This window comes from Lentzea miocenica (assembly GCF_033949945.1).
Taxonomy (GTDB): domain Bacteria; phylum Actinomycetota; class Actinomycetes; order Mycobacteriales; family Pseudonocardiaceae; genus Lentzea; species Lentzea miocenica.
On the sequence record NZ_JAXAVW010000018.1, the window covers coordinates 56,160 to 112,423 of the forward strand.

General features: G+C 68.1%; 58 protein-coding genes and 2 tRNA genes (2 of these 60 cut by a window edge). 30 read left to right on the forward strand and 30 right to left on the reverse strand.

Going from position 1 to position 56,264, the window contains the following annotated elements:
* Window positions 1–1,387: the 3' end of an NAD-glutamate dehydrogenase gene (locus SK803_RS22455; RefSeq protein ID WP_319968022.1), read on the forward strand. It extends 3,557 nt beyond the left edge of the window; only the last 1,387 of its 4,944 coding nucleotides appear in the window; the start codon falls outside the window, past its left edge; it ends in the stop codon at window positions 1,385–1,387.
* Between the two features lie 67 nt (window positions 1,388–1,454).
* Here the strand turns inward: SK803_RS22455 and SK803_RS22460 are convergent, their stop codons facing one another.
* On the reverse strand, window positions 1,455–1,952 hold the full coding sequence (locus SK803_RS22460; protein WP_319968023.1) for a DUF2975 domain-containing protein: 498 nt from the start codon (window positions 1,950–1,952) through the stop codon (window positions 1,455–1,457).
* 94 nt (window positions 1,953–2,046) lie between these two features.
* Between SK803_RS22460 and SK803_RS22465 the strand changes: the two genes are divergently transcribed.
* The 3 genes from SK803_RS22465 (at window position 2,047) to SK803_RS22475 (ending at window position 4,294) form a co-directional block, all read left to right on the forward strand.
* On the forward strand, window positions 2,047–2,478 hold the full coding sequence (locus SK803_RS22465) for an acyl-CoA thioesterase (RefSeq protein WP_319968024.1): 432 nt from the start codon (window positions 2,047–2,049) through the stop codon (window positions 2,476–2,478).
* On the forward strand, window positions 2,471–3,097 hold the full coding sequence (locus SK803_RS22470) for a hypothetical protein (RefSeq protein WP_319968142.1): 627 nt from the start codon (window positions 2,471–2,473) through the stop codon (window positions 3,095–3,097). The genes SK803_RS22465 and SK803_RS22470 overlap by 8 nt, the downstream gene beginning before the upstream one ends.
* A 75-nt stretch (window positions 3,098–3,172) precedes the next feature.
* On the forward strand, window positions 3,173–4,294 hold the full coding sequence (locus SK803_RS22475) for a low temperature requirement protein A (RefSeq protein WP_319968025.1): 1,122 nt from the start codon (window positions 3,173–3,175) through the stop codon (window positions 4,292–4,294).
* Here SK803_RS22475 and SK803_RS22480 read toward each other — a convergent pair.
* From SK803_RS22480 to SK803_RS22495, 4 genes are all read right to left on the reverse strand, one after another.
* Entirely contained in the window at window positions 4,291–5,883 is a 1,593-nt protein-coding gene (locus tag SK803_RS22480) for a glycoside hydrolase family 13 protein (protein ID WP_319968026.1), read from the reverse strand. The two genes, SK803_RS22475 and SK803_RS22480, sit on opposite strands and share 4 nt — an antisense overlap.
* Window positions 5,884–5,940: 57 nt before the next feature.
* On the reverse strand, window positions 5,941–6,324 hold the full coding sequence (locus tag SK803_RS22485; RefSeq protein WP_319968027.1) for a globin: 384 nt from the start codon (window positions 6,322–6,324) through the stop codon (window positions 5,941–5,943).
* Between the two features lie 159 nt (window positions 6,325–6,483).
* The gene (locus SK803_RS22490) at window positions 6,484–7,314 is read right to left on the reverse strand and encodes a mechanosensitive ion channel family protein (protein ID WP_319968143.1); all 831 of its coding nucleotides are present in this window, start codon (window positions 7,312–7,314) and stop codon (window positions 6,484–6,486) included.
* A gap of 95 nt (window positions 7,315–7,409) precedes the next feature.
* On the reverse strand, window positions 7,410–9,506 hold the full coding sequence (locus SK803_RS22495; RefSeq protein ID WP_319968028.1) for a prolyl oligopeptidase family serine peptidase: 2,097 nt from the start codon (window positions 9,504–9,506) through the stop codon (window positions 7,410–7,412).
* 151 nt (window positions 9,507–9,657) lie between these two features.
* On the opposite strand from SK803_RS22495, the gene SK803_RS22500 reads away from it, so the two are divergent.
* On the forward strand, window positions 9,658–10,326 hold the full coding sequence (locus SK803_RS22500; protein WP_319968029.1) for an HNH endonuclease: 669 nt from the start codon (window positions 9,658–9,660) through the stop codon (window positions 10,324–10,326).
* Window positions 10,327–10,349: 23 nt separating this feature from the next.
* Here SK803_RS22500 and SK803_RS22505 read toward each other — a convergent pair whose 3' ends face one another.
* Entirely contained in the window at window positions 10,350–11,057 is a 708-nt protein-coding gene (locus SK803_RS22505; protein ID WP_319968144.1) for a DUF2345 domain-containing protein, read from the reverse strand.
* Between SK803_RS22505 and SK803_RS22510 the strand changes: the two genes are divergently transcribed.
* From SK803_RS22510 to SK803_RS22525, 4 genes are all read left to right on the forward strand, one after another.
* The gene (locus SK803_RS22510; protein WP_319968147.1) at window positions 10,978–11,151 is read left to right on the forward strand and encodes a hypothetical protein; all 174 of its coding nucleotides are present in this window, start codon (window positions 10,978–10,980) and stop codon (window positions 11,149–11,151) included. The two genes, SK803_RS22505 and SK803_RS22510, sit on opposite strands and share 80 nt — an antisense overlap.
* 254 nt (window positions 11,152–11,405) lie before the next feature.
* Window positions 11,406–12,608 carry an MFS transporter gene (locus SK803_RS22515; RefSeq protein WP_319968030.1) on the forward strand — a complete coding sequence of 401 codons (1,203 nt, stop codon included), beginning with the start codon at window positions 11,406–11,408 and terminating at the stop codon, window positions 12,606–12,608.
* A gap of 20 nt (window positions 12,609–12,628) precedes the next feature.
* On the forward strand, window positions 12,629–12,889 hold the full coding sequence (ctaJ, locus tag SK803_RS22520) for an aa3-type cytochrome oxidase subunit CtaJ (RefSeq protein ID WP_319968031.1): 261 nt from the start codon (window positions 12,629–12,631) through the stop codon (window positions 12,887–12,889).
* Window positions 12,876–13,355 (forward strand): DUF5130 family protein, encoded by a 480-nt coding sequence (locus SK803_RS22525; protein ID WP_319968032.1) that lies wholly within the window; start codon window positions 12,876–12,878, stop codon window positions 13,353–13,355. The genes ctaJ and SK803_RS22525 overlap by 14 nt, the downstream gene beginning before the upstream one ends.
* 44 nt (window positions 13,356–13,399) lie before the next feature.
* Here the strand turns inward: SK803_RS22525 and SK803_RS22530 are convergent, their stop codons facing one another.
* From SK803_RS22530 to pepN, 3 genes are all read right to left on the reverse strand, one after another.
* Window positions 13,400–14,041: a GNAT family N-acetyltransferase gene (locus tag SK803_RS22530; protein WP_319968033.1), complete on the reverse strand. Its 642-nt coding sequence runs from the start codon at window positions 14,039–14,041 to the stop codon at window positions 13,400–13,402.
* The gene (locus SK803_RS22535) at window positions 14,038–14,184 is read right to left on the reverse strand and encodes a hypothetical protein (RefSeq protein WP_319968034.1); all 147 of its coding nucleotides are present in this window, start codon (window positions 14,182–14,184) and stop codon (window positions 14,038–14,040) included. Before SK803_RS22535 ends, SK803_RS22530 begins: the two co-directional genes overlap by 4 nt.
* 226 nt (window positions 14,185–14,410) lie before the next feature.
* Window positions 14,411–16,972 (reverse strand): aminopeptidase N, encoded by a 2,562-nt coding sequence (gene pepN / locus SK803_RS22540; RefSeq protein WP_319968035.1) that lies wholly within the window; start codon window positions 16,970–16,972, stop codon window positions 14,411–14,413.
* A gap of 163 nt (window positions 16,973–17,135) precedes the next feature.
* On the opposite strand from pepN, the gene SK803_RS22545 reads away from it, so the two are divergent.
* The 5 genes from SK803_RS22545 (at window position 17,136) to SK803_RS22565 (ending at window position 22,090) form a co-directional block, all read left to right on the forward strand.
* Window positions 17,136–17,744 carry a mycothiol-dependent nitroreductase Rv2466c family protein gene (locus tag SK803_RS22545; protein WP_319968036.1) on the forward strand — a complete coding sequence of 203 codons (609 nt, stop codon included), beginning with the start codon at window positions 17,136–17,138 and terminating at the stop codon, window positions 17,742–17,744.
* Window positions 17,745–17,780: 36 nt separating this feature from the next.
* The gene (locus tag SK803_RS22550; RefSeq protein WP_319968037.1) at window positions 17,781–18,623 is read left to right on the forward strand and encodes a DNA-3-methyladenine glycosylase family protein; all 843 of its coding nucleotides are present in this window, start codon (window positions 17,781–17,783) and stop codon (window positions 18,621–18,623) included.
* An 84-nt stretch (window positions 18,624–18,707) separates the two neighbouring features.
* Window positions 18,708–20,060, forward strand: coding sequence for an aldehyde dehydrogenase family protein (locus SK803_RS22555; protein ID WP_319968038.1), 1,353 nt, complete (start codon window positions 18,708–18,710; stop codon window positions 20,058–20,060).
* Window positions 20,061–20,101: 41 nt separating this feature from the next.
* A complete protein-coding gene (locus SK803_RS22560) occupies window positions 20,102–21,316 on the forward strand; it encodes a GNAT family N-acetyltransferase (RefSeq protein WP_319968039.1) in 1,215 nt (404 codons plus the stop codon).
* Between the two features lie 57 nt (window positions 21,317–21,373).
* Entirely contained in the window at window positions 21,374–22,090 is a 717-nt protein-coding gene (locus SK803_RS22565) for a hypothetical protein (RefSeq protein ID WP_319968040.1), read from the forward strand.
* Between the two features lie 57 nt (window positions 22,091–22,147).
* Here the strand turns inward: SK803_RS22565 and SK803_RS22570 are convergent, their stop codons facing one another.
* Complete coding sequence (locus SK803_RS22570) at window positions 22,148–22,948, reverse strand: Fpg/Nei family DNA glycosylase (protein ID WP_319968041.1); 801 nt, start codon at window positions 22,946–22,948, stop codon at window positions 22,148–22,150.
* Window positions 22,948–23,397 carry a ribose-5-phosphate isomerase gene (locus SK803_RS22575; RefSeq protein WP_319968042.1) on the reverse strand — a complete coding sequence of 150 codons (450 nt, stop codon included), beginning with the start codon at window positions 23,395–23,397 and terminating at the stop codon, window positions 22,948–22,950. Before SK803_RS22575 ends, SK803_RS22570 begins: the two co-directional genes overlap by 1 nt.
* A 27-nt stretch (window positions 23,398–23,424) precedes the next feature.
* Here SK803_RS22575 and SK803_RS22580 point away from each other — a divergent pair, with 27 nt between their 5' ends.
* Both SK803_RS22580 and SK803_RS22585 read left to right on the forward strand, forming a co-directional pair.
* Window positions 23,425–24,090 (forward strand): 2-phosphosulfolactate phosphatase, encoded by a 666-nt coding sequence (locus SK803_RS22580; RefSeq protein ID WP_319968043.1) that lies wholly within the window; start codon window positions 23,425–23,427, stop codon window positions 24,088–24,090.
* Window positions 24,087–24,710 (forward strand): MBL fold metallo-hydrolase, encoded by a 624-nt coding sequence (locus tag SK803_RS22585; protein ID WP_319968044.1) that lies wholly within the window; start codon window positions 24,087–24,089, stop codon window positions 24,708–24,710. Before SK803_RS22580 ends, SK803_RS22585 begins: the two co-directional genes overlap by 4 nt.
* Here SK803_RS22585 and SK803_RS22590 read toward each other — a convergent pair.
* The 3 genes from SK803_RS22590 to SK803_RS22600 form a co-directional block, all read right to left on the reverse strand.
* Window positions 24,691–25,026: a histidine triad nucleotide-binding protein gene (locus SK803_RS22590; protein WP_319968045.1), complete on the reverse strand. Its 336-nt coding sequence runs from the start codon at window positions 25,024–25,026 to the stop codon at window positions 24,691–24,693. The two genes, SK803_RS22585 and SK803_RS22590, sit on opposite strands and share 20 nt — an antisense overlap.
* Window positions 25,027–25,212: 186 nt before the next feature.
* Complete coding sequence (locus SK803_RS22595; RefSeq protein ID WP_319968046.1) at window positions 25,213–25,548, reverse strand: VOC family protein; 336 nt, start codon at window positions 25,546–25,548, stop codon at window positions 25,213–25,215.
* Entirely contained in the window at window positions 25,538–25,861 is a 324-nt protein-coding gene (locus SK803_RS22600) for a winged helix-turn-helix transcriptional regulator (RefSeq protein ID WP_319968047.1), read from the reverse strand. Before SK803_RS22600 ends, SK803_RS22595 begins: the two co-directional genes overlap by 11 nt.
* Window positions 25,862–25,918: 57 nt before the next feature.
* Here SK803_RS22600 and SK803_RS22605 point away from each other — a divergent pair, with 57 nt between their 5' ends.
* Window positions 25,919–26,473, forward strand: a complete 555-nt coding sequence (locus SK803_RS22605; protein WP_319968048.1) for an NAD(P)-dependent oxidoreductase — start codon at window positions 25,919–25,921, stop codon at window positions 26,471–26,473.
* A gap of 167 nt (window positions 26,474–26,640) precedes the next feature.
* Here SK803_RS22605 and SK803_RS22610 read toward each other — a convergent pair.
* A tRNA-Gly gene (locus SK803_RS22610) sits at window positions 26,641–26,711 on the reverse strand.
* 60 nt (window positions 26,712–26,771) lie between these two features.
* On the opposite strand from SK803_RS22610, the gene SK803_RS22615 reads away from it, so the two are divergent.
* The 3 genes from SK803_RS22615 to SK803_RS22625 all read left to right on the forward strand — a co-directional run bounded on the left by SK803_RS22615 (window position 26,772) and on the right by SK803_RS22625 (window position 28,228).
* A tRNA-Pro gene (locus SK803_RS22615) sits at window positions 26,772–26,845 on the forward strand.
* 81 nt (window positions 26,846–26,926) lie between these two features.
* Window positions 26,927–27,628 carry a flavodoxin family protein gene (locus SK803_RS22620; RefSeq protein ID WP_319968049.1) on the forward strand — a complete coding sequence of 234 codons (702 nt, stop codon included), beginning with the start codon at window positions 26,927–26,929 and terminating at the stop codon, window positions 27,626–27,628.
* 21 nt (window positions 27,629–27,649) lie between these two features.
* The gene (locus tag SK803_RS22625) at window positions 27,650–28,228 is read left to right on the forward strand and encodes a hypothetical protein (RefSeq protein ID WP_319968050.1); all 579 of its coding nucleotides are present in this window, start codon (window positions 27,650–27,652) and stop codon (window positions 28,226–28,228) included.
* Between the two features lie 44 nt (window positions 28,229–28,272).
* Here SK803_RS22625 and SK803_RS22630 read toward each other — a convergent pair whose 3' ends face one another.
* Complete coding sequence (locus SK803_RS22630; RefSeq protein ID WP_319968051.1) at window positions 28,273–29,034, reverse strand: alpha/beta hydrolase family protein; 762 nt, start codon at window positions 29,032–29,034, stop codon at window positions 28,273–28,275.
* A 71-nt stretch (window positions 29,035–29,105) separates the two neighbouring features.
* On the opposite strand from SK803_RS22630, the gene SK803_RS22635 reads away from it, so the two are divergent.
* Window positions 29,106–29,615, forward strand: a complete 510-nt coding sequence (locus SK803_RS22635) for a DM13 domain-containing protein (protein ID WP_319968052.1) — start codon at window positions 29,106–29,108, stop codon at window positions 29,613–29,615.
* 65 nt (window positions 29,616–29,680) lie between these two features.
* Here SK803_RS22635 and SK803_RS22640 read toward each other — a convergent pair whose 3' ends face one another.
* The 4 genes from SK803_RS22640 to SK803_RS22655 are packed head-to-tail and all read right to left on the reverse strand — an operon-like array spanning window position 29,681 to window position 33,469.
* Window positions 29,681–30,898, reverse strand: a complete 1,218-nt coding sequence (locus tag SK803_RS22640) for a hypothetical protein (protein WP_319968053.1) — start codon at window positions 30,896–30,898, stop codon at window positions 29,681–29,683.
* Window positions 30,888–32,525 (reverse strand): NAD(P)/FAD-dependent oxidoreductase, encoded by a 1,638-nt coding sequence (locus SK803_RS22645; RefSeq protein ID WP_319968054.1) that lies wholly within the window; start codon window positions 32,523–32,525, stop codon window positions 30,888–30,890. Before SK803_RS22645 ends, SK803_RS22640 begins: the two co-directional genes overlap by 11 nt.
* A gap of 49 nt (window positions 32,526–32,574) precedes the next feature.
* Entirely contained in the window at window positions 32,575–32,805 is a 231-nt protein-coding gene (locus tag SK803_RS22650) for an anti-sigma factor family protein (RefSeq protein ID WP_319968055.1), read from the reverse strand.
* Window positions 32,792–33,469: an RNA polymerase sigma factor gene (locus SK803_RS22655; RefSeq protein WP_319968056.1), complete on the reverse strand. Its 678-nt coding sequence runs from the start codon at window positions 33,467–33,469 to the stop codon at window positions 32,792–32,794. The genes SK803_RS22650 and SK803_RS22655 overlap by 14 nt, the downstream gene beginning before the upstream one ends.
* 97 nt (window positions 33,470–33,566) lie before the next feature.
* Here SK803_RS22655 and SK803_RS22660 point away from each other — a divergent pair, with 97 nt between their 5' ends.
* The gene (locus SK803_RS22660; protein WP_319968057.1) at window positions 33,567–35,360 is read left to right on the forward strand and encodes a hypothetical protein; all 1,794 of its coding nucleotides are present in this window, start codon (window positions 33,567–33,569) and stop codon (window positions 35,358–35,360) included.
* A gap of 23 nt (window positions 35,361–35,383) precedes the next feature.
* Here the strand turns inward: SK803_RS22660 and SK803_RS22665 are convergent, their stop codons facing one another.
* A complete protein-coding gene (locus SK803_RS22665) occupies window positions 35,384–36,352 on the reverse strand; it encodes an ABC transporter substrate-binding protein (RefSeq protein WP_319968058.1) in 969 nt (322 codons plus the stop codon).
* 234 nt (window positions 36,353–36,586) lie between these two features.
* Here SK803_RS22665 and SK803_RS22670 point away from each other — a divergent pair, with 234 nt between their 5' ends.
* The 3 genes from SK803_RS22670 to SK803_RS22680 are packed head-to-tail and all read left to right on the forward strand — an operon-like array spanning window position 36,587 to window position 40,503.
* On the forward strand, window positions 36,587–37,600 hold the full coding sequence (locus SK803_RS22670) for a quaternary amine ABC transporter ATP-binding protein (RefSeq protein ID WP_319968059.1): 1,014 nt from the start codon (window positions 36,587–36,589) through the stop codon (window positions 37,598–37,600).
* Window positions 37,601–37,638: 38 nt separating this feature from the next.
* A complete protein-coding gene (locus SK803_RS22675; RefSeq protein ID WP_319968060.1) occupies window positions 37,639–39,537 on the forward strand; it encodes an ABC transporter permease in 1,899 nt (632 codons plus the stop codon).
* 12 nt (window positions 39,538–39,549) lie between these two features.
* Window positions 39,550–40,503, forward strand: a complete 954-nt coding sequence (locus SK803_RS22680) for an ABC transporter substrate-binding protein (RefSeq protein ID WP_319968061.1) — start codon at window positions 39,550–39,552, stop codon at window positions 40,501–40,503.
* Window positions 40,504–40,582: 79 nt separating this feature from the next.
* Here the strand turns inward: SK803_RS22680 and SK803_RS22685 are convergent, their stop codons facing one another.
* From SK803_RS22685 to SK803_RS22715, 7 genes are all read right to left on the reverse strand, one after another.
* A complete protein-coding gene (locus SK803_RS22685) occupies window positions 40,583–40,759 on the reverse strand; it encodes a hypothetical protein (protein WP_319968062.1) in 177 nt (58 codons plus the stop codon).
* Between the two features lie 296 nt (window positions 40,760–41,055).
* Entirely contained in the window at window positions 41,056–41,955 is a 900-nt protein-coding gene (locus SK803_RS22690) for a glycoside hydrolase family 18 protein (protein ID WP_319968063.1), read from the reverse strand.
* Between the two features lie 3 nt (window positions 41,956–41,958).
* Entirely contained in the window at window positions 41,959–44,865 is a 2,907-nt protein-coding gene (locus tag SK803_RS22695) for an alpha-mannosidase (RefSeq protein ID WP_319968064.1), read from the reverse strand.
* Window positions 44,866–44,869: 4 nt separating this feature from the next.
* Entirely contained in the window at window positions 44,870–45,988 is a 1,119-nt protein-coding gene (locus tag SK803_RS22700) for a glycoside hydrolase 5 family protein (protein WP_319968065.1), read from the reverse strand.
* Window positions 45,989–46,008: 20 nt separating this feature from the next.
* Window positions 46,009–46,830: a carbohydrate ABC transporter permease gene (locus SK803_RS22705; protein ID WP_319968066.1), complete on the reverse strand. Its 822-nt coding sequence runs from the start codon at window positions 46,828–46,830 to the stop codon at window positions 46,009–46,011.
* Entirely contained in the window at window positions 46,827–47,696 is an 870-nt protein-coding gene (locus SK803_RS22710; RefSeq protein WP_319968067.1) for a carbohydrate ABC transporter permease, read from the reverse strand. Before SK803_RS22710 ends, SK803_RS22705 begins: the two co-directional genes overlap by 4 nt.
* A 10-nt stretch (window positions 47,697–47,706) precedes the next feature.
* A complete protein-coding gene (locus SK803_RS22715; RefSeq protein WP_319968068.1) occupies window positions 47,707–48,960 on the reverse strand; it encodes an ABC transporter substrate-binding protein in 1,254 nt (417 codons plus the stop codon).
* A gap of 98 nt (window positions 48,961–49,058) precedes the next feature.
* Here SK803_RS22715 and SK803_RS22720 point away from each other — a divergent pair, with 98 nt between their 5' ends.
* Entirely contained in the window at window positions 49,059–50,045 is a 987-nt protein-coding gene (locus SK803_RS22720) for a LacI family DNA-binding transcriptional regulator (RefSeq protein WP_319968069.1), read from the forward strand.
* Between the two features lie 252 nt (window positions 50,046–50,297).
* On the opposite strand, the gene SK803_RS22725 is transcribed toward SK803_RS22720, so the two are convergent.
* Together SK803_RS22725 and SK803_RS22730 are read right to left on the reverse strand one after the other, a co-directional pair.
* Window positions 50,298–51,197 (reverse strand): LysR family transcriptional regulator, encoded by a 900-nt coding sequence (locus SK803_RS22725; protein WP_319968070.1) that lies wholly within the window; start codon window positions 51,195–51,197, stop codon window positions 50,298–50,300.
* A 294-nt stretch (window positions 51,198–51,491) separates the two neighbouring features.
* The gene (locus SK803_RS22730) at window positions 51,492–52,208 is read right to left on the reverse strand and encodes a hypothetical protein (protein WP_319968071.1); all 717 of its coding nucleotides are present in this window, start codon (window positions 52,206–52,208) and stop codon (window positions 51,492–51,494) included.
* 215 nt (window positions 52,209–52,423) lie between these two features.
* Here SK803_RS22730 and tig point away from each other — a divergent pair, with 215 nt between their 5' ends.
* The 4 genes from tig to clpX form a co-directional block, all read left to right on the forward strand.
* Window positions 52,424–53,767, forward strand: a complete 1,344-nt coding sequence (tig, locus tag SK803_RS22735) for a trigger factor (protein ID WP_319968072.1) — start codon at window positions 52,424–52,426, stop codon at window positions 53,765–53,767.
* Window positions 53,768–53,955: 188 nt separating this feature from the next.
* Window positions 53,956–54,540, forward strand: a complete 585-nt coding sequence (locus SK803_RS22740) for an ATP-dependent Clp protease proteolytic subunit (protein ID WP_319968145.1) — start codon at window positions 53,956–53,958, stop codon at window positions 54,538–54,540.
* Between the two features lie 35 nt (window positions 54,541–54,575).
* Window positions 54,576–55,190 carry an ATP-dependent Clp protease proteolytic subunit gene (locus SK803_RS22745; protein WP_090071479.1) on the forward strand — a complete coding sequence of 205 codons (615 nt, stop codon included), beginning with the start codon at window positions 54,576–54,578 and terminating at the stop codon, window positions 55,188–55,190.
* A 327-nt stretch (window positions 55,191–55,517) separates the two neighbouring features.
* Window positions 55,518–56,264, forward strand: partial view of an ATP-dependent Clp protease ATP-binding subunit ClpX gene (gene clpX / locus SK803_RS22750; protein WP_319968073.1) — the 5' portion only. 534 nt of this gene lie beyond the right edge of the window; the window shows 747 of its 1,281 coding nt (coding positions 1–747); the start codon lies at window positions 55,518–55,520; its stop codon lies off the right edge, out of view.

The following is a 56,264-nucleotide window of genomic DNA, read 5'->3' on the forward strand; positions in this document are numbered from 1 at the left end:
CGCGCTCGACAACTCCGCGGGCGTCGACTGCTCCGACCACGAGGTCAACATCAAGATCCTGCTGGACCACCTGGTCCGGGAGGGTTCGCTGGAACAGCTGCAGCGCAACGAGGTCCTCGCCGAGATGACCGACGAGGTCGGCGAGCTCGTGCTGGCGGACAACTACTCGCAGAACAACGTTCTCGGCGTCAGCCGGGCGCACGCGGGCCCGATGCTGTCGGTGCACGCGCGCCTCACGGCCGACCTCGAGCAGCGCGGTGCGCTCAACCGCAAGCTCGAAGCGCTGCCGAGCGCGGCGGAGTTCAAGGCGCTGGAGAAGCAGGGCCAGGGCCTCACCTCGCCGGAGCTGGCCACGCTGCTCGCGTTCACCAAGCTCACCCTGAAGGAAGAGCTGCTCGCGAGCGAGATCCCGACGATCGACACGTTCAAGAACAAGCTGCCGGACTACTTCCCGACCTTGTTGCGCGAACGGTTCGGCGCGGCCATCCCGAACCACCCGCTGGCGAAGCAGATCATCACCACGGTCGTCGTCAACGAGGTCGTCGACGGTGGCGGCGTGTCCTACGCCTTCCGCCTGGCCGAGGAGATGAGCGCGTCGTTGACCGACGCGGTGCGCTCCTACGCCGTGGTCACCGAGGTCTTCGACCTGCCGTCGATCTGGCGCGAGATCCAGGCGCTGGACAACGTGGTGCCGACGGACGTCCAGGACAACATGGTCCTGGAGACCCGCCGCCTGCTGGACCGCGCGTCCCGCTGGCTGCTCTCCAACCGCCCGCAGCCGCTGGCGGTGGGCTCGACGATCAACCGCTTCCGCGGCGTGGTGGCCGAGCTCAGCCCGTTCGCCTTCGACCTGTTGCAGGGCAAGGAACTGGACGTCGTCGCGGGCAAGGCCGACCGGTACGTCGAACAGGGCGTCCCGGCCGAGCTCGCCCGCAAGGTCGCGGCGCTGCTCTACATGTACGGCCTGTTCGACGTCACCGAGATCGCCGAGCTGGCCGAACGCGAGTTCGGCCCGACCGGCGGCGCGGGTCCGGAGCGCACGCACCGGGAGACGGCCGAGCTGTACTTCGCGCTGTCCGACCACCTCGACATCGACCACATGCTGGACTCGGTGACGAACCTGGAGCGCGGCAACCGCTGGCACGCCCTGGCCCGGCTGGCTCTGCGCGACGACTTCTACTCGTCGCTGCGGGCCATCTCCGTCGACGTGCTCAGGGCGAGCGACGAGGGCGACACCGCGAGCGAGAAGATCGCCAAGTGGGAGCAGGCCAACTCCTCCCGCCTGGCTCGCTCGCGCGGTGCGCTGGAAGAGATCAACCGGGTCCACCAGCTGGACCTGGCCACCCTCTCCGTCGCCGCCCGTCAGGTGCGGAGCATGGTCAGGTAGGAAGCAGCAGAAACCGGGGCGCCGCGGAATCCCCTCCGCGGCGCCCCGGTGCTTTTTGCGGAACAGGTCACACGACCTGCTCCAGCTCCGCGCGCTGCAGAATCGCGCGCCGCAGCCAGTGTCGCCCGATCACGAGCAACAACGCCACGCCGACCGCCGCGATGGTGCCGACCGCGGCGCCCATCCACAGACCCAGGGTCTCCATGCCGTCCACCGGAGAGGGGATGTCGGCGAACGTGACGTAGACGAACAGCCAGGCGAGCACCACGGCCCCGGCGGCGACGGCGCCGATCGCGAGGTTCGTCCACGTGAGCGCGCCGGACTCGAACACGGTGCCCCGGCCCGCCAGGTGCAGCATTCCGCCCAGCGCCACCGCCAGGACCTGGAGGCACGCGATGAAGACGATCGCGGACACCACGAGCGGCACCCGCACGGACTCGTAGGGCGGGAAGAGCTCGACCTCGTCCGCCGCGGTCGTCGGGATCACCACGACCTGCGCGAACAGCCCGCCGAGGACCGCGATGGCGAGCAGGGCCTGCAGGAAGAACACCAGGGCGCGAGACATAGATCGAGTATCGAGAGCTGCCTATCGATTTTCAATCGGCTGGTGTGGAGGTCCTGTGAAGGTTCAGGCCTGGGGCGTTCGGTAGGGTCCCTGCATGGGTGTCTTCGTCACTGGTGTGCGACCGCGATGGTCGGACATGGATGCGTTCGGCCACGTCAACCACGCGAACACGGTGACGTTGCTCGAAGAGGCCCGGATCGAGCTGCTGTTCACCGAGGCGGCCCGCCACGGTGTGAAGGACATGGCCGAGGGCATGGTCGTGGCGAAGCTCGTGGTCGAGTACGTCACGCCGATCGTGTTCACCGGCGAGGACATCGTGGTGGAGATGTCGGTGCGGGAGTTGAAGTCCGCGTCGTTCACGCTCGACTACGTGGTGCGCGGCAGCCGTGAGCCGAACAGCCCTGTCGTCACCAAGGCGGAGACGCTCATGGCGCCCTACAACGTGACGACCGCACGGCCGCGTCGGCTGACCGAGGCCGAGCGTGACTTTCTCGCCGGGTGGCGAGCAGGGGGTAATGGTGCCTGAGCTGGTGTTGGCCGACACGGCCGAGAGAGACGACCTCGGCGCGTTCGCCGCGCGGGCGGTGCGGCTGGACGGCCAGACCGTCGTGCGGCTGCGCAACCGCAACGAGGAACTGCTCGACGCGTGGGTCGCCACGCCGTTCGACACGCTGGCCACGCGAACCGTTGCGGGGCAGGCGAATCCGGCCGACGTCACGGTCGCGGGGTCCGAGCTGCTGACCGGGCTCGCGGTCATGCGCGACGAGCGCATCGATCCGGGACCCGCCAAGGACCTGATGTGGCGCTCGGCCCTGCCGCCGGCGGACGGCTGGCTCATGGTCGACCGGCTGCCCGTCGAGGTCGTCGCGAAGATCGCGGACGAGGGTGTCGAGGTGGCGCGGGAGAACACCGGGCCGCAGGGGACGCCGCCTGCCTCGTTGCTGGACCAGACGGTGCTCACGGTGAGCGGGTCCGGGCTGGACCTGAAGATCCCGCTGCGCTGCCTGTTCGCGTTGTCGGGCATGGGTTTCCTCGGCGAGGACGGCGACGTGCGGGTCTCCGGGACCGACTCGTGGCTGCGGATCGACGCCAAGTTCGGCGCGGTGGTGCGCCGCCGGCACTCGATGCTGCCGCTGCTCGTCTGACCTGGAGTTAGGTTCAGGTTCGCCGCTGGAGAATTCGGGGCGCCGCAAGCGGATGCGCGTGGCACGATGTCGCGCGTGTCCGCCGAAACGCACGCACCACAAGAAGACACCAAGTACCGCGTCTCGACGCTGGAACTCTTCTTCGACCTCGTCTTCGTCTTCACGATCACCCAGCTGACCCGCAAGCTGGCCGACGACACGTCGCCGCTCGGGTTCGCCCAGGTCGTGATCATGCTGTTCGTGATCCTGTGGATGTACTTCGGGTACGTCTGGCTGACCAACGCCGTCCCGCCGAACACCACGCTGCGGCGGGTGCTGCTGATGGCAGGCATGGGCGGGTTCCTGGTGATCGCGCTGGCGATTCCCAACGCGTTCGACGCCGCCGGGCCCGCGTTCGGCGTCGGGTACCTGATCGTGAACCTGGTCCACTCCGGGCTGTTCATCGCGGCGGGCGGTCCCGGATCGGCGGCGGCCATGGCGCGGCTGGCGCCGTTCAACCTCGGATCGGCGGGTCTGGTGATGGCCGGCGGGTTCCTGCCGCCCGCGGCCAGGGCGGCGGCGTGGACCGCGGCCGTGGTGCTCATGATCGTGTCGCCGTACGTCAACCGGCGGCACGGCGAGTTCCAGATCAGGTCGGCGCACTTCGTGGAGCGGCACGGCCTCGTGGTCATCGTGGCGCTGGGCGAGTCGATCATCGCGATCGGCATCGGGGCGGCGGGGCTGCCGCTCAACCTGCAGCTCGTGGTGGCCGCGCTGCTCGGTCTCGCGCTCGTCTACCAGCTGTGGTGGTGCTACTTCGGACGGGACCAGGACCTGCGGGCCGAGCACAGTCTCCAGCACATGACGCAGGCCGAGCGGGCCCGTGCGGCGCTGTCGGCGTTCGGGTGGGCCCACGCGCCGATCCTGCTCGGCATCGTCGTCGTGGCCGTCGGCGTGAAGAAGACGATCGGCCACGCCACCGACCACCTCTACCTCAGCGGCGCGCTGGCGCTGGGCGGTGGCGTCGCGATCTTCCTGGCGGGGCAGGTCTACTTCCGCCTCAGGCTGCGCATCGGCACCGTCAAGTGGCGCGCCATCGGCACGGTCGCGGCGCTCGCGACCGTGCCGATCGGGCTGTGGCTCGCCATCGCGCAGGTCGCCGCCCTGGTTCTGGTGGTCGGCGCGCTGCTGGCGGTGGAGGAGAAGGTGCGGGCTTAGGCGAGCCAGACCGCGGTGTCCGGAGGCAGCTGGTCGCCGTCCATCGGCCCGGACGACAGCAGCACCTGACCGGGCGGCAGCGGCACGGACGCACCGGACGTGTTCAGCGCGCAGATCAGCCCGCCGCCCTTGCGCCGGAACGCGAAGCAGCCGGCCGGGGCGCCGTACCACTCCAGCTCCTCACCGGCGAAGCTCGTGTTGGACTTCCGGTGCTCCAGCGCCTCGCGGTACAGCGAGAGCATCGAACCGGGATCTTCCAGCTGGGCCTCGGCGGTGAGGTGGTCCCACTCGTTCGGCTGCGGCAGCCAGGTGTTCACGGCCGTGGAGAAGCCGAACGGCGGCGTGGTGCCCTCCCACGGGATCGGCACCCGGCAGCCGTCGCGGCCGCGCTCGGTGTGGCCGGAGCGCTCCCAGGTCGGGTCCTGCAGGGCCCAGTCGGGCAGTTCCACGTTCGGCAGGCCGAGCTCTTCGCCGTTGTAGAGGTAGATCACGCCCGGCAGCGCCAGCTCCACCAGCGTCATCGCGCGGGCCCGTTGCTCGCCCAGCGCGCCACCGCCGTAGCGGGTCACGTGGCGCACCACGTCGTGGTTGGACAACGTCCAGGTCGCGGGGGTGCCGGACAGTGCGACGGCGCCCAGTGAGTGTTCGATCGCCGAACGGACGGCGTCGGCGTCGAAGTCGGCCTCGACCAGCCGGAAGTTGAAGCCCAGGTGCAGCTCGTCGGGGCGGACGTAGGCGGCGAAGCGCTCGTCGTCCTTCACCCAGATCTCGCCGACGGCCATGGTGCCGGGGTAGCCGTCCATGACCTTGCGGATCATGCGGTGGATCTCGTGCACACCGTCGTTGTCGAAGCGCGGGTCGTGCGCGTCGTCCGACAGCACGCCGGGAACCTGCGTGCGGATCTCCATGTCCGGCAGGCCCTCTGGCTTGGCCATGCCGTGCGCCACGTCGATGCGGAAGCCGTCGACACCGCGGTCCAGCCAGAAGCGCAGCGTGTGCTCCAGGTCCGCGCGGACCTCCGGGTGGTCCCAGTTGAGGTCGGGCTGCTCCGGCGCGAACAGGTGCAGGTACCACTGGCCGTCGGGCACGCGGGTCCACGCGGGGCCGCCGAAGACGGAGACCCAGTTGTTCGGCGGCTGCGAACCGTCGAAGCCGCGGCCCTCGCGGAAGACGTAGCGCGACCGCTCCATGCTGCCGGGACCGGCCTGCAGCGCCTCCTGGAACCACTCGTGCAGGTCGCTCGTGTGGTTCGGGACCAGGTCGACCGTCACGCGGATGTTGTGCTCGTGCGCGTCCGCCACCAGCCGGTCGAACGCGGCCAGGTCGCCGAACAGCGGGTCCACGTCGCGCGGGTCAGCCACGTCGTAGCCGTGGTCGGCCATCGGCGAGCGGTAGAACGGGGTGAGCCACAGGGCGTCGACACCGAGCAGTTCCAGGTAGCCGAGGCGGGACCTGATGCCGTCGAGGTCGCCGACGCCGTCGCCGTTGGAGTCGGCGAAGGAGCGCACGTAGACCTGGTAGAAGACGGCGTCACGCCACCAGGCGGACTCTTCGGCGATCTCAGGGCTGAGGTCGGAGGATCGTCGCACGGGGAGTCATCCTGCCATTCGTCTCGCTGCGAAAGGACCCGATCGGGTGATGGGCGCTCAGGACCAGCTGTTCATCAGGCTGTTCGCGGCCATCTCCAGGTAGTCCCAGAGCTGCTTGCGGTGAGCCTCGTCAAGGCCTGCATCGTCGACGGCGACCCTCATGCAACGCAGCCACGCGTCCCGTTCGATCGGACCGATCTTGAACGGCACGTGTCGCATCCGCAGCCTCGGGTGGCCGCGGTTCTCCGAGTAGGTGTGGGGGCCGCCCCAGTACTGCATCAGGAACAGCCGAAGCCGCTCCTCCGCAGGTCCGAGATCCTCTTCGGGGTACAGCGGGAGGAGGATCTCGTCGGCCTTCACCTCTTTGTAGAAGCGCGCGACGATGCGGTGGAACGTCTCCTCGCCACCGACCTGTTCGAAGAAGCTCACGGGGTTGCCCACGCAACCATCCTGACTCACGCGAGCCACCGCGCGCAGGCCGCCCCGGGTGTTGCTTCGCTCATAGGCGTGTGAACTGGCAGGACGCCGGGTGATCACCGTCTCGAATGGGTGTTCTAACTCACCCGGCGTCCGCCGCCTGTCCTGTTTGGGAAAACTGTCCTACTTGGCGGTGAAGCCCGCCTCTTCCAGAGCGGGCATGAGCTGCGCACGAAGGTTGCGCTGGACCGCCCACTGACGGCCGGGGCGCGTCTTCACGGTGATCCGCAGGGTGATGTTCTCCGGAGTGAACTTCTCCACGCCGAGCACCTCCGGCTTGGCCGTGATGTCCGACTTCAGCGGCTCCCGGTCGGCGACCAGCGCCACCGTGCGCTCCAGCACCTGGGTCGCCTCTGCGAGGTTCGCGCCGTAGCTCAGCGGCAGGTCGACGACCGCGACCGCGAAGCCCTGCGACGAGTTGCCGACGCGCAGGATCTCGCCGTTGCGGACGTACCAGACGGTGCCGCCGGTGTCGCGGATCGTGGTGGTGCGCAGGGCGACCGCCTCGACGGTGCCGGTGATCGACGGGCCGAGGTCCACGACGTCACCGACGCCGTACTGGTCCTCCAGCAGCATGAACATGCCGGACAGGAAGTCCTTCACCAGGTTCTGGGCGCCGAAACCGATGGCGACGCCCAGGATGCCCGCCGAGGTCAGCACCGGCGTGATGTCCAGCCCGACCACGATCATGATCTCCAGGAACGCTATTCCGAAGATCAGGATCGTGACGATGGACTGCAGCACCGAGCCGATGGTCTTCGCCCGCTGCTCGCGGCGCTCGGAGACGAGGTTCCCGAGCGCCTGAGGCGCGCGTTCCCGCAATGGCTTGAGCAGGCCCGGCTTCTTGCCTTCCTTGCCGGGAGTGGTGATCCGCCTGATGACCTTGCGCAGCAGGGCCCTGATCACGAAGGCGGCGATCAGGATCACGACGATCTTGATCGCGCCCGCGATGATGGCTGGACCGTGCTCCTCGAAGAACTTGACCGCCTGCGCGGTCTTGTTCGCGGCGTCATCCACTGGACTCGGCGCCAACACGTGCTCGTGCCCTCCTACAACTCCATGCCAGTGGCATTGGCCAGAAACGTCAGCTGGTCCACGGCGAGAGCGACCGTCCGGCTGACCGACCTGCCGGCGTGACCCACCTCGGTCTCGCGGCGGATCAGCACGGGGTGCTTGGTCGGATCACTGGACGAAGCGTGCTGCAGCGCGGCGCACATCTTCCTGGCGTGGTTGGGGTCCACACGAGAATCCGACTCGAACACCGTGAACAAGACCGAAGGGTACTCAACGTCCGTTACCACCCGGTGATAAGGAGAGTAGGACAGCAGCCAGCCCAGTTCCTCGGGAACGCTCGCGCTGCCGTATTCATCGGCCCACAACCGTCCGAGCAGGAACTTCTCGTAGCGCACCATGTCGAGCAGTGGCGCTGAGCACACCACGGCCGCGTAGAGCTCGGGCCGCTGGGTGAGCGCGGCGCCGACGAGCAGGCCGCCGTTGCTGCCACCCATGATCGACAGCTGCTGCGGCGTGGTCCACCCGTCGCGCACCAGGCGTTCCGCGGCGGCGTGGAAGTCGTCGAACACGTTCTGCTTGTTCTGGCGCATGCCGGCGACGTGCCAGTCCTCGCCCTCCTCGTCGCCACCCCGCAACGACACGTGCACCCACACGCCGCCCGCTTCCACCCAGGCCAGCGTGGTCGCGCTGTAGCCGGGGCCGCGGCCGATCGCGAAGCCGCCGTAGCCGGTGAGCAGCGCGGGACGGGGCAGGTCGGGCTTCTGCTCGCCGCTCACGACGAACATCCGGACCGTCGTGCCGTCCTTGGACGTGTACGCGATCTGCTGCGTCGTCACGGTCGGCAGTTCGACACGCCCCGGCGCGGCCTCGTGCAGCACCGTCTCACCGGTGGAGGTGGAGAACCGGAACACCGACTGAGGCGTGACGAAGTCCGTCCATCCGAACCACACCGTGTCCTGGTCGTGGTCAGTCAGCGCGTCCACAACGGACATGCCGTGCAGCGAACCCGTGCCGGGCAGCGGAATCTCCTGCTTGTGCGCACCGGTCGCGGCGTCGTGCAGGTGCAGTTCGGACACCGCGTGCCTGGTGCGCAGCACGACGAGGTCGCCGTCGAGCCAGCGCAGGCCGTCCAGCACCGAGTCCGGTTCCTCGCCGATGAGCTCGGTCCACTCGGTGGGGTTCTCCGGGTCGGCGACGCACAGCCGCTGACGGGGCGCGTCCAGTGTGGTGTGCAGGTAGAGCCTGCCGTCACGGGCGACGAACGCCGAGCACTGCACGCCGGCCTCGGTCAGGATCACGGGCTTGAGCGCGCTGTCCCCGTGCAGGTCCGCGATCCACACCGAGTCGTGCTTCGTCGTGCTGGGCGCACCGCTCACGACCAGCCAGCGGCCGTCCTGCGAGACGGTGAGCGTGTAGTAGAAGGTGTGCTCGAGGCCGTCGCCGTGCACGTTGAGGTCCGTGTCCGGGTCGGTGCCGACGCGGTGACGCCACACACGGCGGTGGAACAGCTTCTCGTCGTCGGGCAGCAATGCCGGGTCGAGCTGGCGTACGTAGTAGAACTCCTCACCGCCCGGCAGCCAGCCGATCGCGGAGTAGCGGCACCGGTCGATGGGGCCCTCGATGAGGTCGCCCGACTCGACGTCGATGACGTGCAGGAGCGAGTGCTCGTTGCCGCCGACGGAGACCTGGTACGCCAGGCGCGTGCCCTCGAGGCTGGGGGACCAGCCGTCCAGAGTGGTCCTGCCGGACGGGTCGAGGGCGCTCACGTCGAGCAACGGCCGTTCGGTGCCGTCGGTCTCGCGCACCATGACGACGGGGTGGTCCTGCTCAGGGCCGCGGCGGGTGAAGAACGCCCTGCCCGCGCGCCAGGTCGGCGTGGACACCGACCCCGTGCGCATCAGCTCCTTCAACCTGCCGCCGAGGCGTTCGCGGCCCGGCACGGCGTCGAGCCAGGAGCGCGCGAGCACGTCCTGCGCCTGTGACCACGCCTCGGTGCGGGGGTCCGCCGTGTCCTCGAGCCAGCGATAGGGGTCCGCGATGTCGCGGCCGTGAATCTGCTCGGCGAGGTTTAGCCGTTCGGCGATCGGGTAGGTGATCGTCGCAGGCAGTGGAGTGGAAGGAACCTCTGTCACCTTGTCAAGAGTAGCGGGCGATGAAAACCATCTCCGATAGGGCGCTGATTAACCCCAGGTTTGATCACACATCCATGACGCGTCACTTATCACACGTGATTTTTTCCTGGTAAGTGTGGTCTCCTATGGCTGAACCGGTGGAGGTGGTCGCGTGCCAGACCGACAACCGACCCCTATCGGCACCTCGCCACCAGGCGAGACGGCGCCGACGGTCCCCCCATGCCGAAATCAGCCCGACCTGCGGGCGGTACCGGATGGGGATCGAGATGGGGGAGGTTCCGGTCCGACGCCGGCGGTTTTCCCCTGGGGAAGACGCAAGGTCCTGCTGCTGAACGCCACGTTCGAGCCGCTCACGGCGTTGTCGCTGCGCCGGGCGGTCGTGCTCGTGGTCTGCGGGAAGGCCGAAGTCGTGCACGGGGACGCTTCAGGGCTCGTGCTGCACTCGTCGAAGTCCGAGGTGCTCGTTCCGTCCGTGATCCGGCTGAGCACCTACGTTCGCGTGCCTTATCGAGGTCGCGTGCCGATGACCCGTGCCGGGCTCATGCACCGCGACCGTTATCGCTGCGCCTACTGCGGCGGCCGGGCCGAGACGATCGACCACGTCGTGCCGCGTTCGCGTGGCGGACCTCACACCTGGACCAACTGCGTCGCCTGCTGTGCGAAGTGCAACCACCGCAAGGCGGACAAGCTGCTGTCCGAACTGGGCTGGCGGCTGCGCGTGATTCCCGCCGCGCCGCGTGGCCCGCACTGGCGGCTGCTCGCCGGGGTGGCCGAGGCTGATCCGCAGTGGTTGCCGTACCTGGGTGAACCCGCGGCCTGATCCGGCCGGTTCCGCTCGGTGGGTCAGGCCGCGAGGCTGAAGTCGTTCTGGCGCGCCGTGATGCGCACGGAGTCGTCGAGGGCCGTGATCCGGACCGAGTCGGTGGCAGTGATGCGCACGGAGTCCTCACGTGCGGTGATGCGGACGCTGTCCTGCTGAGCGGTGATGCGGACCGAGTCGTCCATCGTGATCCGGACGGAGTCGTCCTCTGCCGTGATGCGCACGCTGTCGTCGTGTGCGGTGATGCGGACGGAGTCGTCCATCGTGATCCGGACGGAGTCGTCCTCTGCCGTGATGCGCACGCTGTCGTCGTGTGCGGTGATGCGGACGGAGTCGTCCATCGTGATGCGGACCGAGTCGTCCTCTGCCGTGATGCGGACCGAGTCGTCCATGGTGATGCGGACGCTGTCGTCATGCGCGGTGATGCGGACGGAGTCGTCGTGGGCCGTGATGCGCACGGAATCGTCCATCGTGATCCGGACGGAGTCGTCGTGCGCGGTGATGCGGACCGAGTCGTCGTGAGCCGTGATGCGAACGGAGTCGTCCATGGTGATCCGGACGGAGTCCTCACGCGCGGTGATCCTCACCGAGTCCTGCTGAGCGGTGATCCGAACGGAGTCTTCACGCGCCGTGATCCGGACGGAGTCGGTCATGGTGATCCTGACCGAATCGCTCGCCGTGATGCGCACCGAGTCTGCCATGGTGATGCGCACCGAGTCCGAGGCAGTGATGCGCACAGAATCGGCCGCAGTGATCCGAACGGAGTCACGCGCCGTGATGCGAACGGAGTCACTGGCCGTGATACGCACTGAATCGTCCTTGTAGCTCATACGAGTGACGGACTGGGCCTGGGGGCGGGTGGTCAGCAACATTTCGTGTCCTCCAGGACTCTTGGGGTGGGTGCGCAAGACCCGTATAGGTGAAAAGCTAAGAGGTGGGTGTTCCGGGAACAAGACCCCAAACCGGCACCCGTTCGCCTCCGTCCGGGTGAGGCCTGACCGGGTGTAACCGCTGCGCCGCACGAGAGCACTCATTGCCCTTACTGGCCGGTATGGACACGCTCTGTAGCGTTCAAACAGATGGAACGTGACGTGCGTCATACGGCGAAAGGTGTGCGCGGACGCGGTTTCCGAGCTCTCACCGGCGCGTGGGCGGTGTCGCTCGTCGGGGACGGCGTGCGCATCGTCGCGTTGCCATTGTTCACCGCCGCAAGCACTCGAAGTCCACTCGCGGTGTCCGCGGTGGCCGTCGCGGTCACCCTGCCCTGGTTGCTCGTCGCGCTGCCGGCGGGCGCGCTGGTGGACCGCTGGCGGCCCAGAACCGTTGTCGTGGTGGCACATTGGCTGCGCGCCGGGGTGACCGGACTGCTCGCGCTGGCGGTCCACAACGGACACGCGACGGTCGTCGTCTTGTGCGCCACGGCTTTCGTGCTGACGTCGGCGGAGACGTTCGCGGACTCGGCGTCACAGGTGCTGCTGGTCGAACTGGCGGGCCCGGACGAGCTGGAGGCGGCGAACGGCCGGTTCGTGACGGTCGAGACGATCGGCATGGACCTGGCGGGCCCGCTGGCCGCGGCGGTGCTGTTCTGGTGGGCTCCCGCGGCCTGTTTCGCGCTCGACGCGGCCTCGTTCGCCGTCGCCGCGGTGCTGGCGTCCCGCGTGCCAGACGTCGCTCCCGAGCGCGAGCGGGGCGATCTTCGCGGCCAGCTCGTGGAGGGCGCGCGGTTCCTCGTGCGGACCCCTGGCCTGCGGTCACTGGTAGTTGCCGTTGCAATCACAGCTGTCTGTGCGGCCGCGATCAACGCCCTGCTGGCGCTCTACTCCATCCAGGTACTGGGCCTCTCCGAACCGGTGGTTCCCGGCCTTGTCGTGTGCATGGCGGCCGGGGCTCTGCTAGGCGCCCGGTTGTCCCCGCGGCTCGCGTCGCGGTGGGGTGCCGGCCGCGTCATGGTCGGGTTCCTGGCGCTGCTCGGGGCGGCGTTCGCGTTGTTCGGCCTCGTGCCCTGGCTCGTGGTGGCGGTGCTCGCGTGCCTGCTGTTCGGCGTGGCGTCGGCGGGCTGGAACGTGCTGTCCGCGACCCGGCGGCAACGGCTCACCCCAGGGCCGATGATGGGCCGCGTGACCAGCGCGTATCGGGTGCTCGCGTGGGGTCTCTCGCCGCTCGGCGCGGGTCTCGCCGGACCGCTCGCCGCGGTGACGTCGCTGGGCACCGTCTACGTCGTGGCGGGCTCGATGGTGGGATTGACCGCGATCTTGCTGGCCCGGCCTCTCGCGCGCGGCTGAGTTCGGCTACCGTACCCGCCGTGACCATCGTGGAGACCGTCCTCGTCTTCGCGCTGATCCCGCTGGCTCTGTACGGCGTGATCATGCTGCTGACGTTGAGGCCCAAGGCCACCCGGATTCCCCGGTACCGGCCCGGCCAGGAGTGGGGCTACGCCCCGGTGTGGTGGAGCGCGAACCCGGCCGGGTTGAGCTCTGTCCACCACAGCACCGCCGAGTCCGCTGCCCAGGACTCGATTGCACAGCGCTCGACCGCCAAGGGAGGCGCTCGTGGCAGTTGGTAAAGCGATCGTGGCCGTCGACCCGTCGACGCTGCCCACCGGCGCCGTCGTGACGAACAGCGGCCGCGTCTCCGCAGCGAAGATGTACGAGCCGCACGCGCCGGAGCTGCCGTTCACGCCGACCCAGCTCGCGCAGCTGGACGAGGCGCTGACGCTCTCCAGCCGCACCACCGGCCTCGACTTCAGCGTGTACCTGGGCGAGCTGGGCACGAACGCTCACGAGCGCGCGCAGGAGCTGCACGCCTCGACCGAGCGTCCGTCGCACCACGTCCTGGTGGCCGTGTCGCCGGGCGAGCGCGTCGTCGAGATCGTGACGGGCGAGGAGTCCCACCGCCGTCTCGCCGACCGCGGCGCCAAGCTCGCCGTGATGAGCATGGTGGCGTCCTTCAAGGAGGGCGACCTCGCGGGCGGCCTCGTGTCGGGCCTGCGCATGCTGACCGACCAGGCGGGCAACGCACCGCGTTCCTGATCCGAGCTGAGTGAAAGGCCCCCGACCTGGGGGCCTTTCGCGTTTCAGCCGGCAATGACCGCGTTCCGCGCCACCACGAGGCCGGAGATCGGCTCCCAGCCGAGCCTGCCGTAGAGGTGCACGCCCTCGGTCGACGAGAAGAGCAACCCGGTCGTCGCCCCGTCCTTCGCCGTCTCGCGCACCAGCGTGCCCATCACGACGCTGCCGAGCCCACGTCGCCGGTGCGCCTCAGCTGTCTCGATCCGGTGCGCGACAGCGTCTTCGCCGACGACGGCCATCAGCCCGCTCGCCGCCTCCTCGCCGTCCGCCGTGAGCACGCGGACCTGGATGACCGGACTCCTGGTCACCTCCACCGCGTAACCCGCGGGCGGTTCCGGCGCGGGATGGCCGGCCAGAGCGCGCTTCATGAACGTCTCGTCCGGCCGCGCCACGATCAACCCGGCCGCCTCGATCTCCGCGACGACCTTCTCCGGCGCGTGCGTCGGAACGCTCAGCCAGTTCGGTTCCCCGGACGCGGCAACGATCCTGGCGATCGCGGCGGTGTCCGCGTCGTCCGTGGCGATCCACTCGTACTGCCGGTGCGGCCGGTTCACGTGGACGACCAGATACCCGTCGCGATACTCCGACGTCAGCCCGTCGGCCGCGATCCAGCCGCGGTGCCAGCGTTCCACCAGTTCACCGATCATGCTTCCCCCTTGGACGCGATCACGACATCGGAAACCCTCTGCCAGCCGAGTTTCCGGTACAGGTGCAGGCCGTCCTCGGTGGCGAACAGCAGCCCGTCCGCGGCGCCGGCCTTGACCGCTTCCCGCGCTCGCGGCCTTCGCACCGTTGTGCGGGGTGTCTGGCGAGTGCTCGCCGCATGAAGGTCTCCCTCGGGCGCAAAGGTCGGCCAGGCTCCACCACTGCCACACGTCGTCCGTGCCGGCTTCGCGGGTGAAGTTCCCGCTGAGGCCCGTGAAACCGCTTGGACACCCCCGCGGCACGCCCCAATGCGACGGGAAGGCCCCGTGCCGCCATCAAAGCGTCACGGGGCCTTCGCCGCACAGCGATTATCAGGAGCGGTCGAACTCCTGGGCGGCCAGGGCGCGCACGATGCCCGCGCGTCCCTCGGACACCAGGCGGCGCAGCGCCGGCGGGTGCTCGTCCGCCAGCCACGCGTCGGCGGCCTCCACAGTGGACCTCGCGATCGACCAGGCCGGGAACATGCCGACCACCATGGACTGCGCGCGTTCGGAGCTGCGGCGGTCCCACACGCCCTTCACGTCACCGAAGTAGCGCTCGACGTACGGCGCGAGCAGCTCCTTCTGGCTGGGGTGGGAGATGCCCGCGATGATCGCCTCGCTGACCGCGTTGGGCAGGTCGTCGTCGTTCACCGCGCGGTCCCACGCCTCGTCCTTGGCCGCGATGGTCGGGCGCAGGGCACGGGCCGACTGCGCACGGCGGTGGCCGGTGGAGGTCGGGTCGCGCTCCTCCTCGGCGTTGATCTCCGCCAGGTCTGCCTTGCCGTGCGCGACGAGGGCCTGCAGCAGCCGCCAGCGCAGGTCGGTGTCGACGTCCAGGCCAGGAAGGCCGGCGGAACCGTCGTACCAGCCGCGCAGCACGTCCAAAGTGGACTCGTCCAGCACCGACGAGGACAGCGCGTTCACGAACGCCAGCTGGTGGTCGGAGCCCGGTTCGGCGGCCTGCGCCAGTTCCAGGGCCTTCGCCACGAACCGGCGCCAGCCCTCCGCCCGCCACGAGTCGTCCGCGTAGGACGACAGCGAGGTCTGCGCCTGCAGCAGAAGTCGTTGCACGACACCGACCTCGGACTCGGAGTGCAGTCCGCCCAGCACCAGGTTCACGAAGTCGCGGGCCTTCAGCTCGGCCTCGCGGGTCATCTCCCACGCGGCCGACCAGCACAGCGTGCGCGGCAGCGGCTCGGCGATGTCAGAGATGTGGTCGATCAGCCCGGCCAGCGAGTCCGGGTCGAGGCGCATCGTGCAGTACGTGAGGTCGTCGTCGTTGACCAGCACGATCTTGCCGCGGTGCACGCCGACCAGCTCGGGAACCTCGGTGCGGTCACCCGTCACGTCGAGCTCGTGGCGATGGGTGCGGACGAGCTTGCCCGAGGAGTCCGCGTCGTAGACACCGATCGCGATGCGGTGCGTGCGCAGTTCGCCGGCGCCAGGACGTGCGCCGCCCTGCAGCACCGCGAACTCGGTGAAACGGCCGTCAGCGTCCACGGTGAACTTGGGGCGCAACAGGTTCAGGCCCGTCGTCTCCAGCCACTGCGCGCTCCACCACGACAGGTCGCGCCCGGACGCCTCCTCCAGCGCTCCCAGCAGGTCGGCCAGCGTCGCGTTGCCCCAGGCGTGCTTGGCGAAGTAGACCCGCAGGCCCGCCAGGAAGTTCTCCAGCCCGACGTACGCGACGAGCTGCTTGAGCACCGAGGCGCCCTTGGCGTAGGTGATGCCGTCGAAGTTGACCTCGACCGCCTGCACGTCGGAGATGTCCGCGGCCACGGGGTGCGTCGAGGGCAGCTGGTCTTGCCGGTACGCCCAGGACTTCTCGATCTTCGCGAACGTGGTCCACGCCTGGCGGTACTCGGTGGCCTCCGCCTGCGCGAGCACGGACGCCCAGGTGGCGAACGACTCGTTCAGCCACAGGTCGTCCCACCAGCGCATGGTGACCAGGTCGCCGAACCACATGTGCGCCATCTCGTGCAGCACGGTCTCGGCGCGCCGCTCGTAGAGGTAGCGCGTGACGCGGCTGCGGAAGACGTAGTCCTCGAGGAACGTGACGCAGCCCGCGTTCTCCATCGCGCCCGCGTTGAACTCCGGCACGAAGCACTGGTCGTACTTGCCGAACGGGTACTGCACCCCGAACGCCTTGTGGAAGAACCCGAAGCCCTGCTTGGTCTCGGTGAACAGCCGCTCGTGGTCCATGTGAGGAGCGAGCGAGGCACGGCAGTAGATGCCGAGCGGGATGCGGAAATCACCCTCGACGAACTCGTCGCGCCACTCGGCATAAGGGCCGGCGACCAGGGCCACGATGTAGGTCGACATCGGCTTGGTGGTGGCGAACGTGTGCACGTCCGCGCCGCCCTCGCCGTCCTCGGTGGCGATGATCTCGCCGTTCGAGATGACCTTCCAGTCGTGCGGCGCCGTGACCTTCATCGAGTAGACCGACTTGAGGTCGGGCTGGTCGAAGCACGCGAACATGCGCTTGGCGTCCGCGGTCTCGAACTGCGAGTACAGGTACACACCGCCGTCGACCGGGTCGACGAACCGGTGCAGGCCCTCGCCGGTGTTCATGTACCGGCAGTCGGCCTCGATGGTGAGCTCGTTGGTCTCCGCGAGGTCCGGCAGCTTGACGCCGTCCTCCTCGCGGTATTCGGAGACGTCGAGCTCGCTGCCGTTGAGCACAGCGCGGTGCACGGTCGCCGCCACGATGTCGATCCACGAGGAAGCACCCGGAGTCCGGCTGCGGAACACCACGGTGGTGGTGGAGCGGAACGTGTCCGAACCCGGCTTTCCGCCGCCGTCGGTCAGGTCCAGCTCGATCCGGTAGGACTCCACTTCCAGCAGCTCAGCACGTTCCTGAGCCTGGTCGCGGGTGAGGTTGGGCGCGGCCACTGGTCACCTCGTCTGCCGCGCGGGTGGTTACGCGCTGACGTCGTCGGGAATGGTTATGACTCCCGCATCCAATCACGGAACCGGCGTACGGGAAGAGATGACAGGGTGATCTGGTTGGGCTGATGGGGCGATAACGCCACCTACCGTCACTAAAGGGGCACGCATGACCGACAAGGCGAAGGTCGACTTCTACTTCGACCCCCTTTGCCCGTTCGCCTGGATCTCCTCCCGGTGGATCCTCGAGGTGGAGAAGGTCCGCGACATCGACCTGAGCTTCCACGTGATGAGCCTTGCCGTGCTGAACGAGGGCCGTGACCTGCCCGAGCAGTACAAGGAGCTCATGACCAAGGGCTGGGGTCCGGTTCGCGTGGCCATCGCCGCGGAGCAGAAGTTCGGCAACGAGGTGCTGCCGAAGCTGTACACCGCGATGGGCACGCGCATCCACAACGAGGGCAACCAGGACTTCGACGAGATCATCAAGCTCTCGCTCGCCGACGCCGAACTGCCGGCCGAGCTGGCAGAGGCCGCGCACTCGACCGAGTACGACGAGGCGCTGCGGGCGAGCCACCACCGCGGCATGGACCCGGTCGGCATGGACGTCGGTACGCCGACCATCCACATCGACGGTGTGGCGTTCTTCGGCCCGGTGCTGACGAAGATCCCGCGGGGCGACGAGGCCGGCACGATCTTCGACGGTGCCCGGATGCTCGCCGGTTTCCCGTACTTCTTCGAGCTCAAGCGCACCAGGTCGGGCGAGCTGGACTTCAGCTGAGTTTTTTGTCGGTGGTGCTCGCTAACGTCCTTGGACATGGCACACCACCGCGTCGAAGTGGCAGTTCAGGGACCCTGGTCGCTGGCGACCTCCAGGGCTTTCTGGGAGGGCTTCACGCCGTCCGCGTTGCCTCAGCGCGAGGGCGAGGCGCTGCAGTCGACGTTCCTGGTCGAGGGTGAGTGGCGCCGTGCTGATGTCTCCGTGACCCAGCACGGCGCCACCGCCGTTCTCGCGCTGTCCGGCGATGGCGATCTCGACCTGGCGGCGGCGCAGGTGTGCAGGTTCCTGTCGCTGGACGTCGACGGGCGGGCGTGGCCGGAAGTCGGCCGGCGAGATCCGGTGATCGCGAGCGCTCAGGCCGAATTGCCCGGTTTACGGCCGTGCGGGTTCTATTCGCCGTACGAGGCGGCGGCGTGGTCGGTGCTGTCGCAGCGGATCCGCGTGTCGCAGGCGGCCGTGTTGAAGGCTTCGCTGCTGCGGGACGGCGTGTTCCCGGCACCGGCGGTGCTGCTGGGCCTCGATCTGGACCTGCCCGGTCGCAAGCCCGAGTACCTGCGGGCGGTCGCGGAAGCGGCGTTGGACGGGCTGCTGGACGCGGTGACGTTGCGCGCCATGAAACCCGCTGCGGCGGTGCTGGCGGTGCAGCAGGTCAAGGGGCTGGGTCCGTTCGCGGCCGAGCTGGTGGTCCTGCGCGGGGCGAACGCGCCGGACGCCGTGCCGCACAACGAATCCCGGCTGACCGACGAGGTCCGCGAACGCTACGGCAGGCCGTTGGCGGAGGTGTCCGAGGCGTGGCGGCCGTTCCGGACCTGGGCGTCGGTGCACCTGCGAGTGCTGCGTGAGCGGCGGTTGAGAGGTGCGATGGCACCTTCGGGATGACCGCCGCGAGGCGATGTGACAGGCTGGCACGTTGTCAGCGCATTGGTGTCACATCCGCCCGTGTCACATCTTTGGAGGGCTCTCGTGATCGAGGTCGTCAACCCCGCCACCGAGGAAGTCGTCGGCACGCTCGCCGAAGGCACGCCGGCCGACGTCGACACGGCCGTGGCCGCCGCGGTGGCCGCTTTCCCGGCGTGGTCGCTGACCTCGGTGGAGGAACGGGCGAAGGTGGTCCGGACGATCATCGACGGCCTGCGTTCCCGCGCGGACGAGCTCGCGGCGACCATGACCAGGGAGATGGGCACTCCCATCACGTTCAGCCAGAAGGTGCAGGTCGCGAACCCCATCGCCATCGCGGAGGGCGTCGCGGACGTGCTGGAGCGCGGCTACTTCGAGCCGGAGGAGATCGGCCACTCGCTGATCTTCCGCGAGCCGATCGGGGTCGTCGCCGCCATCACGCCGTGGAACTTCCCGCTGCAGCAGATGGTCGCGAAGGTCGTGCCGGCGCTCGCCGCGGGCAACACCGTGGTGCTCAAGCCGAGCGAGCTCGCGCCGGGGACCGCCGACCTGCTCACCGAGATCATCACGGCCGCCGTGCCGGAGGGTGTTTTCGGGCTCGTGCACGGCAACGGGCCGGTCGTCGGCGAGGCGCTGGCCGCGCACCCGGACGTGGACATGGTGTCGTTCACCGGCTCCACCCGGGCCGGGCGGCGGGTGTCCGCGGTGGCGTCCGAGACGGTCAAGCGGGTCGCGCTCGAACTGGGCGGCAAGTCCGCGTGCATCGTGCTCGACGATGCCGATTTCGGTCGTGCGGTGAAGATCGCGGTCGCGAACTCGTTCATGAACAACGGCCAGGCGTGCAGCGCGTGGACCCGTCTGCTGGTGCCCGCGGACCGTCACGACGAGGCCGTCGAACTGGCCGCTGCCGCTGCTCGGAAGTACACGTCGGCGGATCCGAGCGACCCGTCGACCCGCATCGGCCCGGCGGTGTCCGCAGCGCAGCGCGACCGTGTGGTCGGCTACATCCGCAAGGGTGTCGAGGAAGGCGCGACGCTCGCCGCCGGTGGACCGGACGCGCCACTGCCGCAGGGCTTCTACGTCACGCCGACGGTGTTCGGCGGGGTGACGCCGGAGATGACGATCGCGCAGGAGGAGATCTTCGGGCCGGTCCTGGCGGTCATGCCGTACGCGGACGAGGACGACGCGGTGCGGATCGCGAACTCCACCACCTACGGCCTGGCGGGTGGCGTGTTCTCCGCGGACACCGACCGGGCGCTTCGGGTGGCCAAGCGCCTGCGCACCGGACAGGTCGACATCAACGCCGCCGCGTTCAACACGAGCGCGCCGTTCGGTGGCTACCGGCAGTCGGGCAACGGCCGCGAGTTCGGCAGGTTCGGCCTGGACGAGTTCTGCGAGGTCAAGTCGGTCCAGCGGTAATTGAGCTGCGGGAGACGCCATGGCGGCGTATCACTGCTGCCATGGCTGACTCGGCGCTGAGCATCCGGACCATCACCGAATCCGACATCCCCGAGTTCCAGCGGGTGATGGCGTGGGCGTTCCTCGACGACCCCCGAGGCGTCGACAGCAAGTGGCTCAAGGTCCTCGAGCACGACCGCGCACACGCTGTCCTCGACGGTGACGAGATCGTCGGCACCGCCGGGATCCTCAGCCGGGAGATCACCGTTCCCGGCAACGTCCAGGCACCGGCCGGCGCGGTCACCGTCGTGACGGTCAAGCCGGGCCATCGACGGCGGGGCGTGGCGTCGTTGTTGATGAAGACGCAGCTGCACGGCATGCACGAATCCGGCGAGCCGATCGCGATCCTCTGGGCGTCCGAGGGCTCGATCTACCGCCGGTTCGGCTACGGCGAGCTCGCCACCAGCCTCAACCGGATGACGATGCCGACGCGGATGGCGTTCCACCCCGGCGTCTCGGTGAGCGACACCCGGATCCGGCAGGTGACCCGTGAAGAAGCGATGCCGTTCATGCGCGAGGTCCACGACCGGGTACGTCGCACGCGCGTCGGCTGGCTGAGCAGGGTCGAGGCGACGTGGGACGTGCAGCTCGCGGACCGCGAGGTCGACCGCGACGGCCTGACCTCCTACCGCTACTGCCTGCATCCCGAGGGGTACGTGGTGTTCCGGGTCAAGGGCGACGGCGGTCCGCGCGGGCCGCAGGACGAGCTGCACGTGCGGGAGCTGGTGTGCGAAACCGAGCAGGCGTACGTGGACCTGTACCGGTTCCTGCTGGACATCGACCTGGCGACGGAGATCTCCTTCTACACCGCGGCCGACGACCCGATCCTGCACATGGTCGACAACCCGCGGAAGGTCGGCCGCGACTTCGGTGACGCGCTGTGGCTGCGGATCGTCGACGTCGACCGCGCGTTGCCGCTACGGCACTATTCGTCCGATGTGGACAGTGTGCTCGAAATCGAGGACTCCTTCTGCCCCTGGAACTCCGGGCGCTGGCGGTTCACGGTCAAGGGCGGCGAGGCAACGGTGGCGCGCACCGAGGACCCTGCGGACGTGTCGCTGGACGTCGCGTCGCTCGGCAGTGCATACCTCGGTGGGGTAAGGCTTTCTGTGCTCAAGCGAGCACACCGCGTGGTCGAACACACGCCCGGTCACGTGGACGCATTGACCATGGCGTTCCTCAGCGCGTACGAGCCGCACTGCCCTGAGGTCTTCTGACGGAACTCACGGCCGTTGTTGCTCGTTGACGGTTTACCTGGTGTGGGAGGTAAAACCGTGGGCACCATCGTGTGGGTGGTTGTACTCGTACTGCTGATTGCAGGGGTGTTCTACCTGGTCAGCCAGAGCAACGCGCGCAAGGCGCGGGAGCTCGACGACGCCAAGGCGGAGGCGCGCCGCTGGGTCGAGCGGCTGGGCGGGCAGGTGATGAGCCTCACCGGCAGCAACGCCGCGTCCACGCAGGCGATGGCCGACGCGTCCGAGCGCTTCACCGCCGCCGGATCGCAGATGGAACAGGCCCGCACGATCCCGCAGGCGCGGCTCGTCACCGAGACGGCGATGGAAGGTCTGCACTACGTGCGCGCGGCGCGTGAGGCGATGGGCATGGACCCCGGGCCCGCGTTGCCGGAGAGCGCCGGGCAGAAGCAGGCGGGTGCCGTCAGCGAGGAACGCCAGGTCAGCGTCGAGGGCCACCAGTACGCCGCGTCGCCGCAATCCGGTTCCGGCACGCCCTACTACTACCCCGGCGGCATGGTCGCCGGACGTCCGGTGCCGCGTGGCTGGTACTCCGAGCCGTGGTGGAAGCCCGCGCTCGTGGCCGGCGCATGGGGCATTGGCACGTTCCTGCTGATGGACGCCATGTTCTCCGGGATGCACGGCATCGGCGACTACGGCATGGCGGACATGGGCGCCGGCGACCTCGGTGGCGACATGGGTGCTGCTGACATGGGCGACGCCGGTGGCTTCGGCGACATGGGCGGGTTCGACTTTTAAGTGCTCACGAACTGAGCACTTTCCAGCAGGACCCGAAAACCCACTACGGAGAAAATTTCAGGGCTGGCAGGCGGGGCACCAGAACAGGTTGCGCGCCGCCAGTTCCGTGGTCAGGACCTCTGTGCCGCAGACCAGGCACGGCTCCCCGGCACGGCGGTAGACGTACACCTCACCGCCGTGCCGATCCACGCGTGGCGCACGACCCATGGCGCGCGGCATGTGTTCGGGGCGGACCGTGTTGATCTGGCCGACCTTCACGCCGTCCTTCATCAGCACGACCAGGTCGTCCCACAACACGTCCCACAGCTCGCGGCTGACCTTGTTGCCGACCAGCAACGGATTCACGTGGTGCCGGAACAGCACCTCGGCGCGGTAGACGTTGCCGACGCCCGCGAGGATCTTCTGGTCCATCAGCAGCACGGCCAGCGACTGCTTCGACCGGATGATCCGCTGGTAGGCGCGGTCGGGATCGGCGTCCTTGCGCAACGGGTCGGGCCCGAGCCGCTCGCGGATCGCCTTGACCTCGTCCTTGTTCAGCACCTCGCACGCGGTCGGGCCGCGCAGGTCCGTCCAGTGCGTCTCGCCGACCATCCGCATCCTGACCTGGCCGATGGGCAGCAGGGCGGGCAGCGGTGACTCGGTGAACGTCCCGTACAACCCGAGGTGGACGTGCACGATCGCGTCCGGGCCGTAGACGTGGAACAGGTGCTTTCCGTGCGCCTCGGCACGAACCAGCTTGCGTCCGTCCACAAGGGACGCCGAGAAGCGTCCCTGTGGACTGGTGACGGACACGGGCCTGCCCGCGTACCGGCGCTGGTGCAGCCGCGCGAGGCGGTGCAGCGTGTGGCCCTCGGGCATCAGGCCTTGTTCTCGTACGCGCTGACCTGGTCGATGCGGCGCTGGTGGCGGGGCTCGCCCGAGAAGGACGTCTTGAGGAACGCCGAGACGATCGCGGTCGCCTCCTCGGTGGAGTGCTGGCGGGCACCGATGCCGACGAGGTTGGCGTCGTTGTGCTCGCGGGCCAGCTGCGCGGTGTCGACGTTCCACGCCAGTGCGGCGCGGGCACCCTTCACCTTGTTGGCGGCGATCTGCTCGCCGTTGCCGGAGCCGCCGATCACGACGCCCAGGCTGCCGGGGTTTGCCACGACCTGCTCAGCTGCGTCGACGCAGAACGACACGTAGTCGTCCTGAGCGTCGTACTCGTGGGCACCGACGTCGACGACCTCGTAACCCTGCTCGGTGAGAGCCGTGGACAGGTGGGACTTCAGCTCGAAGCCCGCGTGGTCTGCTGCCAGATAAACGCGCACGTCACGGAGTCTGACACGCTGGTGGGCATGTTTGCTCAGGAGGGGTACCAGCTGCGGCTGGAGTGGGGGCCTGAGGGCGTGGAGGCGCTGCGGGGCTGTGACGTGCTGATTGTCGTCGACGTGCTGTCGTTCACGACGTCCGTCGACCTCGTGGTCGGCAACGGCGGCCAGGTCCGGCCGTCGCGCTGGAGGCCTTCCTCGGGCAAGACGCTGCGACCAGCATCACTCGTCGACGCGACCGGATTGGTGGAGCTGCCGTCGCCGAACGGGTCGAACCTGTGCTTCCTGGCTGCCGAGACCGGTGCGCACGTGCTCGCGGCGTGCCTGCGCAACGCCTCGGCGGTGGCCAAGCGGGCCGCGGAGCTGGGCGGGACGATCGGCGTGATCCCCGGCGGCGAGCGGTGGGGGCTCGACATCCTGCACTCCGGGCCACGCGAGTTCGGGCCGCTGCGGCCGTGCGTCGAGGACTACCTGGGTGCGGGCGCGGTGCTGGCCGCGCTGGAGGGGAAGGCCTCGCCGGAGGCCGAGCTCGCGGCCACGGCGTTCCGGAACACCGATGTCGCCACCGCCGTGCGGGACTGCGGATCGGGGCGTGAGCTGATCGAGAACGGTCACCCGGTCGACGTCGATCTCGCCGTTCAGGTCAACGTCAGCAGCGCAGTGCCCGTTCTGGTCGACGGGGTGCTGCGATGATCGAGATCGCTTCCGGCGTGTTCATCAAGCGCCACACCGAGCTCGATCTGACGCTCGGGCTCGTTGTCGGCTCCGGTGACTCGTTGCTCGTCGACTCCGGCATGGACCCGGCGTTGGCGGACGAAGTCCATCCGTCGCGAATCGTGTTGACGCACAACCACTTCGACCACGTGCTGGCGACTGAGGCGTTCCTGCCGTGCGAGGTGTGGGCGCACGAGGACTGCGTGGTCGACGAGAGCCTGCTCGAGTCCCGTGCCGGGTACTACCCGGAGCCGTTCCAGGGCACGCTCGTCGCGCCCACGCACACGTTCCGCGACACGGTCACGCTGGACGTCGGCGGCCGCCGGGTCGACCTGCACCACTTCGGGCCCGCGCACAGCTCGCACGACGTGATCGTGCACGTGCCGGACGTCGGCGTGGTGTTCGCCGGTGACCTGGTGGAACAGGGCGCTCCGGCCCAGGCCGGTTCGGACGCCACGCCGTCGAACTGGCGCGCCGTCCTCGACCGGCTGCTGGAGCTGGAGCCGCGGATCGTCGTGCCTGGCCACGGTGACCCGGTCGACGCGAACTTCGTCAGAGAGATGGCCATTCCCGATGTGACTAGCCCGGAGGCCAGCTGAGGCCGCGGCCGCCGAGGACGTGGCAGTGCACGTGGAAGACGGTCTGGCCGCCGTCCTTGCCGGTGTTGAACACGAGCCGGTAGCCGGACTCGTCGATGCCCTCCTGCTTCGCGACCTGGTGCGCGGTCGCGAGGATCTGGCCCGCGAGCACCGGGTCGGCGTCGCCGATCGCGCGGTGGTGTTCCTTGGGGATCACCAGGACGTGCGTGGGCGCCTTGGGGTCGATGTCGCGGAACGCGAGCGTCGTGTCGGTCTCCGTCACGACGGTCGCCGGGATCTCACCCGCGACGATGCGGCAGAACAGGCAATCGGTCACGCCTGCATGCTATTGGTTCCGTTGGGCTCTGTTGTTCATGCCTTGCGGCGTTGAATCATGGCCGGGTGAAGGGCGCCAAGCTGCTCGTGATCGTGCGGTGCCTCATCAGTTTCGCGATCGGCGTACTGCTCCTGATCCTCGCGATCCGCTTCGGTGAGGCCCTCTGGCGCGCCGTCCAGTAGTTCCTCAGTGGACGAAGCAGAACTCGTTTCCCTCCGGGTCGCGCATGACCTGGAAGCTGCCCTTCTCATCGGTGACGATCACACCCTCGCGCTGCGCTCCGAGGTTGACCGCCTTCACGACCGCGGCCTCGATGTCGTCGACCTCGAAGTCGAGGTGCAGCCTGTTCTTCGCGTCCTTGCGCTCGGGCACCGGCTGGAACGACATCCGCACGCCACCGGGTGGTTCGACGTGGGCCCAGCCGTGTTCGCGGTTCACCGGCTCGCCGCCCAGCAACTCGGCCCAGAACCGGACCAGCCGGCTCGGGTCGTTGCTGTCGACGACGATCTGTTCAAGACGCATCGGTCTCCACCAGGTTCTCTCGGGCCCAGGCACAGCACAGGTCGAGCAGTCCGAGCATCTTGACGCCCTGCCCGGTCAGTTCGTACTCGACGCGCGGCGGGTTCTCGTCGAACGCCTCGCGGGTCACCGTGCCGTCGCGCTCCATCGCCCGCAACGTCTCGGTGAGCACTTTGGGCGTCACGCCCGGCATTTCCGCGCGCAGTTCGGAGAACCTCCTACGGCCGTGCTGCAGCCCTCGCAACACGTGCGCGGTCCACTTGTCCCCGATGCGGTACGGAAGGTCCCGCAGCACATCGGCGCAGTCGCATCGCACCTGGTCACCCCCGATATCGTTGCGGAAACCGGACCCCGCCACCCTACCTTCGCGCTCATGGCGAAGATCGTTGTTTTCGGAGCGTCCGGCAAGGCGGGACGGGAGATCGCGGCCGTCGCGGAGTCCCGCGGCCACGAGGTGACCAGGATCGGCCGCGACCCCGGCGTGCGGGCCGCGGCAGAGGTGGCCGCGGGCCACGACGTGGCGGTGAGCGCGGTGGCGGACCTCTCCCGTGACGCGACCGGGTTCTACACCGAGGCCGCTCGCGCACTGGTGGCCTCCGGCGCCGGCCGGATCATCGTGGTCGGCATCTACACCCTGATGGAGACCTCACCGGGCGTGCGGGTGATCGACGACCCCGACTTCCCGGACGAGCACAAGCCGTTCTGCCTCGGGCACGCGGCAGGCGTAGATGTGCTGGCCGAGTCCGATGCGGACTGGCTGGTGATGAGCCCGGCAGGGATGTTCGGTGGCGCACCCACAGGCACCTACCGGCTGAGCGCGGTGAACCCGGCCGACGAACTGAGCTACGAGGACTTCGCACTGGCCGTGGTGGACGAAATCGACCGCCCCGCGCACCGCCGCACCCAGATCGGCATCGCCTCGGCGTGAGCCGGCTCACCCAACGGGGTCTCGTGTGCGCGCCGCCTCGGATTGCCCAGCGGTGATGGGGGTCCGGAGGCTCACCCCGGCTGGGGTCTGGGGGCTCGGCCCACAGAAGAAATGCGAGAGGCCGACGCGGTCTGCGTTTCTGCAGACACGCGTCGGCCTCGGTCGAGAGCGGGCGACGGGAATCGAACCCGCGTAGCTAGTTTGGAAGACTAGGGCTCTACCATTGAGCTACGCCCGCGTGCGGCCTTTGAGGGGCTGCGATCAATACCTTAGCGGGTGGCGGTAAGCTGGTTGCAACCGGGGCGTGGCGCAGCTTGGTAGCGCACCCGCTTTGGGAGCGGGGGGTCGCAGGTTCAAATCCTGTCGCCCCGACGGTTGACGAAAGCCCCGGCGACGGAATCTCGCCGGGGCTTTCGTCTTGTAACGCTCGCGCCGTCAGCGGCACTGAGCGGTATGAGCTACGACGACCTACGTGCGTTGTTCGTCAACTGCACGCTCAAGAAGAGTCCGGATCGCAGCAACACGCAGGGCCTGATCGACCTCAGCTCGCGGATCATGGAGAAGCAGGGCGTCCAGGTCGACCACATCCGGGCGATCGACCACGACATCGCCACTGGCGTCTGGCCGGACATGACCGAGCACGGCTGGGACAGCGACGAGTGGCCCGCGCTCTACCAGCGGGTGATGGCGGCGGACGTCCTGGTCATCGCCGGGCCGATCTGGCTGGGCGACAACAGTTCGGTGACCAAGCTCGTCATCGAGCGGCTGTACGCCTGTTCGAGCCTGCTCAACGAGGCCGGGCAGTACGCCTACTACGGGCGGGTGGGCGGCTGCCTGATCACCGGCAACGAGGACGGCGTGAAGCACTGCGCCATGAACGTCCTGTACAGCCTCCAGCACCTCGGCTACACGATCCCGCCGCAGGCGGACGCGGGCTGGATCGGCGAGGCGGGGCCTGGACCGTCCTATCTGGACGCGGGGTCCGGCGGGCCGGACAACGACTTCACCAACCGCAACACCACGTTCATGACGTGGAACCTGCTGCACCTGGCCCGGCTGCTCAAGGACGCCGGCGGCATTCCCGCGCACGGCAACCAGCGGTCCGAATGGGACGCCGGGTGCCGCTTCGACTTCGAGAACCCCGAATACCGCTGAACCGAGCCCGAAAGGCTGACGATGACGACCGCCGAGACTGTCCCCGCCTGCGCCTACCCCGGCTGCACGAACCCAGCGGAGCCCGGTGCGCAGGCACCGCCCTTCTGCGAGCACCCCGACCACCACGCGCTCGGGGCCTTCCGGAAGTTCCGCGAGAAGCGTCGGCAGCGCAAGGAGGAGAAGCGCGGGGCCGCCGAGAAGGCCATGCCGCCGCAGTCCGCCGCGCAACCGACGGCCGTCGAGCAAGTACCGCAGGCACTGCCGTCAAGGTCCCGTGACGACCTCGTCGCCGTGCTGAAAGGGCTCTCCACCGAGTTGCCCGCCTACATCGAGGAGCTGGCACTCATCACCGACTCCGCGGCGGCGGAAGCCCGCATCGAGACGGCCACCCGTGCCGCGGCCCAGCGGACTCTCGCCGCCGAGGAACGTGCCGCGCTGGCCGAGGCGGCTGCCGAGATGGCCGTCGCCGAGCTCGACTCCGCCAGGGAGGAGTTCGCCATGCGGACGGCGGACGCCGAGTTCGTCCGTGCCGAGCTGGACCGGTACCGCGAGCGGGTGTTCGACGAGCTGGACCGGCTGAAGCCGGTCGGACAGGACTGAACACACCTGAACGCAGAGCCCGCCGGCTTGGTGCCGGCGGGTTCTCACATCGTCAGGTAGCGGCTGGACCACGCGGCCAGCACCTCGGCCACGTAGATGGCGTCCGACCGGTCGGTGAGCAGGTGATCCGCGCCGTCGAGAGAGATGAACGACTTGGGGTGGCGGGCCGCCTCGTAGATCGTCCTGGCGTTCTCCACGCCGACCAGCTCGTCCTGCGGCGAGTGCATGACGAGCAGCGCCCGGCCCAGCCCGGCGATGCACGCCGCCTGGTTCTGCTGGTTGATGTCGGCCAGGAAGTCCTTGCTGATCTGGAACGGACGACCGGCGAGCACGACCTCGGCCACGCCGTGCGTCTCGATCTCGCCGATCGACGAACCGAGCAGGTGCCGCACGTGGGCGGTGTCGGCGGGTGCGCCGATGGTGACGACCGCGCGCACCTCCGGGACGCGGTGTGCGGCCGCGAGTACGGCGGCGCCGCCCAGCGAGTGTCCGATGAGGACGCTCGGAGCGCCGATCGTGTCGCGCAGATGCGTTGCCGCGCACACCAGGTCGTCGACGTTGGACGTGAACGTGGTGTTGGCGAAGTCGCCGTCGGACTGACCGAGACCGGTGAAGTCGAAGCGCAGGACGGCGACGCCGCGGGCCGCGAGCTCGCGGGAGATCCGTGATGCGGCGACCGAGTCCTTGCCGCAGGTGAAGCAGTGGGCGAACATCGCGGTGGCCACCACGGGCCCGGCCGGCATCTCCAGCCGACCGGCCAGTTGTTCGCCAGAGGAGCCGGCGAAGAGCGCTTTCCTGTAGTCCATGCCGGTCAGTGTGATCCAGGCCGCTGTGCGTTACGTGTAACGGTCAGCTCCCCGTCCCTCTCTGATGGTGCATGACTCTCACCAAGCGTCCTGTCTTCTGGATCGTCGCCGCTGTTGTCGTCGTCGCGCTGGGCGCGGGGCTCTACGCCTTCCAGCCGTGGCGGGCGTTCACCACCAGCCGGGTGGACGAGGCGGCTCCCGCCGCCACCGGCCGGCAGGTGCCCGGTCCGGCCAAGCCGTACGCGACGGGTTCCTTCATCTCGCACGAGCACGAGACCAGCGGCACCGTCCAGGTCCAGAAGCTCGCCGACGGAACCGCGACGCTGCGCCTGGAGAACCTGCGCACGTCCGACGGTCCCGCCCTGCACGTGTGGCTGACCGACCAGCCGGTCCCGGCGACCGGATTCGGCACCAACCTGGACGACGGCGAGCACGTCGACCTCGGCGACCTCAAGGGCAACGAGGGCAACCAGAACTACACGATCCCGGCGGGGACGGACCTCGACAAGTACACCGCTGTCACCATCTGGTGCGAACGTTTCAGCGTCTCGTTCGGCGCCGCTGAGCTCAAGCGCGCCTGACAGATCCGAAAAGTGGGCGGGCGGGCAGAGCGGGTGGGCACAGTGCCCACCCGCTCTCTCTTCTTTCATGCCACCAGTACCGGGATCAGCAACGCCACACAGGTGATCAGGCTCCACAACGCGGGTGCCGCGCTCAACGTCTGCTCCTGTCGTGCCGCCGAACGAGCCGCGACCGCCTCACTGCGGGTCAGGTGCCATGGGCTGACCCGTTGCTCCAGCCGTTGGTAGACCAGGCCGAGCACGGCGCCATAGGCGAGATGCCCGACCAGCGAGGGGAACGACAGGGCCAGCGCGGCGGAAGTCCACTGTGGTGAGCTGCCGAGCAGCAGCGGAAGCAACGTCAGGTTGCCCAGCACCCACCACAGGAACCCGTACGACACGCCCCAGCCGATCCCGGACGCCGCGTCGAAGCTGCGCCGCCGGAAGAAGACCGCGTAGGTGACGCCGACGACCTGCGAGATCAGCAGGTGCAGCACGAGACCTGTCACCGCGGACCGCGCACCGACCAGTGAGGCCACGACAGGCAGGAACCCCACGGCGACCATCACCCCGGTGAAGATCACGCCGCCGGCCAGTCCGGCGAGGACGCCGTGCCACAGGGAGATCACCTTTCCGCCGGCGAGCCGCCGCGACCGCACCTGCCGCACGTCGTCGGAGAGCACCGCCCGCGACAGGCTGCTCAACCAGGAGAAGGAGAGCGCGACACCCGCGCCGCACAGCAGAAACGGCGGCAACCAGGCGATCGCGGTGCGCACCGCCGGAGGTGTCCACTCCAGCCCACGACCGTCCAGCAGGGGCGAGATCGTCACCGCCACGAGCACCCATCCCACGAACCCGAAGGCGGCACCTCGGATCAGCGCGGGACCGGTGCCTTCACGGCGAGACGGCCGGTTCTCGTGCAACAGCATCAGCACACCGGCGGTGACCGCGCCGTACACCAGGTGCCCGAACAGACTGGGCAGCAACGCCTGCGCCGCCGCGACGTCCCACGTGACCGGCCGGCCCAGCAGGAGCGGCAAGAGCGTCAACGGGCCCATGAACCACCACAGCACGCCGTACGTGAGCCCCCAGAACAACAACTCCCGCTGCCGCGCCACGAGAATCCCGAAGATCACCCCGATGATCCCCGCGAACACCATGTGGATTGCGAACCCCACGACCGGTGAGTCGGTGCGCACGATCGCGGCGACAGTCGGCAGGAACCCGACCAATGCCATCACGACACCGAACACCAGTCCGCCGACCAAGCCGGCCAGTGCTCCGAACACAGCGCTACGCAGCACGACGGTCCTTCCCCGCCGAGAGTGCGATGTCCCTGGGGAACACCAGGTCGAGGGTCCAGTCCGCGAGCACCCGCAGGCGTTTCTCGGTGCCGGGCAGCTTGCTCAGGTAGACCGAGCGCCAGAGGATCCACGCGACGAAGCCCGAGACCCGCCACCGGCCGATCTCGCCCGCCGCCGTCCGGTGCCCGAGCGAGACCAGCACGCCGAGTCCACCGAAGCGGAACGGCACGGGACGCCGTCCACCCAGCACCGCTGCGATGTTGTTCGCCACCGCCTTGCCTTCCCGGATCGCGTGCTGCGCCGTCGGGGGGTAGGTCCCGCCCGCCGGGTCGGGGATCCGGGCGCAGTCGCCCAACGCCCACACCCCAGGCAGCTCCGGCACCCGCATGGTCGGCTCCACGACCAGCGGACCCTGTTTCACGTGCTGCGCCAACGGGTTCGGCCGGTTGCCCGCGGTCCACGCCAACGTGCGCGTCGCGATCTTCTCGCCGGAGTCCAGGAGGACGTCGTCGGCGGAGGCCTTGGCCACCCGAGCACCCAGCCGGAACTCGATCCCGCGGTCGCCGAGCTTGCGTTGCGCGTACTCCCCGAGCGTGGCCTTCAGCTCAGGCAGCAGCCGTTCGCCCGCGTGCACGAGGACGAACCGCGGCCGCAGGTCGTGCAGCCGCGGGTACAGGTGCAGCACGTCGTGCACGAGGTCGAAGAGTTCGGCGACGAGCTCGGTTCCGGCGAACCCGCCGCCCGCCACCACGAACGTCAGCAGCCGGGCCTGCTCGGCGGGGCCGGGTTCGAGGTCGGCCTGTTCCAGTGAGCTCAGCACGTGGTCGCGCAGCCTGGTGGCGTCCACGACAGACTTCATCGCGAACGCGTGCGAGCCGACACCCGGCAGGTCGAAGAAGTGCGGCACCGCGCCGACCGCCAGCACCAGGTGGTCGTACGGGACGCGCAGCATCCCGTCCCTGCCCGCGGAGACGTACGCGTTGCGAGTCCGCGTGTCGATCGACTCGACCCGCCCGTGCAGGAACGACGCGTGGTCGAGTCCCGCCCGCACCGGCGCGCTCACGTGCCTGGCCTCGACGGTGCTCGACGCGACACCGACCAGCAACGGCGTGAACAGCAGGAAGTTCGAGTCGCTGATCAGCGTCACGTGCGCGTCGAGCCCGCGTGCGACGAGCCGGTCCAGCTCCCGCACGGCCCCGTACCCGCCGAACCCGCCACCGACGATCACCACGTGCGGCTTGGCTCGCGCGGGCCGCGCCGCGACGGGGAACCAGACCGCCAGCGCGTGACAGACGAGCCCGGCGATCGCGCCGGACAACGTCGCGCCGACCAGCGCGGGAAAGTGCGCCACGGCCACGGTGACGGTCCACGACGGGGTGATGCCGTTCAGGAGGGGAACCAGTGTGAGCGGCCACGCCACCCAGTCGAGCAAACCGACCAGCAGACCGACGGAGAACGCCGAACCGGGGCTCTGCCTGCGGTTGCTCACGACCAGGCTCACCACGGCCCCCAGCACGACGGTGTGCACGGCCCACAGGACCCACGGCGGTTTCATCACCAACGCCACGACCGCGCCGCCGGGCAGTCCGGCGAGCACGCCGGACGAAAGCCTTCTGAGCAAAGTCATGCACAGTCAGACTGGCCGGCGCGCCGAGCGTTACATCAGCGGCGTCGCATCAGGTCTGCCGCCAGCCCCGGAACGCGTCGAGCAGCTGCTGTTTCGCGGCGGGGGAGATGTCGTCCTGGGTCAGCTCGCCCGCCGCGGTGATCGTCTGCCGGAACTGGTCGAGGTAGTTCTCGCACCCCGAGCATTCCGCGAGGTGCTCGATGAACCGCCGCTCGTCGCCTTCCGGCAGCGCGCCGTCGAGGAACTCCGTCACCAGCTCCACGAAGTCAACGCAGTCCACGGTCATCCCCTCCTGACGGCGTCACGGCACCGGACACGTAGTCGTCGAGCTTCTGCCGCATCACCGCCCTGGCCCGATGCAGAAGCACGCGCTGGTTTCCCGGCGAGATCTCCAGCAGCGAACATACCTCTTCCGAGCTGTGCCCTGCGACGTCTCTCAGCGTGATCACGGTGCGCAGGCGGGGCGGTAGCTCGTTCAGCGCTTTGGCGAGAACGGTGCGGACCTCGCCCAGCAGTGCCTGCTCCTCCGGCAGCTCCCAGGGCTGGGGCTTCTGGCCGGTGACCCAGTGTCCGGCGAACTGCTCGCCGGGGCCGCGGAACCGCGAGGGGTCGACCGTCGGTCCGTCCTCCTCCGGGAGCAGGCAGGTGAACGGAACGGTCCGGTGTTCCTTGGTGCCGCGTGCCTTCGCCGTGTTGACCAGGATCCGGTAAACCCACGTCTTCAACGAGGAACGGCCTTCGAAGCCGCCGATGCCCCTGATGACCGCGAGCCAGGTCTCCTGGACCACTTCCTCGGCGGAGGCCTTGGTGGACACGAACGACATCGCGAGCCGCAGCATGCCTTTCGACCAGGTGTCCAGCACCAGCGTGAACGTCTGTTCGTGACCGTCTCGCAGCCGGTCGACCAGCACGTCGTCCGGCGGCAGTTCGCAGGTGGCCTCCACGGCGGCCAGCTTAGGTGAGCGGACGGTTTCGGGCTCTCCCCCGCGGGTGGCGGTAATGGCTCCATAACCACGTTCGCGTTCGCCTAGGGTTCGTCGCGTGCGCTACCAGTACCTCGACGCCCGGTTGCGGCAGGTGTTCGACGACGCGAAGCTCGATCGCGGGCAGCGGGCGTTGCTGCAGGGCGTGTTGCGCGCGCTCGACCCCGACGCACACCTCGGCGAACACGTGGCGGGCCTCAACAGCGCGTTTCTGGCTGTCACGCGTGCGCAGACGGCCCTCGAGAGTCATGCCGCTGAGGACCAGCCGCGGTGGAACCTGTTGCGCCGCATCATCGCCACCTCGCTCGCGTGCATGGACGCGGCCAAACCCGCGTACGCGCATGGTGGTGCCGACGAACTGGCTGAGGCGCGCCGGACCCTGCTGGACGTCGACGCGGCGATCGCGGCCGACGGGCAGAAGCTCGATCCCCAGGTCACGGCCGCGGCTGCCGCGAAGCTCGACCCGCGGGCACTGGAAGCGGCCGTGAAGCAGTGGATCACTCCACTGTGGAACGGGGTGGAACTTCCGTTGCGCGCCAGGATGATCGCGGAGGTCGCGGTCGTGGTGGCGGTGCACGGCCGGGATGGCAGGCAACTGCGTGCGGATCTGCTGAGGTGGCTCAAGAAGCCCGGCGACGACCTCGAAGAGGTGCTCTGGCCGGAACCGCGCCGGCACGTCGTGGCGCTGGTGGTGAGGGGTGCGCGGGTGTTGCGGCACCTCGACCAGTTGTTGCCGTTGGCCAGGCAGGAGCCGTTGCACCGCAACAGGTTACCGAAGGACGACTTCCTGAAGGACGCGGTGGACGGCTCGTCGGTGCTGGTGCGGTTGCCGGTCAACGCGGCGGACGCGCACACGGCGGCGTTGCTCGGGCGGCGGATTCTCAGCGAGGTGCTCGACCAGTACGCGGCGGGGGAGCGGCTCACCGAGCTGGACATCGCGCCGCTGTGGCAGGTCAGCGGTCCGACCGGGCGGGTCACGCGGGGGACCGAGCATCAGCGCACGGTCGGGAACGCCTATCCGCTCACGCCGTACTGGCCCGCCGAGCTGCGCAGTGCGATGCGGGTGGCGAACCTGGCCCGGCAGGTCGACGCGCCGATGGCCAGCGCCGGGCTCGCGTGGAGTGCGCTGGAGGCGACGGGGCTGGATCCGAGCAAGATCGCGTGGCTGGCCAAGGCGTGTGCGCTGCAGATGCTGCGCCAGCACCTGGTCAGCCTGCACGTCGTGGTCACCAACCACGACAAGCAGCTGCGTGGGCCGCTCGACGCGCAGGTGCCGACCACCGGTGTGAAGCACCACCTCAAGTCGGTGGACGCCTGGCTGGAGGTGTTGATCGAGCACAACCGCCCGAACGAACAGCTCCGAGCCGCCCAGGACGCCGTCACCGCGCTGGCCGAGAACGAAGGCGGACTGGTCCAGGACCTGGTGGAGGTCTGGCAGGCGCGGCTCGCGGACTCCAAGGTGCTCGCCGGTTGGCTGCGGGAGCAGGAGGACACGACGGCCGCGGTGCTGGAGTGGCTCTACGTGACCAGGAACCTGGCGTTTCACGCCGGGCGGTTCGCGACGCCCGCCGACACCCTCACGGCACATGCCGGGCAGGCCGTCGCCGACCTGACGCTGGAGTTCCTCGGCAACTGGCGAACCGTGGAAAGACAGTCGGGGAGACAGCCCCAGAACCAGCTCCAGAACCAGCAGAGCCGGCAGGAGACCTCCGCCGTGGAGATCTACCGCCGGCTCGCGCAACGAAAAGACCAGCTGGAGGCCCGGCTCAAGCGAGCGGGATCTGTTCGCAGGCTCAGCGTCGAGGACATCTCCGGCCCCGACGAGAAGTGGTGGTCACGCGGCAGGAGTTAGCCGCAAGCGTTGAGGACCAGCGGTCAGGGCTTGGCCTTGGTCAGCCAGTCCTCGACGCGGTCCGGGTTCGCTTCGACCCACCGCTTCGCCGCCTCGTCCGCCGACATCTTGTACTTCGCGATGAACGACGCGACGGTGTCCTGCTCGTCGTTGCTCCACTGGAAGTTCTGGATCAGTCGGGCGGCGGGGCCGCCCTTGTCCATGAACTTCTTGGAAGCGATCTTGTCGAGCTCGTAACGCGGGTAGTCGCAGGCGACCTTGGCCGCGTCCGTGTCGCAGCCCGCCGTGTACTCGGGCAGGTCGATCTTGACCAGCTCGATGTCGAGGTGCAGCCACTGGGGCTCGAAGAAGTAGCCGATCAGTGGCGTCTTCTTCTCCTCGGCCTGGCGGAACGCCTTGATCGACGCCAGCTCGCTGCCCGCGTAGACGACCTTGTAGTTGAGGCCCAGGTTCTTGACCAGTGCCTCGTCGTTGGTGACGAACGAGGGGTCGCCGTCGAGCACCTGGCCCTTGCCCTCGGACTGGGCGGTCTTGAACAGATCCGCGTACTTGTTGAGGTTCTGCCAGTTCGTGATGTCCGGGTAGGTCTTCTTCATCCACGGCGGCACGTACCAGCCGATCACGCCCTTGTTGCCGGTCGGGCCCACCCGCACGGCGGTGCGCTTCTCGTCGATGTACTTCTGCTTCAGGTCCTCGTGACCCCAGTTCTCCAGGATCACGTCGATCTCGCCCGAGTCGAGGCCCTGCCAGGCGGTCTGCTCGTCCACTTCCTTCTTCGTGACCTTGCAGCCGAGCCGCTTCTCGGCGAGGTGCGCGATCACAGCCGCGTTGGCCTCGTAGCCGACCCACGGGTTCACCGCGATGGTGATGGAGTCGCAGGGCTCTGTCGGTGCTGCCGAGCTGGAGCGTGGTGACGACGACGTCGATCCGCTGCCACAACCGGCAATTGTCAACACGAGCGTCAATGCCAGAGCGATTCTGGGGGCTTGCACGAACAGCTCCTCGTCGAGGGGAACGAGCGATGCAGGAGACCGCTCAGTTCAGCTTTTCCCCATCGATCAGACCGCGTCAAGTCATGGGATGATTGGTTGTCCACAAAGGACCTGTTTTGTGTCAGGCCTTGACCGTACTCGTGCGAGGGTCAATGCTGTCGCGCATCGAGGAACGGTGTGCGCAGTCCGCAACAGCAGTCCGCAACAAGGTCGGAGTGGTTTGGCGTGGATCCCGTGATTTCGGTCAGGGACCTGTGGAAGGTGTTCGGCCCCAACGCGTCTCAAGTGGTGGCATCGGACCAGCTGAAATCGTTGTCACGAGCGGAGCTGATGGACCGCACAGGTGCCGTCGCCGCCGTGCGCGGAGTGGACTTCGAGGTCGCTCCGGGTGAGATGTTCGTGGTCATGGGACTGTCCGGTTCGGGCAAGTCCACACTGGTCCGTTGCCTGACGAGACTCGTCGAGCCCACCGCGGGCACGATCATGTTCGAAGGCGAGAACATTCTCGAAGCCGACGCGAAACGTCTGCGTGACCTGCGCCGGAACAAGTTCTCCATGGTGTTCCAGCACTTCGGGTTGCTCCCGCACCGGACGGTCGCGGACAACGTCGGTTACGGGCTGGAAATCCGCGGGGTACCGCGGGTGAAACGCGGGGAGCGATCGCAGGAAGTGATCGACCTCGTGGGGCTCACCGGTTACGAGAAGTCCTATCCGGATCAGCTCTCCGGCGGCATGCAGCAGCGCGTCGGTCTCGCGCGCGCACTCGCCGGCGATCCCGATGTTCTGTTCTTCGACGAACCTTTCTCGGCGCTCGACCCGCTGATCCGGCGCGACATGCAGTCCGAGGTCATCAGGCTGCACCGCGAGGTCGGCAAGACGATGGTCTTCATCACCCACGACCTGAGCGAGGCGCTCCGGCTGGGTGACCGCATCCTGATCATGCGGGACGGTCAGGTCGTGCAGGTCGGCACCGGTGACGAGCTGGTCGGCGCGCCCGCGGACGACTACGTGCGCGACTTCGTGAAGGACGTGCCGCGCTCGCACGTGCTGACGTTGAAGTGGATCATGCGGCCACCGCGCCCCGACGACGAGCTGGACGGGCCGGAGCTCGGCCCGGAAACCGTTGTGCGGGAAGCCGTGCGCAGCGTGCTCAGCGCCGACAAGCCGGTGAAGGTCGTGCAGAACGGCGAGTTGCTCGGCGTGGTGGCTGACGAGGAGATCCTCGGGGTCGTGGCCGGGGAGGCGTGATGGTTGCCGTAGCCGCCCCACGGCAGCTTCCTCGACTGTTGCAACACAAGAAGCCGCTGATCATCGGCGGGATCATTCTCGCGTGGCTGGTGTTGTGGCTGCTGTTCCGCAACTTCGGGACGCTGCCGCTGGACGCCTCCGCGCTGACGCCGTTGCACCGGTGGGTCAACGACATCAACGACGCTATCGGCGCGTCCAGGAACTCCAACCCGCTGTTCCTCTACTTCTTCAACGAGATCCGGCTCGTCATCGACGAGTTCGTGACCTTCGTGCAGGCGATGATCGCGCAGCCGTCGTTCGGCCGGCCGGTGCCGGTGATCGGCTGGCTCGGCGTGGTCGGCATCGCGGGCTTCGTCAGCCTGGTGGTGGCCGGCTGGCGGGTCGCGCTGCTGGCGATCGCGGGTTTCGTGTTCCTGGGGCTGCAGGGTTTGTGGCAGGAGAGCATGGACACGCTCTCGCTGACGCTCTCGGCGGTCGTGATCTCGTTGCTGTTCGGCATTCCGCTCGGGATCTGGGCGGGACTGTCCGATCGGGCCAATCGGATCATCACGCCGGTGCTCGACTTCATGCAGACCATGCCGACGTTCGTCTACCTGGCGCCGTTGACGCTGTTCTTCCTGATCGGTCCGGCATCGGCGACGATCGCCACGCTGATCTACGCGGCGCCGCCGGCGATCCGGATCACCGCGCACGCCATCCGGTCGGTGCCGCGCAACACCGTCGAGGCGAGTGAATCCCTTGGCGCGACCCGGAAGCAGACGCTCGTCAAGGTGCTGCTGCCGTCCTCGCGCAAGACGATCGTGCTCGGCGTCAACCAGACGATCATGGCCGCGCTGTCGATGGTCACGATCGCCGCGCTGATCGACGCGCCGGGGCTCGGCAAGACGGTCGTGAAGGCGTTGCAGACGCTCGACGTCGGCACGGCGTTCAACGCGGGCCTGGCGATCGTGGTCCTGGCGATCGTGCTGGACCGCGTGACGACCGCCGCGACCGAACGCCGTTCGCTTCCGCGCTGGGCGCTGTTCGGCGGGCTGGGTGTCACCGGTGTCCTGGTGTACCTCTCCTACACCTACCTGTGGGCGGCCGAGTTCCAGTCCGACGTGGAGATCGGCAGCTCGATCCGGCAGGGCGCGACGGCCGTGACGGAGTGGGCGCAGGACTCGCTGCCGCTGATCACCGGTGGCTTCAAGGACTTCGTGACGTTCGCGTTGATCAACCCGCTGCAGGCGTTGCTCGCCGAGTCGCCGTGGTTCCTGGTGGCGCTGGTGATCGTGGCGCTGTCGTTCCTGATCGGTGGCGTCAGGTCGGCGATCGTTTCTGCCGTGTGCGTGGGTTTGCTGGTCGCGACCGGCCTGTGGCAGGACTCGATGATCACGCTGGCGTCCACGCTGGTCGCCACGATCATGGTGATGATCCTCGGCATCGTGGTGGGCGTCTGGATGGGACGCAGCAGGAGCGCGGACCGGTTCATCCGGCCGATCCTCGACGCCGCGCAGGTCATGCCGGCGTTTGTTTACCTGGTGCCCTTCCTGGCGTTGTTCTCCGCGTCACGATTCACCGCGATCATCGCGGCCGTGGTGTTCGCGGCGCCGGTCGCCATCAAGATCATCGCGGACGGCATCCGCGCGGTGTCGCCGGCGACCGTCGAGGCGTCCACGGCGCTGGGGTCGAACTCGTGGCAGACGATCGTGAAGGTGCAGCTGCCGATGGCGCGCGGGGCGTTGACGCTCGCGGCCAACCAGGGGCTGATCTACGTGCTCTCGATGGTCGTCGTCGGCGGTCTCGTCGGCGCCGGCGCGCTCGGCTACGACGTGGTGGCCGGGTTCTCGCAGGGCCAGTTGTACGGCAAGGGGCTCGCGGCCGGTGTCGCGATCGTCGTGCTGGGCGTGATGCTGGACCGCCTCACCCAGGCGGCCGCCAAGCGGTGGACCAACTAGGAGGTCTGGAAAGTGGCAAGGCACAGCGTGCTGGGAGCCGTGCTCGTGGGAGCACTGGCGCTGGCTGGTTGCGGTGGCGCCAAGGTCGGTGACACCTCCTCGGGTGCGACCGGCGACTGCGGCACGTTCAACCTCGCGATCAACCCGTGGGTCGGTTACGAGGCGAACGCGGCAGTGCTCGCGTACGTGGCCGAGAAAGAGCTCAAGTGCAAGGTCACCAAGAAGGAGCTCAAGGAAGAGGTGGCCTGGCAGGGCTTCGGCACCGGTGAGGTCGACGCGGTCGTCGAGAACTGGGGCCACGACGACCTGCGCAAGAAGTACATCGACGAGCAGAAGACCGCCGTCAGCGCGGGGTCGACCGGGGTGAAGGGCCAGATCGGCTGGTACGTGCCGCCGTGGCTCGCCAAGGAGCACCCCGACATCCTCGACTGGAACAACCTGAACAAGTACGCCGACAAGTTCAAGACGTCCGAGTCCGGCGACAAGGGGCAGCTGCTCGACGGCGACCCGTCGTTCGTGACCAACGACGAGGCTCTGGTGAAGAACCTGAACCTCAACTACAAGGTCGTCTACGGCGGCAGCGAGACCGCTCTGATCCAGGCGTTCCGCCAGGCGGAGAAGGACAAGAAGTGGGTCATCGGCTACTTCTACTCGCCGCAGTGGCTGCTCAACGAGATCAAGCTCGAGAAGGTGAAGCTGCCCGAGTACAAGGCGGGCTGTGACGCCGACGCCGAGAAGGTCGCCTGCGACTACCCGGACTACGACCTCGACAAGCTCGTGTCCAAGAAGTTCGCCGACGCCAACGGCCCGGCCTTCCAGCTGGTCAAGAACTTCAAGTGGACCAACGAGGACCAGAACACGGTCGCGAAGTACATCGCCGAGGACAAGATGAAGCCCGAGGACGCGGCCAAGAAGTGGGTCGACGCCAACGCCGACAAGGTCAAGGCCTGGCTGCCCAAGGCTTAGCTGGCTCGGTTTGACCAGAACGAAGCAGCAGGGGTGGTTCCCGGACGAGAGGAACCATCCCTGCTGCTTACCCCCGGCATCACGCAGCCTGTTGTCCGTTGGGGACCTCAGGCTCGTGGCGGTGCGTCATGCGGTGCCACCACGAACGCGGCTTCCCGCCGTTGCGGTAGTACTCGTGGACACGGCGGGCGTCCTCACGCAGCGAGGCCTGCCGGTAGTCCATCTCCGCCTTGATCGCTTCGGGCGTCCACTCCATCTGACTCACTCCTCAGTTCGTTCTCTCGCTGTCCTGCTGACAACGATGAGATTGCGCCTGAGGGGTGACCCCTTACATCGGACGATCACCTAAGGCCGCGCGGTGAGACCCCTTACCCGGCGGCTGAGGCCGGGTCGAAAGAGCCCTCACGGCACGACCTGAGGGGTCGTGACGTGAGGGCTCGGTTCGTTCTTTCCCGGCTGGTCGATCCGGGAGCTACCCGCCGCGGTACGCGGTACTCGTCCCGCCTGACGCGAGGAGGCGGGGTGTCGGTTGCCCACCCCGCCTCGAGTGGCCTACTTCTGCATCGCGGTGACCTCAGCGCTCCACTGCCAGGGCGCCGCGGTGCCGCCGGGCAGCGAGTTGAAGTACTCCCATCCGGCCACGCCACCGAAGTTGGTGTACTTGGTCTTCAGGGAGTTCACGGTGTTCCTGAGGGTCGAGATGTTCACGTAGCCCGACCCGCCGTTGGCCGAACTGGTGAGCGTGGCCAGCACGACCTTGTTCGCCGGGATCACCCGCCGGTTGATGATCTGGTCGTAGTTGGTGGTGCTCCCGGCGTTGCCCCAGCCGTTGTAGAACTGGCCGTTGAACCACGCGATCTTCGAACCGTGCGTGCGGTACAGGTCCTCGTAGTTGAACCCGGACAGGTTGCCGCCACCCCAGAGCGCCGACGCCACCGGGGACAGCGTGACGATGAAGTTCGCGCCGAAGTCCGCCTTCAGCTGGTCGATCACCCGCCGGACGCCCGCGATCGACATCCGCTCCTCGACGTCGAGGTCGACGCCGTTGAGCTTGTAGCGCGTGATGACGTCCTTGAGCAGCGGGTAGTACTCGTTGAACCGCGTGTCGAGCCGCTGGAACGAACCGGCCGCCGCGCCGCCCACCATGCCGATCACGTTGACGCCGCGGGCCTGCATCGCGGCGAGGTCCTGCCACATCTGCGTGTACCGCGAATGCGCGGGCGGGTGGTCGTTGAGGTGGACGATCTTGTTCTCGTTGAGGTGGATCGCGGCGACGAGGACGTCGGTCACGCCCGTGTTCCGGTCGATCAGGGGCTTCGGCGAGACGTACGTTCCCGTCGCGCCGTTGCTGTACTGGGTTTGGTAGTAGACAACGGTCCGCTTCTGCGTGGCCGCTGTTGCTGGTGGCGCGGCGAGCACCACCAGCAACAACGCCAGGAACAGCTTCTTCATGCGCTACCTCGTGAATCGCAGGGTGATCACTTGGAAGGGGCGCAGCACCACCTCTGCCGACGCGTCGGCCAGGGGCCGTTCGAGCAGGTCGGTCTCCTGGATCGCCTGGTGGGCGAAGGAGGTGCTGATCGAGGCGCGCGCACGACCGCCGTGCGCCTCGTAAAGCCGGACGACGACGTCGCCCGACCGGTCGTCGGCCAGCTTCACGGCCTCGACCCTGACCGCAGGGTTGTCCGTGCGCACCAACGGTTCTGGCGCCTGGGAGCCCTGGACGGAGCGCGGTGGCAGGTTGATGCGGTAGCCGGCGTCGATCGCTTCCGGCAGGCCGCCGATGACCAGGGAGTAGCGGAAGCGGTGCTCGCCCTGGTCGGTTTCGGGGTCGGGGAACCTGGGTGCGCGCAGCAGGGACAGGCGCACGGTCGTGGTGGTTCCGCCGTCGTCACGGGTGGTGCGGGTGACCTCGTGGCCGTAGGTCGAGTCGTTGACCACCGCGACGCCGTAGCCGGGTTCGCCGACGTGCAGGAAGCGGTGGGCGCAGATCTCGAACTTCGCGGCTTCCCACGAGGTGTTGGTGTGCACCGGGCGGTGCAGGTGGCCGAACTGGGTTTCGGAGGCGGAGACCTCGGCGCGCAGGTCGAGCGGGAACGCGATCTTGAGCAGCTTCTCCCGCTCCTGCCAGTCGACCTCGGTGTCGAAGTCGACCTGCTTGGCGCCCTCGCGCAGCCGGATGGTCTGGGTGAGCATCGAGTTGCCGAACTTCGCCCGCACGACCACGCCGTCTGAGGCGTCGACCCGTTCTGACGGGATCAGGTCGGCCTTCCAGTTGCGGTAGAACGGGTCGATGTCCCAGGCGTCCCACTGGTTCGGGTTGTCGCGGTGCAGCTGCGGCATGCCGGCGAACCCGTGCGGCGGCAGGACCTCGCGATCCTCCTCCAGGTCCACGATGGACAGCACGATGCCGTCGGCGTCGATGGTGACGCGGAGCCGGCCGTTGTCGAGAACGCCGTCGACGGGCGCGACGAACGGCTTCGGTGCGTCGCCGCCGAGCACGTCGAACGTCAGCTCGTCGTCGCCGTCACCCTTGATCGCGTCGATGGCCTTCGAGGTCAGCGCCTTCAGCTCGGACGCGACGCGGGCGTAGGTGGCCTCGGCCTCGCGGTGCACCCAGGCGATCGAGCTGCCCGGCAGGATGTCGTGGAACTGGTGCAGCAGCACGGTCTTCCACAACCGGTCCAGCTCTTCGTACGGGTACTCGTGCCCGGCCAGGGCCGCCGCGGTGGCCCAGTGCTCGGCCTCGCGCAGCAGGTGTTCGCTGCGGCGGTTGCCCTGCTTGGTCTTGGCCTGCGTGGTGTACGTGGCGCGGTGCTTCTCCAGGTACAGCTCGCCCGCCCACACCGGCGCGTCCGGGTACTCGTCCTGCGCGGCCTGGAAGAAGTCACGCGGCGGCTCGACCTTCACCGTGGGGGAGCCTTCGAGGTTCGCGACCCGGTGCGCGGTCTCCATCATCTCTCGGGTGGGGCCGCCACCGCCGTCGCCGTAGCCGAACGGCACCAGCGACCGGGAGGCCTTGGCGTGCTCGGCGTACTGACGGGAGGCGCGCGCCAGCTCCTCACCGCTCAAAGACGAGTTGTAGGTGTCGACCGGCGGGAAGTGCGTGAAGATCCGCGTGCCGTCGATGCCCTCCCACCAGAAGGTGTGGTGCGGGAACTTGTTGATCTGGTTCCACGACAGCTTCTGGGTGAGGAACCAGCGCGAGCCGGAGAGCTTGATCAGCTGGGGGAGTGCCGCGCTGTAGCCGAACGAGTCCGGCAGCCAGACCTCCTCGGTCTCCACGCCGAAGTTGTCCAGGAAGAAGCGCTTGCCGTGCACGAGCTGGCGGGCCATCGCCTCGCCGCCGGGCATGTTCGTGTCCGACTCGACCCACATGCCGCCGACCGGCACGAACTGCCCGTTGCGGACCTTCTCGCGCACCCGGTCCCACACGTGCGGATGGTGTTCCTTCATCCACGCGTACTGCTGGGCCTGTGAGCACGCGAAGTAGAAGTCCGGGTACTCGTCCATCAGCTTCGTGACGTTCGAGAACGTCCTGGCGCACTTGCGGACCGTCTCGCGCAACGGCCACAGCCAGGCGCTGTCGATGTGCGCGTGCCCGATGGCGGAGACCTTGTGCGCGGAAGCGTTGGCGGGCAACGACAGCACGTGCGCGAGTTCCGCGCGGGCCAGGTCGGCGGTGGCGGCGACCTCGTTGAGATCCAGCGCGTCCATCGCCCGGTCCAGCGCGTGCAGGATCTTGTGCCGGCGCGGGTCGTGGTCCGGCAGTTCCTTCATGAGCGACTGCAGCACCTCGATGTCGAGCATGAGGTGCCACACCTGCGGCTGGAACACGGCGAGCTCGGCCTTGAGGATCTTGTACAACGGCTCGGAGCCCGCTGTTTCCTTGTCGCCCAACGGGGTCGGCAGGAACGGGTGGAAGTCGAGGATCGTCGGGTTGCCCGCGGCTTCGAGGTAGAAGAGCACGTCTGAGCCGTCGACCGGCAGGTAGGTGTTGCGCGGCTCGATGCCCTTGATGGGCTCACCTTGAGCGTTGTAGGCGAGGCCCTCGGACTGGAAACCGGGGCCGGGATGGGTGAAACCGAGGTCCAGCACCACCTCGACCTGCTTGCCCTGCCACGCCGGGGGAACCTGCCCGGTCAGCCGGAACCAGGCGGTGCTCCACGGGGCGCCCCAGGCGTCGCCGACGCTCGCTGGTTCGTAGGTGGCCTGAAGTGCCTCGTCGACCGGGACGGGCTCGTCCGGCACGTTCCACACGGCGAGTTCCAGCGGCGCGGTCTCGCCGTAGATCGCCGGGCGGATGCGTTCCTTCAGCGTGCGGTTGAGTCGTTCTTCCAGCAGCGCGCGTTCGTCGTGCACGTGTTCACCCCAGCTCGATCGAGGCCCGCACGCCGTTGCGCGCGAGGCTCATCCACTCGTCGAAGAAAGCGCCGCCCGGACCCCACGAGGGCCGGTCGCCGTGCAGCTTGATCGGCGTGCGCTCGACCGGATCGTGCCCTGCTTCGCGCACGATCCGGGCGATCACCTCGCCGAGCGGCTTGACCTCGCGTTCCGTCGTCAACAACCCCAACTCGTACTCGCGTTCGGGGAAGTCCACCAACGCGCGGTCGACGTCGTGCGAGCACCACCACGTGACGCCCCACAGGTTCGAGCAGGTCAGCACGTTCGCAAGCGTTTGCTCGGCGAACCGCGGTGCCTGCTCGGCGCTGATCTCGGGCTGGGCGGCGCCGATCTCCTGCAGCCACACGGGCCGTTGCGGGTCCTTGGCATGCGCCTTCGCCAGCTCGATCAGGTACTCGGCGTGGTGGACGCTCTCCGGACTGAGCGGTCCGTAGCGCTGCGCGGTGCCGTTGAAGACCCACGAGTGCACAGTCGTCATCGCGCCCTTGTTGGCGGCGTGCTCCGGCAGGAACGCGTGCTCGCTCTCGTACCAGACGGCGTCGTACTCGGAGTGCACGTGCGGGTGACCCGGTGCGGCCTTCTCGCACTCGTCGAGCAGCGCGTCGATCCACTCGCCGGCCTGTTCGGGCGAGCACGGGTTCGACTCGGTGAGCAGGTTGACCTCGTTGCCCAGGGTGAAGCCGAGGAAGTTCGGCTTGTCGCGCAGCGCCTCTGCGAGGGTGCGGACGTAGAACTTCTGCCCGTCGACGACGTCCGCGTCGGTGAAGATGTTGCGGCGGTGCCAGGTCTGCACCCACGACGGGTAGAAGTCGAAGCTCGACAGATGTCCTTGCAGGACGTCGACCTGCACGTCGAGACCGGTCTCGTGGGCGGCGTCGAGCATCTGGGAGAGCTGCTCGACGGCCTGGGGGCGGACCAGCCCGCGGTTGGGCTGGAACACCGGCCACAGCGGGAACACCCGCACGTGGTCGAGGCCGAGACCCGCGATGGACTCGAAGTCGGCTTTGACGTCATCGAGGGAGAAGTCGAGCCAGTGGTGGAACCAGCCGTGGGAAGGGGTGTAGTTCACGCCGAAACGCAAGGAAGAACTCCTTCTGGGGATCATCCCTTGATCGCGCCTTCTCCCACTCCGCGGAAGAAGTGCTTCTGCAACAACAGGAACAGCAGGATCAGCGGGAGGACGGCGATGATCGTGCCCGCCGCGACCAGCCGCTGGTTCTGCACGAACGTGCCCTGGAGGTACGCCAGGCCGATGGTGAGCGTGTACTTCTCCTGGTCGCTCAGCACGATGAGCGGCCAGAGGAAGTCGTCCCAGCTGAACATGAACGAGAACAGCGCCACCACGACCAGCGTGCCCTTCACCGACGGCAGCGCGAGGCGGGTGAACCGCTGCCACGCGTTGGCGCCGTCGATGACCGCGGCTTCCTCGACTTCGGCGGGGAGTGCGAGGAAGGCGTTGCGCAGCAACAGAACGTTGAGCGCGTTGATGGCGCCGGGCAGCACGACGGCGGTCAGCGTGTTGGTGAGTCCGAATCCGCGCATCACCAGGAACAGCGAGATCATGATCGCTTCGAACGGCACCAGGATGCTGCTGGCGAAGATCACCCCGGCGAACGCGCGGCCCCGGAACTTGAGCCGTGCCAACGCGTAGCCGGCCATGGCCGCGCCGAGGCAGTTCGCGACGACGTTGACGCTCGCCACGCCCAGCGAGTTGAGCGCGAACGTCCAGACCGGCACCACGTCGGCGACCGCGGCGTAGTTGCCGAACGTCGGATCGTCCGGGATGAAGTCGGGGACGAAGACGTCCTCGCTCGGTCCCTTGATGCTCGTGGCGAACTGCCACAGGAACGGGCCGATGCTGATCGCGAGGATCGTCAGGAGCCCGAGATAGCGCAGGGCCAGGTAGTAGTGGGCGCGCTTCACAGCTGGTCCTCCCTGCGGTTGAGCTTGAGGGTGACCAGCAGCAGGCCCAGCAGGATCACGAACAGCACCATGCTCAGCGCCGAGGCGTACCCGACCTCACCGGTGAGGCCGCGGCCGACCGACTGGATGAGCATCACCAGCGTGGTGCTCGCCCCGCCCGGCCCGCCGGACCCGCCCGACAGCAGGTAGATCTCGGAGAACACGCGGAACCCGTTGACCGCGCTCAGTGCGGCGACGAGCACCATCGTGGGCCGCAGCGAGGGCACGGTGACCGACCAGAACCTCCTGACCGGCCCCGCGCCGTCGACCATCGCTGCCTCGTGCAGGTCCTTCGGCACGTTCGCGAGCGCGGCCAGGTAGATCACCATGTAGTAGCCGAGGCCGCGCCAGACCGTCACCACCATCGAGCTGATCAGCAGCAGCGTCGAGTCGGTCAGGAACCCGATCCTGCTGCCGCCCAACGCTTCCACCACGCTGTTCACCAGGCCGCGGCTGTCGAGCAGCCACGTCCAGATGAGCCCGACCACGACCGTGGACGCGATCACCGGTGTGAAGAACGCCGTGCGGAAGATCCCGATGCCCGGCACGGTCTTCTGCACCAGCATCGCGATCAACAGCGGCAACAGCACCAACGGCGGCACGACGCACACCATGTAGAGCAGGCTGTTGCGCGCCGCCAGCCAGAACTTCGGGTCCTGGGCCATCCGCACGAAGTTGTCCACGCCGGTGAACTGGCCGCCGCCCAGCGCGCTCGCGTCGGTGAACGCGAGCACGATCATGTTCAGGAACGGGAAGATCGTGAACAGCAGGCAGACGGCCAGCCCTGGCGCCAGGAACAGCCACGGCGTGTACGGGCGGTGAGTCATTTCCGGCGGCTCACTTGAGCAGCCTGTTGCACTCGTTGACGGCGTCGTCCAGGGCCTGCTTCGGCGACTTCTTGCCGAGCATGGCGTCGGCCAGCTGCTGCAGAAGTGACTCGCGCATCTGGTCGCTGAACTGCACCGGCGTGTAGTTGACCGCGGTGGTGAGCTGCTTGGCCGCCGCGACCCGCACGCGCGCCTCGTCGGACCCGTCCTCCGTGGTGAAGTACGGGTCGTCGCCGCCCTTCGACGTGCTCGGGAAGATCGAGGCGAGCTTGGCGAACTTCACCTGGTTCTCGGCGTTGGTGACGAACCGGCCGAACGCGAGCGCGGTCGCCTGGTTCTTGCTGCTCTTCGGGACGCTCACGCCGTGCAGGAACATGTTGGCGCTGCCCGTGTTCGTGATGGGCTTGGTGATGCCGATGTTCGCGTACAGGCCGGGCGCGTCGGTCTTGAACTTGCCGAGGTCGTACGCGCTGCCGGAGTTGAGCGCGGTCTGCTGCGCCATGAACTTCGTGCCGGCGCCGGTGTAGTTCGCCGTGAGCGCCTCGGGAACCAGCGCGCCCGCGTCGTACATCCGCTTGTAGCTCTCGACGAACTCGATGCCCTTGGCCTCGTTGAAGGTGAACTTGTCGTTCTCGAACAGCTTCACGCCGTACAACCCGAAGTCCGCGATGGACGGCGTCTGGCCGAGCATCGCGACCTTCTTCTGGGCGAGCTGGAGGGCTTGCTGTTCCAGCTCCTTGAAGTTCGTCGGTGGTTTGTCCGGGTCCAGCCCGGCCTGCTGGAAGAGCGCCTTGTTGTAGAAGATCGGGCCGGTGTTGAGGTACCAGGGGAAGCCGTAGCAGCCGCCCTTGCCGGGGATCTCGAACGCCTGCCAGGCGTTCTCGAGGTACTCCGGCTTGGCGTCCTTGAGGGACTCGTCGAGGTTGACCAGCTGACCGGCCTTGGCCAGCGGGAAGCTGAGGTCCGGCGGCACGTTGATCACGTCGGGCAGGCTGCCCGCGCTCGCGTCGGCCATGACCTTCGCCAGATATCCGTCCGCGGGCTGGTCCACCCACTTCACCGTGGTGCCCTGGTGCTGCTTCTGGAACGCGTCGATGACACCGTTGACGTAGTCGGTGTACTTCGGTTTGAGCGACCACGTCTGGAACGTGATCTCGCCCGTGACCTGGCCACTCGCTGACGAGCCCGACCCGGTGCCGCCGCCCAGCCCGCAGCCCGCGACGGGCACCGCCACCAGGCCCGCGAGGAACGTGCGCCTCTTCATTGACACCCACCTCCTTGGACGCGGACCCTAGCTAAACCGGTTTATCTCCGGCTAGCCTCCGAACGTCTTGTTGTCTCGTTCCGGACAGGGTGCGCTGGGTGAAAAGGCCGACCATCAAGGACATCGCCGCCGCGGCGGGGGTGTCGAAGGGGGCTGTGTCCCTCGCCCTGAACGGCCGCGCCGGGGTCTCCGAGGACACGCGGGCGCGGGTGCTCGGCGTCGCTTCGGAGCTGGGGTACCGGCCGTCCGTCACCGCCCGGGCGTTGTCGTCCGCCTCTGCTGACGCGGTGGGGCTGGTGCTGGTGCGGCCGCCTCGGGCGCTGGGGGACGAGGCGTTCTTCTTCCAGCTGATCGCCGGCATGCAGTCCGAGATGTCTTGCGCGCTGCTGCTGCAGGTGGTGTCTTCGCGGGAGGCGGAGATCGCGCTGTACCAGCGGTGGTGGGCCGAGCACCGGGTGGACGGGGTGTTCCTCGTGGATCTGCTGGTTTCGGATCCGCGGGTCGAGCTGATGTCGTCGCTCGGGTTGCCGGCCGTCGTGGTGGGCGGGTCCGGGCACCACGGGGAGCTGGCGTCGGTGTGGGCTGATGACTACGCGGCGATGACTTCCGTCGTGGAGTACCTGAAGGCGTTGGGGCATCGGCGGATCGCGCGGGTGGCCGGGTTGTCCTCGTTGTTGCACACGGTTCGCCGGGACCAGGCGTTCGAGTCCGCGGTGGACGGTGTGATCGTTTCCGGGGACTACACGGCTGAGTCCGGGGCCGCTGCCACCCGGTTGCTGCTGGGCTCGGGTGAGCCGCCTACCGCGATCGTTTACGACAACGACGTGATGGCGGTGGCTGGGGCGGCGGTGGCCGAGTCGCTGGGGGTGGCGGTGCCGGGGGAGTTGTCGATCGTGGCTTGGGACGACTCGGTGCTTTGCCAGCACGGGCGGTTGACGGCGTTGTCGCGGGACACGTTCGCGTTCGGGGCTCGGGCTGCTCGGGCGTTGCTGGCGGTGGTGGAGGGGGCTTCGCCAACTGATGTCGAGGACGTGTTGCCGGAGTTGGTGGTTCGGGGAAGCACGGCGCCTTCGGCGCGTGCGTAGTTGGGTTGCGTTGGGTGGTTCGCGCCTGTTTCAGGCTTCGGGGCTCCGCCCCGGACCCGCCAATCTGATCAAAGACCAGCCCCACGGCGCACGCGGGTTGATGGCACGCCAGTTGAGTTGGGCGGCGGCACGTTGCGTAGGTGGTTGCGTTGGCGGGGTGGTCCCCTCACAGGCCGTGCTGTGGCACGACTCGTGACGGGACCACCCCGCCGGGCCTGCGCGCTCAGTTCTTCTCGGGCCGTTGGCTCTCGATCACGTGAGTGAGGCGACCTGGTCGCTGACGACCTGGGCCGCTGCCGAGACCAGGGCGGTCACCGCCGGGTTCGTCGAGTTGTCCTGGCGCCAGCCGAACTGCGTGTAGACGCGGAAAGTGGCGGACCAGGGCAAGCGGACCAACCTGCCGTCGGTGAGTTCGGCGGACACGGTGACTTCGGGCATGAGGGCGATGCCCAGGCCTGAGGCTACGGCGCGTTTGGCGGCGTCTACCGAGTCGAGTTCGAGCACTGGGGCTCGGGTGTCGTCGTAGCCGAGCGAGTTTTCGAACAGTTCGTGGTAGGAGGCGCCGTTCTCCGCTCGGATGAGGGTGCTGCTGGTGATGTCGTCCTCGGTGAGCGACTGGCGTTGGGTGAGCATGTGGTTGGGGCCCGCGACCATGACGAGGGGTTCGGGGCAGAGCACTGTGGTTTCCAGGCCTTCGCGGGGCTCTATGGCGCCGATGAAGAAGGCGCAGTCGAGTTGGCCGTCGCGCACCGAGGCGAGGTTGTTGAGCGTGTTGCGCGAGTGCAGTGAGAGTTGGACGGACGGGTAGCGCCAGCACATGTATTCGATGAGCGGTAACAGGCGGTAGTCGGTCAAACTCTGTGCGGAGCCGATGACTAGTTTGCCGTGGGGCTCGCCGTTCATCGTTATGGCTTTTCGGGCCTTTTCGGTGAGGTTGATGATGTTTCGCGCGAACGGGAGCAGTTCCACGCCTGCGGAGGTCATCTGGATACCTCGGGGGAGGCGCCGGAAAAGGACGACCCCGAGGGCCTCCTCCAGTGCCTTGATGCGGGTCGTGATGGTCGGCTGCGAGCAGTTGAGCGTGGCAGCGGCCTTGGTGAAGCTCCCTGTCTGAACCACGGTTGTGAACGCGAGAAGCTGGCGTGTCTCCATCAGGCGGATCCTCGGGGTAAAACGGTGCGACGACTTTTTCTCGTTCGTTCCCGTGGTCCTGTTACGGATGGTGCGGGAGCAGTAACGCTACCTGTCCGCTGCGACGGGTTCATTGGTGCTAACGGAGTCATCTTGATCGGTCGCGAAAGGCTGTTTCGGCCGAAAGAGTGAAATCGAGACGGAGCCTTTGACGGGTCGTAGTTGGGTGACTCTTTTCTGTTACGTCGTTCGCTGAACGAACAAAAAAGCGCCGCCGCCCGGGAGTGGGCGGCGGCGCGGTGAGACGGTGCGGGACTAGCAGGAAGCCGCTGAGACGCCGGCGAGGATCTTGAAGGTCCTGCCCTGCTGGGTGATCTCCAGCTCGTGGCCGATGGCGCCGGCCTTCGCGCGGCCGTCGTACTTGGCGAACTGCGGCCACGCGGCGGCCTGGGCCGTGGTCGAGATCGAGTTGACCTTCACGGTGGTCGGGGTCCGGGTGCCGTTCACGTCGTCGGCGATCACGGCGCTGGTCGTGCCGGTGGCCAGGACGTCCACCTCGTAGAGCTCACCCGCGTGCTGGCGCAGCCACAGGCGGGGGCTGCCGCCACCGCCGGTGAAGAGCGGGCCGTCGGTCGTGCAGGACACGCTGCGGCTGCCGAGCTTCAGCACCGCGAACGGGACGTCGCGGGAGTCGCCGTCGACCAGTGAGATGAAACCGCTGGTGCCCGCGCTGGCGGAGGTGCTGGTGTCGGAGGCCTTGGCGCGGAAGTCCTGCTTGGGCAGGCCCGCGCCGTAGGTCTCGTCGGACAGGCGGATGTCCCAGCCGGGGTGGTGCGCCGTGTAGCCGGACGCGAGGTGCGGTGCGGTGAGGTCGCCCTGTTCGGTGTAGATGCCGTGGGTCACCGTGCCGTTGCTGAAGATGTACGCGGCGACGGTGGCTTCCGGTTGTTCGGCCGCGTTGGCTGCCGGTGCGGCGGTCAGGCTGAGCAGGGCGGCGCCGGCTGCGAGCAGGCGCGCGGAAGTTTTGGACATGCGTGTTCCCCCAGGATCACGGTTGAAGCCCCCATAGCGGACCAAACGGTGCGCTGCGGCGAACGTTATCGGTCTCCCTGGTCAGCTGTCACGGGTCCAAGGCGGGGTGGCAGCGGTCACAGGACGGGTCTCGCCTAGACTCCCTGGGAATCCGGGCGCCCCATGCGGCGGTACCGGCTGTCTTGCACGTTCTTGTTCGTATCGAGGAGTCCACGTTGAAGAGCACCGTCGAGCACCTGAGCCCGACGAGGGTCCGGATCAACGTCGAGGTGCCGTTCGACGAGCTCAAGTCGAACTTCGACCAGGCGTACCGGAAGCTCGCGAAGCAGGTCCGCATCCCCGGCTTCCGTCCCGGCAAGGCCCCCGCCAAGGTGCTGGAGAGCCGCATCGGCCGCGCTCCGGTGCTGGACGAGGTCATCCAGGAGGCCATCCCGGCCAAGTACCTGGAAGCGGTCAACGCGGGTGAGGTGCGCACGCTCGGCCGTCCCGACTTCGAGGTCACCAAGATCGAAGACGGCGAGACGCTCGAGTTCACCGCCGAGGTCGACGTCCGTCCCGAGATCACCGTGCCCGCCTTCGGCGAGCTGGCCGTGACCGTCGACGAGCAGGAGGTCGCCGAAGAGGACGTGACCACCCAGCTCGACGAGCTCCGCGCCCGCTTCGGCACGCTGACCGGCGTCAGCCGCCCGGTCGAGACCGGTGACTTCGTCAGCATCGACCTGTCCGCCACGGTCGACGGCGAAGAGGTCGAGGAGGCCCGCACCGCCGGTCTGTCCTACGAGATCGGCTCCGGCCAGCTCGTCGAGGGCATCGACGACGCGCTCGTCGGCGCTGCCGAGGGTGAGACCAAGACCTTCACCACCACGCTCGTCGCCGGCGAGCACTCCGGCCGCGACGCCGAGGTGTCCGTGGTGCTGAACTCCGTCAAGGAGCGTCAGCTGCCCGAGCTGGACGACGAGTTCGCGCAGCTCGCCAGCGAGTTCGACACGCTCGACGAGCTCAAGGCCGACCTGAAGACCCGCCTCGACCGCGTCAAGAAGATGCAGCAGGGCGTTCAGGCGCGCGACAAGGTCCTCGAGGCGCTGCTGGAGACCACCGAGGTCCCGCTGCCCGAGGGCATCGTCCAGGGCGAGATCGACGCCCGCAAGCACGACGCCGTGCACGCCTTCGACCACGACGAGGCCAAGTTCGCCGCGTGGCTCGAGGAGCAGGGTCAGTCGGAGGAGGAGTTCGACGCCGAACTGCGCACCGCGGCCGAGCAGGCCGTCAAGACGCAGCTGGTGCTCGACTCGATCGCCGACGCCGAGCAGGTCACGGTGTCCGACGGTGAGCTCACCGAGCGGATCATCTACCAGGCCCAGCGCTTCGGCATCTCGCCCGACGAGTACGTCAAGCGCGCGCAGCAGTCCGGCCAGCTCGGCGCGATCTTCGCCGACGTCCGCCGCGGCAAGGCGCTCGCGAGCGTCGTGCGTCAGGCCACGGTCAGCGACACGAGCGGTCAGAAGCTGGACCTGGACGAGCTGTTCGGCGAGACCAAGTCCGAAGAGGACGCCCAGTAGCGAGTCGCCCTCGTCCCGCCAGCGGACGAGCGCCGGAAATGCAGCCCTAAGCGAACGCGGGCGGTGTCGGGCATCTGACGCCGCCCGCCTTCGTTAAGGTCGATCGCAGAGAGTTTTCGCATCCAGATTTCGTTCCACCTGGAGTTAGGCAGGCAGACGTGACGCAGCACTCCTTCCCGACCCCCGAGATGCGGTCGGCCACCGCCGGGATGAACCTGAACGACTCGGTGTACGAGCGGCTGCTCCGCGAGCGGATCATCGTCCTGGGATCACAGGTCGAAGAGGGCATCGCCAACCAGATCACCGCTCAGCTGCTGCTGCTGGCCGCTGAGGACCCCGAGAAGGACATCACCCTCTACATCAACTCGCCCGGTGGTTCCGTCACGGCGGGCATGGCCATCTTCGACACGATGCAGCTCATCGAGCCGGACGTGGCCACGTACGCCATGGGTCTCGCGGCCTCGATGGGGCAGTTCCTGCTCTCCGCGGGTACCCCCGGCAAGCGCCACGCGCTCCCGCACGCCCGCATCCTCATGCACCAGCCTTCGGCCGGTGTCGGTGGTACGGCCGCGGACATCGCGATCCAGGCGGACATGCTCACGCGCACCAAGCGCGAGATGGCCGAGCTGATCGCCGAGCACACCGGCCAGACGCTCGAGACGATCACCCGCGACTCCGACCGCGACCGCTGGTTCACGGCCCAGGAAGCGCTCGAGTACGGCTTTGTCGACAAGGTCGTCACCCGCCCCCAGTCCGTGCGCTCGGGCAACTAGGAAGCTGAGGAGATCTCGAAGTGAGCCAGTTCCACATGCCTCAGTCGCGGTACGTGCTGCCGTCGTTCGTCGAGCGCACCAGCTATGGCATGAAGGAGTCGAACCCGTACAACAAGCTCTTCGAGGAGCGCATCATCTTCCTCGGCGTGCAGGTTGACGACGCCTCCGCCAACGACGTCATGGCGCAGCTGCTGGTGCTCGAGTCCGAGGACCCGGACCGCGACATCCTGATGTACATCAACTCGCCGGGTGGCTCGTTCACCTCGCTGATGGCCATCTACGACACCATGCAGTTCGTTCGCCCGGACATCCAGACGTACTGCCTCGGCCAGGCCGCCTCGGCCGCTGCCGTGCTGCTGGCCGCCGGCACGCCCGGCAAGCGCCACGCCCTGCCGAACGCGCGAATCCTGATCCACCAGCCTTCGATGGAGGGCGCGTACGGTCAGGTGTCCGACCTGGAGATCCAGTCGAACGAGATCCAGCGTGTGCGCCGCCTGATGGAGTCCACCCTCGCGCGGCACACGAACCGGACGGCAGAGGAGGTCCGCGAGAGCATCGAGCGCGACCGGATCCTGACGGCCGAAGAGGCCAGGGAGTACGGCATCGTCGACACGGTGCTGCCCTACCGCAAGCTTTCCGCCAAGTCCTGACGGGCGCCGGTGGGTGAGGTGTGCTCGCGAAGAGCGCTCGCCTCGCCCGCCGCCCGGTGTTCGTCTGGGGACACCCCAGAACGCGGGCCGTGTCTTGGTGGGTGGGAAACCCCAGCCACCGGGCATCGCGCACCCACCCGACACGCCGATGTGACCGGTTAACCGGCCTGATCGGCGCGTCGGGGGACGCGGGTCCTCCCCTGAAACGGGGTCGGCCAGGTACCGTCAGGAGAACGGGCTCAGCACCCACAGCCAGTGGGACTGCCACAGCAAGTCAGCAGGCGCACTACAGCAGGTGTGCGCCGGAGGGGACATAGGTCAGCGGTCATGGCGCGTATCGGTGACGGCGGCGACTTGCTGAAGTGCTCTTTCTGCGGAAAGAGTCAAAAGCAGGTGAAGAAACTCATCGCCGGCCCCGGCGTCTACATCTGCGATGAGTGCATCGATCTCTGCAACGAGATCATCGAGGAGGAGCTGGCCGAAGCCGGTGACGTGAAGCTCGACGAGCTGCCTAAGCCCGCCGAGATCCACGAGTTCCTCGACCAGTACGTCATCGGCCAGAGTGATGCCAAGCGCACCCTCTCCGTCGCCGTCTACAACCACTACAAGCGCATCCAGGCGGGCGACCGCGGGCGCGAGGGTCGTGACGACGGCGTCGAGCTGGCGAAGTCGAACATCCTGATGCTCGGCCCCACGGGCTGCGGCAAGACCTACCTCGCGCAGACCCTCGCGAAGATGCTGAACGTGCCGTTCGCCATCGCCGACGCGACGGCACTGACGGAGGCCGGGTACGTCGGCGAGGACGTCGAGAACATCCTCCTGAAGCTCATCCAGGCCGCCGACTACGACGTGAAGCGCGCCGAGACGGGCATCATCTACATCGACGAGGTCGACAAGATCGCTCGAAAGAGTGAAAACCCGTCGATCACGCGCGATGTGTCGGGCGAGGGTGTGCAGCAGGCGCTCCTCAAGATCCTGGAAGGCACCACCGCATCGGTGCCCCCGCAGGGCGGCCGCAAGCACCCGCACCAGGAGTTCATCCAGATCGACACGACGAACGTGCTGTTCATCGTG

Coding starts and splice junctions, on each gene's coding strand:
- SK803_RS22460 (WP_319968023.1), bottom strand. CDS start 1,952: ATGTCTCGCGCCCTGGTGTTCTTCCTGCAGGCCCTGCTCGCCATCGCG.
- SK803_RS22465 (WP_319968024.1), top strand. CDS start 2,047: ATGGGTGTCTTCGTCACTGGTGTGCGACCGCGATGGTCGGACATGGAT.
- SK803_RS22510 (WP_319968147.1), top strand. CDS start 10,978: ATGGTGATCCTGACCGAATCGCTCGCCGTGATGCGCACCGAGTCTGCC.
- SK803_RS22515 (WP_319968030.1), top strand. CDS start 11,406: ATGGAACGTGACGTGCGTCATACGGCGAAAGGTGTGCGCGGACGCGGT.
- SK803_RS22530 (WP_319968033.1), bottom strand. CDS start 14,041: ATGATCGGTGAACTGGTGGAACGCTGGCACCGCGGCTGGATCGCGGCC.
- SK803_RS22545 (WP_319968036.1), top strand. CDS start 17,136: ATGACCGACAAGGCGAAGGTCGACTTCTACTTCGACCCCCTTTGCCCG.
- SK803_RS22550 (WP_319968037.1), top strand. CDS start 17,781: ATGGCACACCACCGCGTCGAAGTGGCAGTTCAGGGACCCTGGTCGCTG.
- SK803_RS22560 (WP_319968039.1), top strand. CDS start 20,102: ATGGCTGACTCGGCGCTGAGCATCCGGACCATCACCGAATCCGACATC.
- SK803_RS22570 (WP_319968041.1), bottom strand. CDS start 22,948: ATGCCCGAGGGCCACACGCTGCACCGCCTCGCGCGGCTGCACCAGCGC.
- SK803_RS22580 (WP_319968043.1), top strand. CDS start 23,425: ATGTTTGCTCAGGAGGGGTACCAGCTGCGGCTGGAGTGGGGGCCTGAG.
- SK803_RS22585 (WP_319968044.1), top strand. CDS start 24,087: ATGATCGAGATCGCTTCCGGCGTGTTCATCAAGCGCCACACCGAGCTC.
- SK803_RS22595 (WP_319968046.1), bottom strand. CDS start 25,548: ATGCGTCTTGAACAGATCGTCGTCGACAGCAACGACCCGAGCCGGCTG.
- SK803_RS22605 (WP_319968048.1), top strand. CDS start 25,919: ATGGCGAAGATCGTTGTTTTCGGAGCGTCCGGCAAGGCGGGACGGGAG.
- SK803_RS22620 (WP_319968049.1), top strand. CDS start 26,927: ATGAGCTACGACGACCTACGTGCGTTGTTCGTCAACTGCACGCTCAAG.
- SK803_RS22625 (WP_319968050.1), top strand. CDS start 27,650: ATGACGACCGCCGAGACTGTCCCCGCCTGCGCCTACCCCGGCTGCACG.
- SK803_RS22630 (WP_319968051.1), bottom strand. CDS start 29,034: ATGGACTACAGGAAAGCGCTCTTCGCCGGCTCCTCTGGCGAACAACTG.
- SK803_RS22635 (WP_319968052.1), top strand. CDS start 29,106: ATGACTCTCACCAAGCGTCCTGTCTTCTGGATCGTCGCCGCTGTTGTC.
- SK803_RS22645 (WP_319968054.1), bottom strand. CDS start 32,525: ATGACTTTGCTCAGAAGGCTTTCGTCCGGCGTGCTCGCCGGACTGCCC.
- SK803_RS22685 (WP_319968062.1), bottom strand. CDS start 40,759: ATGGAGTGGACGCCCGAAGCGATCAAGGCGGAGATGGACTACCGGCAG.
- SK803_RS22690 (WP_319968063.1), bottom strand. CDS start 41,955: ATGAAGAAGCTGTTCCTGGCGTTGTTGCTGGTGGTGCTCGCCGCGCCA.
- SK803_RS22710 (WP_319968067.1), bottom strand. CDS start 47,696: ATGACTCACCGCCCGTACACGCCGTGGCTGTTCCTGGCGCCAGGGCTG.
- SK803_RS22715 (WP_319968068.1), bottom strand. CDS start 48,960: ATGAAGAGGCGCACGTTCCTCGCGGGCCTGGTGGCGGTGCCCGTCGCG.
- SK803_RS22725 (WP_319968070.1), bottom strand. CDS start 51,197: ATGGAGACACGCCAGCTTCTCGCGTTCACAACCGTGGTTCAGACAGGG.
- SK803_RS22730 (WP_319968071.1), bottom strand. CDS start 52,208: ATGTCCAAAACTTCCGCGCGCCTGCTCGCAGCCGGCGCCGCCCTGCTC.
- SK803_RS22740 (WP_319968145.1), top strand. CDS start 53,956: ATGCGGTCGGCCACCGCCGGGATGAACCTGAACGACTCGGTGTACGAG.
- SK803_RS22745 (WP_090071479.1), top strand. CDS start 54,576: ATGCCTCAGTCGCGGTACGTGCTGCCGTCGTTCGTCGAGCGCACCAGC.